This is a genomic window from Pseudoxanthomonas koreensis (assembly GCF_010093225.1).
GTDB classification, from domain to species: Bacteria; Pseudomonadota; Gammaproteobacteria; order Xanthomonadales; family Xanthomonadaceae; genus Pseudoxanthomonas; species Pseudoxanthomonas koreensis.
Genome location: NZ_PDWM01000012.1, coordinates 1 through 56,688 on the forward strand (window position 1 = coordinate 1; position 56,688 = coordinate 56,688).

Annotated in this window: 49 protein-coding genes and 1 pseudogene (1 of these 50 only partly in view); 18 read left to right on the forward strand and 32 right to left on the reverse strand. The window is 71.5% G+C overall.

Annotated elements, in window-relative coordinates:
* Positions 1-3 precede the first annotated feature (3 nt).
* The gene (locus tag CSC64_RS05365; RefSeq protein WP_238389775.1) at positions 4-744 is read left to right on the forward strand and encodes a UPF0149 family protein; all 741 of its coding nucleotides are present in this window, start codon (positions 4-6) and stop codon (positions 742-744) included.
* 141 nt (positions 745-885) lie between these two features.
* Here the strand turns inward: CSC64_RS05365 and CSC64_RS05370 are convergent, their stop codons facing one another.
* The 3 genes from CSC64_RS05370 to CSC64_RS05380 form a co-directional block, all read right to left on the reverse strand.
* The gene (locus tag CSC64_RS05370; RefSeq protein ID WP_162434300.1) at positions 886-1,902 is read right to left on the reverse strand and encodes a 3-oxoacyl-ACP synthase III; all 1,017 of its coding nucleotides are present in this window, start codon (positions 1,900-1,902) and stop codon (positions 886-888) included.
* Positions 1,903-1,987: 85 nt separating this feature from the next.
* Entirely contained in the window at positions 1,988-2,311 is a 324-nt protein-coding gene (locus CSC64_RS05375) for a DUF4156 domain-containing protein (RefSeq protein ID WP_162434301.1), read from the reverse strand.
* Positions 2,312-2,547: 236 nt separating this feature from the next.
* Positions 2,548-5,415 carry a M16 family metallopeptidase gene (locus CSC64_RS05380; RefSeq protein ID WP_162434302.1) on the reverse strand — a complete coding sequence of 956 codons (2,868 nt, stop codon included), beginning with the start codon at positions 5,413-5,415 and terminating at the stop codon, positions 2,548-2,550.
* 90 nt (positions 5,416-5,505) lie between these two features.
* Between CSC64_RS05380 and CSC64_RS05385 the strand changes: the two genes are divergently transcribed.
* The 4 genes from CSC64_RS05385 (at position 5,506) to CSC64_RS05400 (ending at position 8,374) form a co-directional block, all read left to right on the forward strand.
* Complete coding sequence (locus tag CSC64_RS05385) at positions 5,506-6,270, forward strand: SDR family oxidoreductase (RefSeq protein ID WP_162434303.1); 765 nt, start codon at positions 5,506-5,508, stop codon at positions 6,268-6,270.
* 441 nt (positions 6,271-6,711) lie between these two features.
* Entirely contained in the window at positions 6,712-7,116 is a 405-nt protein-coding gene (locus CSC64_RS05390) for a hypothetical protein (protein ID WP_162434304.1), read from the forward strand.
* Positions 7,117-7,191: 75 nt separating this feature from the next.
* Positions 7,192-7,668: a tRNA (uridine(34)/cytosine(34)/5-carboxymethylaminomethyluridine(34)-2'-O)-methyltransferase TrmL gene (trmL, locus tag CSC64_RS05395; protein ID WP_162434305.1), complete on the forward strand. Its 477-nt coding sequence runs from the start codon at positions 7,192-7,194 to the stop codon at positions 7,666-7,668.
* 151 nt (positions 7,669-7,819) lie between these two features.
* Positions 7,820-8,374, forward strand: a complete 555-nt coding sequence (locus CSC64_RS05400; protein WP_162434306.1) for an OmpO family porin — start codon at positions 7,820-7,822, stop codon at positions 8,372-8,374.
* A 127-nt stretch (positions 8,375-8,501) separates the two neighbouring features.
* Here the strand turns inward: CSC64_RS05400 and CSC64_RS05405 are convergent, their stop codons facing one another.
* From CSC64_RS05405 to CSC64_RS05425, 5 genes are all read right to left on the reverse strand, one after another.
* Positions 8,502-9,536, reverse strand: coding sequence for an NAD(P)H-dependent glycerol-3-phosphate dehydrogenase (locus CSC64_RS05405; protein ID WP_162434307.1), 1,035 nt, complete (start codon positions 9,534-9,536; stop codon positions 8,502-8,504).
* A gap of 31 nt (positions 9,537-9,567) precedes the next feature.
* Complete coding sequence (secB, locus tag CSC64_RS05410; RefSeq protein ID WP_162434308.1) at positions 9,568-10,104, reverse strand: protein-export chaperone SecB; 537 nt, start codon at positions 10,102-10,104, stop codon at positions 9,568-9,570.
* A gap of 95 nt (positions 10,105-10,199) precedes the next feature.
* Complete coding sequence (locus CSC64_RS05415) at positions 10,200-10,637, reverse strand: rhodanese-like domain-containing protein (protein WP_202922316.1); 438 nt, start codon at positions 10,635-10,637, stop codon at positions 10,200-10,202.
* Positions 10,638-10,758: 121 nt separating this feature from the next.
* Positions 10,759-11,181: a hypothetical protein gene (locus CSC64_RS05420; RefSeq protein WP_162434309.1), complete on the reverse strand. Its 423-nt coding sequence runs from the start codon at positions 11,179-11,181 to the stop codon at positions 10,759-10,761.
* Positions 11,182-11,272: 91 nt separating this feature from the next.
* Positions 11,273-11,749, reverse strand: a complete 477-nt coding sequence (locus CSC64_RS05425) for a YiiD C-terminal domain-containing protein (protein ID WP_162434310.1) — start codon at positions 11,747-11,749, stop codon at positions 11,273-11,275.
* A gap of 74 nt (positions 11,750-11,823) precedes the next feature.
* Here CSC64_RS05425 and CSC64_RS05430 point away from each other — a divergent pair, with 74 nt between their 5' ends.
* The 3 genes from CSC64_RS05430 (at position 11,824) to CSC64_RS05440 (ending at position 14,949) form a co-directional block, all read left to right on the forward strand.
* The gene (locus CSC64_RS05430; protein WP_162434311.1) at positions 11,824-12,579 is read left to right on the forward strand and encodes a uroporphyrinogen-III synthase; all 756 of its coding nucleotides are present in this window, start codon (positions 11,824-11,826) and stop codon (positions 12,577-12,579) included.
* A 112-nt stretch (positions 12,580-12,691) separates the two neighbouring features.
* Complete coding sequence (locus tag CSC64_RS05435; protein WP_162434312.1) at positions 12,692-13,690, forward strand: uroporphyrinogen-III C-methyltransferase; 999 nt, start codon at positions 12,692-12,694, stop codon at positions 13,688-13,690.
* Positions 13,687-14,949, forward strand: a complete 1,263-nt coding sequence (locus CSC64_RS05440; protein WP_162434313.1) for a heme biosynthesis protein HemY — start codon at positions 13,687-13,689, stop codon at positions 14,947-14,949. Before CSC64_RS05435 ends, CSC64_RS05440 begins: the two co-directional genes overlap by 4 nt.
* A 34-nt stretch (positions 14,950-14,983) precedes the next feature.
* Here the strand turns inward: CSC64_RS05440 and CSC64_RS05445 are convergent, their stop codons facing one another.
* Together CSC64_RS05445 and CSC64_RS05450 are read right to left on the reverse strand one after the other, a co-directional pair.
* On the reverse strand, positions 14,984-16,312 hold the full coding sequence (locus CSC64_RS05445; protein WP_162434314.1) for a Fic family protein: 1,329 nt from the start codon (positions 16,310-16,312) through the stop codon (positions 14,984-14,986).
* A gap of 126 nt (positions 16,313-16,438) precedes the next feature.
* Positions 16,439-17,716: an acetyl-CoA C-acetyltransferase gene (locus tag CSC64_RS05450; protein WP_162434315.1), complete on the reverse strand. Its 1,278-nt coding sequence runs from the start codon at positions 17,714-17,716 to the stop codon at positions 16,439-16,441.
* A gap of 216 nt (positions 17,717-17,932) precedes the next feature.
* Between CSC64_RS05450 and CSC64_RS05455 the strand changes: the two genes are divergently transcribed.
* Positions 17,933-18,817, forward strand: a complete 885-nt coding sequence (locus CSC64_RS05455; RefSeq protein WP_162434316.1) for a hypothetical protein — start codon at positions 17,933-17,935, stop codon at positions 18,815-18,817.
* 17 nt (positions 18,818-18,834) lie between these two features.
* Here CSC64_RS05455 and CSC64_RS05460 read toward each other — a convergent pair whose 3' ends face one another.
* The 7 genes and pseudogenes from CSC64_RS05460 to glnA all read right to left on the reverse strand — a co-directional run bounded on the left by CSC64_RS05460 (position 18,835) and on the right by glnA (position 26,829).
* A complete protein-coding gene (locus CSC64_RS05460; protein ID WP_162434317.1) occupies positions 18,835-19,398 on the reverse strand; it encodes a superoxide dismutase family protein in 564 nt (187 codons plus the stop codon).
* A gap of 283 nt (positions 19,399-19,681) precedes the next feature.
* The gene (ntrC, locus tag CSC64_RS05465; protein ID WP_162434318.1) at positions 19,682-21,133 is read right to left on the reverse strand and encodes a nitrogen regulation protein NR(I); all 1,452 of its coding nucleotides are present in this window, start codon (positions 21,131-21,133) and stop codon (positions 19,682-19,684) included.
* Positions 21,130-22,179, reverse strand: coding sequence for a two-component system sensor histidine kinase NtrB (locus CSC64_RS05470; RefSeq protein ID WP_425501680.1), 1,050 nt, complete (start codon positions 22,177-22,179; stop codon positions 21,130-21,132). The genes ntrC and CSC64_RS05470 overlap by 4 nt, the downstream gene beginning before the upstream one ends.
* Positions 22,180-22,239: 60 nt before the next feature.
* Positions 22,240-22,976, reverse strand: a pseudogene (locus tag CSC64_RS05475) (N-acetylmuramoyl-L-alanine amidase).
* 265 nt (positions 22,977-23,241) lie between these two features.
* Positions 23,242-24,768, reverse strand: coding sequence for an ammonium transporter (locus CSC64_RS05480; protein ID WP_162434320.1), 1,527 nt, complete (start codon positions 24,766-24,768; stop codon positions 23,242-23,244).
* 20 nt (positions 24,769-24,788) lie between these two features.
* A complete protein-coding gene (locus CSC64_RS05485) occupies positions 24,789-25,127 on the reverse strand; it encodes a P-II family nitrogen regulator (RefSeq protein WP_162434321.1) in 339 nt (112 codons plus the stop codon).
* A gap of 292 nt (positions 25,128-25,419) precedes the next feature.
* Positions 25,420-26,829, reverse strand: a complete 1,410-nt coding sequence (gene glnA, locus CSC64_RS05490) for a type I glutamate--ammonia ligase (protein ID WP_162434322.1) — start codon at positions 26,827-26,829, stop codon at positions 25,420-25,422.
* A gap of 223 nt (positions 26,830-27,052) precedes the next feature.
* Between glnA and CSC64_RS05495 the strand changes: the two genes are divergently transcribed.
* Together CSC64_RS05495 and CSC64_RS05500 are read left to right on the forward strand one after the other, a co-directional pair.
* The gene (locus CSC64_RS05495) at positions 27,053-27,847 is read left to right on the forward strand and encodes an undecaprenyl-diphosphate phosphatase (protein ID WP_162434323.1); all 795 of its coding nucleotides are present in this window, start codon (positions 27,053-27,055) and stop codon (positions 27,845-27,847) included.
* A 112-nt stretch (positions 27,848-27,959) separates the two neighbouring features.
* A complete protein-coding gene (locus tag CSC64_RS05500) occupies positions 27,960-28,823 on the forward strand; it encodes an META and DUF4377 domain-containing protein (protein ID WP_162434324.1) in 864 nt (287 codons plus the stop codon).
* A gap of 267 nt (positions 28,824-29,090) precedes the next feature.
* Here CSC64_RS05500 and CSC64_RS05505 read toward each other — a convergent pair whose 3' ends face one another.
* The 9 genes from CSC64_RS05505 to CSC64_RS05545 form a co-directional block, all read right to left on the reverse strand.
* On the reverse strand, positions 29,091-29,702 hold the full coding sequence (locus CSC64_RS05505; protein WP_162434325.1) for a YbhB/YbcL family Raf kinase inhibitor-like protein: 612 nt from the start codon (positions 29,700-29,702) through the stop codon (positions 29,091-29,093).
* Between the two features lie 20 nt (positions 29,703-29,722).
* The gene (locus tag CSC64_RS05510) at positions 29,723-31,801 is read right to left on the reverse strand and encodes a tetratricopeptide repeat protein (RefSeq protein WP_162434326.1); all 2,079 of its coding nucleotides are present in this window, start codon (positions 31,799-31,801) and stop codon (positions 29,723-29,725) included.
* Between the two features lie 102 nt (positions 31,802-31,903).
* Complete coding sequence (locus CSC64_RS05515) at positions 31,904-32,887, reverse strand: YheT family hydrolase (protein WP_162434362.1); 984 nt, start codon at positions 32,885-32,887, stop codon at positions 31,904-31,906.
* A gap of 92 nt (positions 32,888-32,979) precedes the next feature.
* On the reverse strand, positions 32,980-33,780 hold the full coding sequence (locus CSC64_RS05520; protein ID WP_162434327.1) for a lysophospholipid acyltransferase family protein: 801 nt from the start codon (positions 33,778-33,780) through the stop codon (positions 32,980-32,982).
* A gap of 68 nt (positions 33,781-33,848) precedes the next feature.
* Positions 33,849-34,280 carry a hotdog fold thioesterase gene (locus CSC64_RS05525; protein ID WP_162434328.1) on the reverse strand — a complete coding sequence of 144 codons (432 nt, stop codon included), beginning with the start codon at positions 34,278-34,280 and terminating at the stop codon, positions 33,849-33,851.
* Between the two features lie 25 nt (positions 34,281-34,305).
* Positions 34,306-36,252 carry a phospholipase D family protein gene (locus tag CSC64_RS05530; protein WP_162434329.1) on the reverse strand — a complete coding sequence of 649 codons (1,947 nt, stop codon included), beginning with the start codon at positions 36,250-36,252 and terminating at the stop codon, positions 34,306-34,308.
* Positions 36,249-36,830 (reverse strand): YceI family protein, encoded by a 582-nt coding sequence (locus CSC64_RS05535; RefSeq protein ID WP_162434330.1) that lies wholly within the window; start codon positions 36,828-36,830, stop codon positions 36,249-36,251. The genes CSC64_RS05530 and CSC64_RS05535 overlap by 4 nt, the downstream gene beginning before the upstream one ends.
* A 4-nt stretch (positions 36,831-36,834) precedes the next feature.
* Positions 36,835-37,308: a SixA phosphatase family protein gene (locus CSC64_RS05540; RefSeq protein WP_162434331.1), complete on the reverse strand. Its 474-nt coding sequence runs from the start codon at positions 37,306-37,308 to the stop codon at positions 36,835-36,837.
* A gap of 19 nt (positions 37,309-37,327) precedes the next feature.
* Positions 37,328-37,960, reverse strand: coding sequence for a ParA family protein (locus CSC64_RS05545; RefSeq protein ID WP_162434332.1), 633 nt, complete (start codon positions 37,958-37,960; stop codon positions 37,328-37,330).
* Positions 37,961-38,090: 130 nt separating this feature from the next.
* Between CSC64_RS05545 and CSC64_RS05550 the strand changes: the two genes are divergently transcribed.
* Positions 38,091-39,575 (forward strand): AAA family ATPase, encoded by a 1,485-nt coding sequence (locus tag CSC64_RS05550; RefSeq protein ID WP_162434333.1) that lies wholly within the window; start codon positions 38,091-38,093, stop codon positions 39,573-39,575.
* Between the two features lie 101 nt (positions 39,576-39,676).
* Here CSC64_RS05550 and CSC64_RS05555 read toward each other — a convergent pair whose 3' ends face one another.
* Positions 39,677-40,309 carry a tetratricopeptide repeat protein gene (locus tag CSC64_RS05555; RefSeq protein ID WP_162434334.1) on the reverse strand — a complete coding sequence of 211 codons (633 nt, stop codon included), beginning with the start codon at positions 40,307-40,309 and terminating at the stop codon, positions 39,677-39,679.
* A 148-nt stretch (positions 40,310-40,457) separates the two neighbouring features.
* Between CSC64_RS05555 and CSC64_RS05560 the strand changes: the two genes are divergently transcribed.
* Entirely contained in the window at positions 40,458-44,213 is a 3,756-nt protein-coding gene (locus CSC64_RS05560; RefSeq protein ID WP_162434335.1) for an indolepyruvate ferredoxin oxidoreductase family protein, read from the forward strand.
* A 25-nt stretch (positions 44,214-44,238) separates the two neighbouring features.
* Here CSC64_RS05560 and CSC64_RS05565 read toward each other — a convergent pair whose 3' ends face one another.
* The 3 genes from CSC64_RS05565 to CSC64_RS05575 form a co-directional block, all read right to left on the reverse strand.
* On the reverse strand, positions 44,239-45,249 hold the full coding sequence (locus CSC64_RS05565; protein WP_162434336.1) for a LacI family DNA-binding transcriptional regulator: 1,011 nt from the start codon (positions 45,247-45,249) through the stop codon (positions 44,239-44,241).
* 34 nt (positions 45,250-45,283) lie between these two features.
* The gene (locus CSC64_RS05570; RefSeq protein ID WP_162434337.1) at positions 45,284-46,846 is read right to left on the reverse strand and encodes a sodium/sugar symporter; all 1,563 of its coding nucleotides are present in this window, start codon (positions 46,844-46,846) and stop codon (positions 45,284-45,286) included.
* 142 nt (positions 46,847-46,988) lie between these two features.
* Positions 46,989-49,568, reverse strand: a complete 2,580-nt coding sequence (locus CSC64_RS05575) for a glycoside hydrolase family 3 protein (protein ID WP_162434338.1) — start codon at positions 49,566-49,568, stop codon at positions 46,989-46,991.
* Between the two features lie 469 nt (positions 49,569-50,037).
* Here CSC64_RS05575 and CSC64_RS05580 point away from each other — a divergent pair, with 469 nt between their 5' ends.
* Together CSC64_RS05580 and CSC64_RS05585 are read left to right on the forward strand one after the other, a co-directional pair.
* Positions 50,038-50,556 (forward strand): c-type cytochrome, encoded by a 519-nt coding sequence (locus tag CSC64_RS05580; RefSeq protein WP_162434339.1) that lies wholly within the window; start codon positions 50,038-50,040, stop codon positions 50,554-50,556.
* Positions 50,557-50,684: 128 nt separating this feature from the next.
* Positions 50,685-52,499, forward strand: a complete 1,815-nt coding sequence (locus CSC64_RS05585) for an ExeM/NucH family extracellular endonuclease (RefSeq protein ID WP_425501681.1) — start codon at positions 50,685-50,687, stop codon at positions 52,497-52,499.
* Between the two features lie 4 nt (positions 52,500-52,503).
* Here CSC64_RS05585 and CSC64_RS05590 read toward each other — a convergent pair whose 3' ends face one another.
* Positions 52,504-53,826, reverse strand: coding sequence for an amidohydrolase (locus CSC64_RS05590; RefSeq protein WP_162434341.1), 1,323 nt, complete (start codon positions 53,824-53,826; stop codon positions 52,504-52,506).
* A gap of 186 nt (positions 53,827-54,012) precedes the next feature.
* Between CSC64_RS05590 and CSC64_RS05595 the strand changes: the two genes are divergently transcribed.
* The 3 genes from CSC64_RS05595 (at position 54,013) to CSC64_RS05605 (ending at position 56,287) form a co-directional block, all read left to right on the forward strand.
* Positions 54,013-54,798 (forward strand): TSUP family transporter, encoded by a 786-nt coding sequence (locus tag CSC64_RS05595; RefSeq protein WP_162434342.1) that lies wholly within the window; start codon positions 54,013-54,015, stop codon positions 54,796-54,798.
* Between the two features lie 250 nt (positions 54,799-55,048).
* A complete protein-coding gene (locus CSC64_RS05600) occupies positions 55,049-55,942 on the forward strand; it encodes a fructose bisphosphate aldolase (protein WP_202922317.1) in 894 nt (297 codons plus the stop codon).
* A 150-nt stretch (positions 55,943-56,092) separates the two neighbouring features.
* Entirely contained in the window at positions 56,093-56,287 is a 195-nt protein-coding gene (locus CSC64_RS05605) for an oxidoreductase-like domain-containing protein (protein WP_162434343.1), read from the forward strand.
* Positions 56,288-56,410: 123 nt separating this feature from the next.
* Here CSC64_RS05605 and CSC64_RS05610 read toward each other — a convergent pair whose 3' ends face one another.
* A protein-coding gene (locus tag CSC64_RS05610) for a thioredoxin family protein (protein ID WP_162434344.1) crosses the window boundary here: on the reverse strand, positions 56,411-56,688 show its 3' portion. It continues 49 nt past the right edge of the window; 278 of the gene's 327 nt are visible here — the last part of the coding sequence; its start codon lies off the right edge, out of view; the stop codon is at positions 56,411-56,413.

Consider the following 56,688-nt stretch of genomic DNA (forward strand, 5'->3'; position numbering starts at 1 on the left):
CCCCTGTCCATCTCCGCCACGCCCCCACCCTACCTCGACGACGAGCAGATCCAGCGCCTGTCCGACCTGCTCGACCAGCGCGCGGTGCCGTTCAAGGGCCTGAACCTGGAGGCGCTGGACGGCTTCCTCTCGGCGCTGGTGGTCGCGCCCTCGCTGGTCCCGCCCAGCGAATGGCAGCCGCTGGTCTGGGGCGGCCAGGCGCCGCGCTGGGACAGCGTGGAGGAAGCGGCCCAGGTCCAGCAGTTGCTGATGGGCCACTGGAATACCTGCGCCGCGCGTGCGCGCCACGACGGCGACAGCCTGCCCGACCACCTGGCCCCGCTGCTGTGGCTGCCCGAAGACCCCGAGCTGACCGGCGAGGAAGCCCTGCACGAGGACGAACTGGACGTCGGCCACGACTGGGCGCTGGGCTTCTTCACCGCGGTGATGCTGCGCGAGGCCGAGTGGGACCAGTGGCTGGACGAGAACGACTGGATCGAGGAGATCTTCGACCAGCTCGACCGCCTGGCCAGCGGCGAGGCGATCAACCCCGAAGACCCGACCGCGGAAGCCACGCCGGTCGGCTACCGCGAACGCCTGGCGATCGTGCTCGACCTGCCGTCGATGATGGCCGACCTGAACCACCACCGCGTGATGGCCCTGACCCCGCGCGAGCCGATCCGGCGCGAGGCCGAACCCGGCCGCAACGATCCGTGCCCGTGCGGGAGCGGGAAGAAGTACAAGAAGTGCTGCGGGGCGAATTGACGGCGCGTTGAGCGCGGGGACTGGAGAGGGCGTCGGGTTGCCCTCATGCGGGCTCCTGCAAAGGCAAGGGCGCCGCTTCTTCCTGCAAAAGAGAAGGGCCGGACAGGCCGGCCCTTTCGCATCACTTGCCGGTGGCGCGGCTTACCACTCCACCTCGGCCATCGAGCAGTTCAGGCCCGAGCCAATGCCCAGCAGGGCGATCCGGTCGCCCTTCTTCAGGCGCCCCAGCTCCTTGAGCTTGCTCAGCACGATCGGCACCGAGGCCGGGCCGATGTTGCCGTGCTCGCCGAAGATGGTCATGACCTTCTTCGGGTCCACGCCCAGCGACTTGACGAAGGCGGCGGTGTGCGGGCGGCTGACCTGGTGGATCACGAACTGGTCCAGCTCGTCCACCGCCCAGCCCAGCGCCAGCTTGGCCGCGGCGAAGGTCTTGGTGGCCAGCTTGATGCCTTCGATCAGCAGCAGGCGGGTGTCGGTGACCATGCGGTCCAGGTTGCCGCGGCACAGCTGGTTGAACTCGGTGGCCGAGCGGGTGACGCCGCCCTTGTAGCGCGGCGCGTCCGGGACCAGCTCGCGGCGGGCCAGGACCATCGCGGCGGCGCCGCAGCCCAGGGTGAGGGCGGCCATCTCGTCGCGGAACTGCTGTTCGGTCACGTCCGGGGCGGCCATCCGCTCCAGGGTCTTCTCGTAGACCAGGTTGGCGGTCTCGCCGTCCACCACCAGGGCGTAGTCGATCTCGCCGCGCTCGAGCATGCGCGCGGCGATGTCCATGCCGTTGATGAAGGCCAGGCAGGCGTTGGCGACGTCGAAGGTCATGCACTCCTCGCCCACGCCCAGGTTGCCGGACACGATCGAGGCGGTGGACGGCTCCAGGTAGTCGCGGCTGACGGAGGTGTTGACCAGCAGGCCGACCTTGTCCACGCCGATGCCGGCGTCGTCCAGCGCCTTGCGCGCGGCCAGGGTGGCCACGTCGGAGGCCTGCACGTTCTCGTCCCACATGCGGCGGGCGTGGATGCCGGCGATGTCGCCGAGCACGTCGACGCGGATGCCCAGCCGGTCCAGGGTCGGCTTGAGCCGCTCGTTGATTTCCTGCGAGGGCAGGGTGTGCGGCGCATCGACGTGCGCCAGTCCCGCGATGGAGACGTTCTTGAAAAGCATGGCTGGACCGCGCCGGATCGGGCGAAAGAGGGTCGATTCTACCGGTTGGCCGCCCTCACCGCACCCGCCGGTATGGGCCGCCGGTTCAGCCGCCGCAGCGCCAGGCGGCGAAGCGCTGGGTGCCGCCGGTCGGTTCGCCCAGCGGCTGGATGGTGTTGGCGGGGACGCCGGGGGCCTCGTTGCGGGCCAGGGTCTCCAGTTCGTCGCGAACCTTGACTGCATTGCGCTCGTAGAAGGCCACGCTGTGCTTCACCGAGACCTCGATCTCGCCCTGGCGGGTGCAGCCGGCTGGCGCCTCGCCGGCCGGGATCACGCGGACCTGCTTGGCCTCGGGCTGGATCGGCACCCAGGTGCAGGCGGCCAGCGGCAGGAGCAGGGCGAACAGGAGCGGCAGGCGGGTGTGGGGCATGGTTCGTGTCCGTGACGTCGGTCGGCGGCACCAGCCTGCCCGACCATGGATGAATGCCATTGTAGGAGCCCACTTCAGGGGGCGACCTGGTGCAGGCTTGAGGTGCGACGTTCAACGCGGTCTTCTGCGGAGGAGCTGCGTTGAACGCGGCGGTATCGGGGGCTTTCGGGTCGCCCCCTGAAGTGGGCTCCTACAGGGGGGGCGATGGCGCGCCGGGGGCGGCGCGCCAGGCACACTTACTCCTTCGCCGCGGAGGGCTTGCCGTCGGCATCGACGATGTGGACTTCGCCCAGGTCCAGGGCACGCACCGGCGCCTCGACCTGCTTGAGGTCGCCCACCACCACCCAGACCAGCTTGTCCGGATCCAGGGTGGCGGCGGCCTGCTTCACCTGGTCCACGGTCAGCGCTTCGATCTGCGCCTTGCGCTGGAACACGTAGTCGTCCGGGCGGTCGTAGCGGACGATGCCGCCGATCGTGCCCATCACCGCGCGGCCGGTCTCGTAGGCGCCGGGCAGGCTGCGGATCTCGGTGGCCTGGATCTTGGCGACCTCGGCCGCGGTCGGCGGCACCTTGCCGGTGGCGAACTCGCGCACTTCGCGGTCCACTTCCTTCAGCGAGTCGGCGGTCCTGTCGATCTGCACCGAGGCGAACGACATCCACGGCCGCTGCCCGATCGCGCTGGAGGCGAAGCTGTAGGCGCCGTAGGCCCAGTGCTTGTCCTCGCGCAGGTTCATGTTCAGCCGCGAGGTGAATTCGCCGCCAAGCACCGAGTTGGCGAAGTCGAAGCGGATCGCGCCCGGGTCCTTCGTCGACGGCACCACCTGGCCGGCCAGGATCGTGGCCTGCACCGCACCAGGCTGATCGACCAGGTACACGGTCGGCCGCGCCGGGCGCGCCACGTCGGCGATGGCGGCACGGGCGGGCGGCGCGGCGCCGTCGCCCTTCCAGTCGCCGAAGTGCTTCTCCAGCAGCGGCAGCACTTCGCCCAGGGTGGTGTCGCCGACCACGATCAGGGTGGCGTTCTCCGGGCGCACCCACTGGCGGTGGAACGCGGCCAGGTCGTCGCGGGTCAGCGCGGCGATCGAGGCCTCGGTGCCACTGCCGCTGAAGGGGATCGCATAGGGATGGCCCTTGCCGTACAGCAGCGGCGGCAGCACCCGCATCGCCGCGCCGTTCGGGCGCGCCTTCTCCTGGGCGATGCCGGCGATCCAGGTGGCGCGCACCCGCTCGATCTCCTTCTGCTCGAAACGCGGCTTGCGCAGCATGTCCGCGTACAGGTCCAGCGAGGCGTCCAGGTTGTCCTTCATCGCCGACAGGTAGGCGTTGCCGCCGTCGAGCGAGGCGCCGGCGCCCAGGCTGGCGCCCAGCGCTTCGGCGCGGTTGGCGAAGGCCAGCGCGTCGAGCTCGCCGGCGCCTTCATCGAGCATGCCCATGGCGAAGCTGGAGGTGCCCAGCCTGCGGCCCTGGTCGGCGGCGAAGCCGCCCTTGAACTCGTAGCTGAACTGCACCACCGGCACCGCGTCGCGGCGGGCCAGGATCACCTGCGTGCCGTTGGACAGGGTGGCCCGCTCCAGCGCCGGGAACTTCAGCTCCGGGAAACTCTCGGGCATGGGTACGCCCTGGCTGCGGTCGACCGTGGCCTTGGTCGTCTTGAACTTCGCCTCCGGCCTGGGCAGCACGAACGGCGCCGGGGTCGGCGACGGCTCCTCCTCCAGCACGGTGCGCTCGCCCGGCAGCACCACCAGGGTGTGCGAGCCTTCGCCCAGCCACTTGCCACCGGCGGCCTTGAGGTCGGCGGCGGTGGTGGCGGCGATCACGTCCAGCGAGGTACGGAAGCAGCCCGGGTCGCCCGTGTAGACCGCGCACTCGGCCAGCGCGTCGGCCTTGCCGCCGAAGCCGCCGATGCGCTCGATGCCGCGGACGAAGTCGGCCTTCAGCACGGTCTGCGCCTGGGCCAGTTCGGCCGCGGTCGGGCCTTCGGCCAGCAGCCGCTGCAGCTCCTCGTCGATGATCTTCTCCACCCGGGCCGGGTCCACGCCCTGCTTCACGTCGGCGCGGACGTAGAAAGTCGAGGCCAGCTCGAACGGATAGATGTAGGCGCTGATCCGGTCGACCAGCTTCTCCTCGTGCACCAGGCGGCGGTCCAGGCGCGAGCTCTTGCTGCCGCCGAGCACCTGCGACAGCAGCAGCAGGCGTTCGCCGTCGGGGTCGCCGTACGGGGCCACGCTCCAGGCGCGGTAGATGCGCGCCTGCGGCACCTTGTCGTCCATGGTCGCGCGGGTGGTGGCGCGGCCGCTGGCCGGGCCAGCCTCGATGCGGTCCAGGGTCGGGCCGGCGGGGATGTCGCCGAAGTAGCGGGCGGCCTTTTCCTTCGCCGTGGCCAGGTCGATGTCGCCGGCCAGCACCAGCACCGCGTTGTTCGGGCCGGACCAGGCGCGGAACCACTGCTTCACGTCGTCCAGCGAGGCGGCGTCGAGGTCGTTCATCGAGCCGATCGTGCTGTGGTGGTACGGGTGGCCCTTCGGGTACAGCGCGCGGTACAGCTCGTCGTCGGCCTGGCCGTAGGGCTGGTTCTCGCCCTGGCGCTTCTCGTTCTGGACCACGCCGCGCTGTTCGTCCAGGGTCTTCTGGTCGATCGCGCCGAGCATGTGGCCCATGCGGTCGGACTCCATCCACAGCGCCATGTCCAGCGCGGTGGTCGGCACGTTCTGGAAGTAGTTGGTGCGGTCCAGCCAGGTGGTGCCGTTCTGGTCGGTGGCGCCGACCAGCTCGAACGGTTCGAAGTACTCGCTGGGATGGTTCTCCGAGCCGTTGAACATCAGGTGTTCGAACAGGTGGGCGAAGCCGCTGCGCCCGGCCGGTTCGTCCTTGCTGCCGACGTGGTACCACAGGTTCACCGCCACGATCGGCGCCTTGCGGTCGGTGTGCACGATCACCCGCAGGCCGTTGGGCAGGGTGAAGCTCTCGTACGGCACCAGTGCCTCGCTGGAGTCTGCGGCGACCTTCGCGGCCAGCGCCGGCGACGGCGCAAGGGCGGCGGTGCCGAGCGAAGCGGCGATGGCGAGGACGAGGGCGGCCGTGCGTGGCCGACGGGATGCCGTCATGGTGACGCTCCTTGGGTGTGGATTCCCGATCCTACCCAGCGCCCCCCGCCTTTACACTAGGCCACAAGCCATGCCGGAGCGGAGCCGCCGATGCCGGAGAACGCGCACACCGCAATCCCTTCGCCGACCGCGTCCGGCACCCGCCACTGCCTGGTGACCGGCGCCAACCGCGGCCTGGGACTGGAGTTCGTCCGCCAGCTGCTGGCCCGCGGCGCGCGCGTGGTCGCCGCGTGCCGGCAACCGGGACGCGCCACCGCGCTGAACCTGCTCGCCGGCGAATATCCCGACCGCCTGCACGTGCTGCCGCTGGACGTGGCCAGTGCACGCAGCCGCGACGAACTGCTGCGCGAACTGCCGCTGGTGCTCGGCGATGAACGGCTCGGCCTGCTGGTCAACAACGCCGGCGTGCTGCACGGCGGCGAGCGATTCGGCCAGGTGGCCGAGGGCGACCTGGAAACAAGCCTGCGCACCAACGCGATCGGCCCGTTCCTGCTCACCCAGGCGCTGGCGCCGTTGCTGGCCGACGCCGAAGACGGCCGTCCCGGCGCCGTGGTGGCCAACCTGTCCTCGGAAATCGGCTCGCTGGCGCAGCGGCAGGAATTCCGCACGCCCAGCTATGCCATGGGCAAGGCCGCGCAGAACATGGGCACGGTGCTGCTGGCCAAGGCCCTGGCCCCGCGCGGGATCCGCGTGGTGGCCCTGCATCCGGGCTGGGTCCGCACCGACATGGGCGGACCGCGGGCGACCCTGGCCGCCGACGCAGCGGCGGCCGCCCTGCTGGGAGTACTCGATGGCCTGCGCCCGCAGGACAGCGGCGTGTTCCTGGGCCCGGACGCCCAGCCGCTGCCCTGGTGATGACAACTCCCACGCGCTCTCTGCACAGCCCCCTGTAGGAGCCCACTTCAGGGGGCGACCCGACCACGCGTGATGGCACGGCGTTCAACGCGATGCCCCGGACCCCCTGCGTTGTAGCGCGGCTGCGGGCAGGCGCTTCCGGGTCGCCCCCTGAAGTGGGCTCCTACAGGGGGGAATCAGGGGGCTTAGGGGCGCGGGAGCGGTTGTGCGCGGACGTCCGGACACCAGGCCGGACACTCCATGTCCGCGGATTATTCCTTGTTCATCAATATCTTGCAGTTGGCACGCGTCCTGCGTTGCTTTCCGGTGCGCAAGAAGACCCCCATCACCTGCTGAATCAACACTGAACAAAAGCAGGAAAGATTGAACTTTCGCTTGCACTTGCTGGTTAGGTGTATTACTTTACTACCACACCACCGCTACACAACACCGGAGCACGCCATGAACGCCAAGAACACCAAGAAGCTGTCCGCCGCGATGGGTCTGGTCCTGTCGCTGGCTGCCCTGTCCACCCAGGCCGCCGAAACCGCCCGCGTCGAGCACATCGTCGACCTGCCGGCCATCACCGTCCAGCCCGACGCCGCCCTGCGCGCCGAACTGGCCGCCAACCGCGTGGTCGACCTGCCGACCGTCACCGTCCGCCCGGATGCGGCGCTGCGCACCGAGCTGGCGATCCGCGCCGTCGCCGCCCGCGTGGTCGACCTGCCGACCGTGTACGTGAACCCGACCGCCGAGCAGATGGCCGAGCGCGCCGCGATCGTCGCCGCCGAGCAGGCCCGTGCCCTGGCCGCGCACCTGGCCAGCACCCTGGCGGTCGAAGCCGCGCACGCCACCGCGGCGCGCTGATCGCACCGGAGGCCGGCACGGCGGGCCGGCCCCGGCGGGCGAAGCGGAGCGCGAGGCCCGCCTACAATCGCCAGGATGCGAGCACCCGTTTTCGACGTCCTGCTGTACCAGCCGGAGATCCCGCCCAACACGGGCAACGTGATCCGCCTGTGCGCCAATACCGGCGCGCGCCTGCACCTGGTCGAGCCGCTCGGCTTCGCGATGGACGACCGGCAGCTCAAGCGCGCCGGCCTGGACTACCACGAGTACGCCCGCGTGCAGGTGCACGCCAGCCTGGAAGCCGCGCTCGACGCGGTGCGGCCGCAGCGACTGTTCGCACTGAGCACCCGCGGCCAGGTCCGCCACGACCAGCCGCAGTACGCCGACGGCGATGCCTTCCTGTTCGGCCCGGAAACCCGCGGCCTGCCACAGGACGTACTGGAGGCGATCCCGCCGGCGCAGCGCCTGCGCCTGCCGATGCGCCCGGACAACCGCAGCCTCAACCTGTCCAACGCGGTGGCGGTTGTGGTGTTCGAGGCGTGGCGGCAGAACGGGTTCGCCGGCGCCGACTGAGCGTCGGGCACGAAGTTCCGGCCTGCTCCACCTAATTTATGTACCGGTCAGTTTGGTATTCAGCATCGATTGCAGCGCAATTCGAATAATTGCACCCACCGCCGGATCAGATCGGCGGACATAACAACCGACATAGAAGGTCGATAGAACAATGAAGAAGTCCCTGCTGGCCCTGACCCTGCTCGCCGCCCTGCCGTTCGCCGCCTCCGCGGCCGAGGGCGTGTCCTACAACTACGTCCAGGGCGGTTATGCCGCCACCAACACCGACGGCGCCGACGCCGACGGCTGGGGCCTGGACGGCTCGGTCGCCATCGCCCCGAACTTCCACCTGTTCGGCGGCTACAGCAACCAGGAGATCGACAACACCTCGATCGACTTCGACCAGTACCGCTTCGGCGTCGGCTACAACCGCGAGATCGCCCCGGCGGCCGACCTGGTCACCCGCGTGGCCTACGAGAAGTTCGATGCCGGCAGCGGCTTCGACTACGACGGCTGGAGCGCGGAAGTCGGCGTGCGCGGCGCGCTGCACCCGAACTTCGAGGGCTACGTGATGGCCGGCTACGAAGACGGTGACAACTACGACGGCGAGTTCTACGGCCGCCTCGGCGCCCAGGCCAAGTTCAACGCGAACTGGGGCGTGAGCGGCGACGTGAAGTTCGTCGACGGCGACACCCAGTGGTTCGTGGGTCCGCGCTTCAGCTGGTAAGCGCGAAGAGTGCAAGGCCGGGGGCAGGCCCTCTCTCCCCTTCCCCCGGTCCAGCCTGCTGGCGTGCTCCCTCCCTCACGCCAGACCGGAGCCCGGCGCAAGCCGGGCTCTTTCTTTTGGATCGCGGTTACCGGAACAGGGCTTCGGGGTATTCGGGCTTCTGTTCGCGGGCCAGCAGCTGGCGCAGGCCGTCGACGGGGGTGATTTCCCCGTGCAGCACCGCCTGCACGCCGGCGGAGATCGGCAGGTCGATGCCGTGGCGGCCGGCCAGGCGCATCACTTCGTCGGCGGGCTGCACCGATTCGACCACCTGGCCGATCTGGCGGATCGCTTCGTCCATCGCCTGGCCGCGGCCCAGGGCCAGGCCCAGGCGGCGGTTGCGCGAGAGGTCGCCGGTGCAGGTCAGGACCAGGTCGCCCAGGCCGGCCAGGCCCATCAGGGTTTCCGGGCGCGCGCCGATCGCCGCGGCCAGGCGCAGCATCTCGTTGAGGCCGCGGGTGATCAGGCCGGCGCGGGCGTTGAGGCCCAGCTCCATGCCGTCGGACACGCCGGTGGCCACCGCCAGCACGTTCTTCATCGCCCCGCCCAGTTCGGCGCCGACCATGTCGTTGCCGGTGTAGGCGCGGAACGCCGGGCGGTGCAGGGCGTCGGCCACGACCTGGGCGAACCCGGGGTCGGCGCCGTGCACGGTCACCGCGGTCGGCAGGCCGAGCGCGACTTCCTTGGCGAACGCCGGGCCGGTGACCACGGCCAGCGGCACGCCGGGGCCGAGCACGTCCTCGGCCACTTCGTGCAGGAAGCGTCCGGAGCCCGGCTCGAAGCCCTTGGTCGCCCAGGCCACGCCGGCGCCGGCCGGGAGCAGCGGCTTGAGCGCGTGCAGGGTTTCGGTGAAGGCGTGCGAGGGCACCACCACCAGCACCCAGTCGCAGCCGGAAACGGCGGCGGCCAGGTCGGTGGTCGCGCGCAGCGTGCCCGGCAGTTCGATGCCGGGCAGGTAGCGCGGATTTTCGTGGGCCTCGTTGATCGACGCGGCGATCGCCGCGTCCCGGCCCCACAGGGTGGTGGCCAGGCCGTTGCGCGCAGCCAGCGCGGCCAGCGCGGTGCCCCAGGAGCCGGCACCGAGGATCGCCAGGGTGCCGGTCACGGCGGTGGCCGCGGTCATGGGGCCGCACTCATGGAGCGGGGGCCGCGGCTCAGGCGTTGCCGGACGGTTCGATCGAGGCCACGTCGGCCTGGTCGCCGGCACCGGCCTGGGCCTGGCGCTGGCGCAGGGTCTCGGCGTACAGCGCCTCGAAGTTGATCGGCTGCAGCAGGAACGGCGGGAAGCCGCCGGCCTGGATCAGGTCGCCCACGGCCTGGCGCACGTACGGGAACAGGATGTTCGGGCACTGGGTGCCGAGCAGCACGTCCACGCCCTGCGGCGGCAGGCCGACCAGGCCGAACACGCCGGCCTGGGCCACTTCGGCCACGTAGGCGGTCTTGTCGCCGACCTTGCAGGTCAGGGTCACGCCCAGCACCACTTCGTACAGGGCCTCGTTGAGGCGCTGCACGCGCTGGTTGAGGTTGAGCTGCAGGTCCGGCTGGCCCTGCTCGTTGAAGATCTGCGGCGCGCCCGGGGCCTCGAAGGAAACGTCCTTGACGTAGATCTTCTCCACGCTGAAGGCGGGGCCAGCGGCGGCGGCATCCTGCTGGACGGGGGCGGCGGCGCCGTTGGTGGTTTCGTCGGACATTTCTACGGACTCCAGTAATGCGGTAAAGGAACGATCAGCGTGATCGGGAAAGAACCCCGGATTATGGCACGCCCGACCGGGCGCGGCCGGGGGGCTCAGCCGCGGCCCTTGACCAGCGGCAGGCCGGCCGCGTCCCAGGCGGCGGTGCCGCCATCGAGCCAGTAGACCTGCTCGAAGCCGGCCTTCTTCAGCTTCTTCGCCGCAGCGGCCGAGGCCATGCCGTTGCGGCACACCAGCACCACCGGCGACTGCTTCGCCGCGGCCAGCAGCTTGCCCTGCGGGTCGAACTGGCTGGGAATGAGGTTGCGGCTGCCGGGGATGTGACCCTTCTCGAAGTCGCCGCTGGCCGACAGGTCCACCACCAGCGCCTTCTCGGTGTTGACCAGGGTGGTCAGCCCGGCCGGCTTGAGCGCCTTGTAGCCGCGGAACAGGCGGGCGATCTCGGTGTAGACGATGGCCACGGTCAGGCCCGCCAGCGCCAGCGACAGCATCGGGTGGCGGCCGAAGAAGGCCATCAGGGTCTCGTAATTCACGGCAGGCCGGATCGGGGAAGCGGGAAAGGCCGGCGATTGTCGCACAGCCGCCGGCGCCGCTTCCCACACGGGGCCCCCTGCCGCGCCCTCACTGCGCGGCCCATGCCGCGGTTGCCCGGCTCTACTTGCCTTCCCAGAAGTCCGGAAGCCCGGCCATCTGCCACCAGCGCTTGGACTTCTTGTCCCAGCGCCAGCGCTCCTGGAAGCGCATGGTGCGCTCGGCCTGGGTGTGGCGGTTGACCACGCCGATCTCCACCGTGCGCACCACGGTGCCGTCGTCCAGTTCGCCGTTGCCGCCTTCGCGGTAGCTGGACACCTGCAGCTGGCGGTAGCGCTCCAGTTCCAGTTCGGTGAGCGGCTGCCCGGCGCGCACCTCCGGGTCGACCAGCTGCCAGGCCGCTTCGAAGTCGCTCCAGCGCACCGACGAGGACCATGCCGCCTGCACCTGGTCGAGCTTGACGCTGCGGCGCTGGGCCATGGCATCGGGTGCCACGGCCAGGCTGGCGGACAGGGCGGCGAGCAGCAGCAACAGGAAGGTGCGCATCGGCGCCATGCTAGCAGGACGCTGCCGGGGCCGGACCGCCGGCCCAGGCCTCGGGCAATGACGCGCCGGACTCCGCTTTCGCGCGCTGGCCTCAGGTCCTGGCCAGAGCCACGAAGCGGCCGCCGAACGTGGTCGCCTCGCCGCCACCGGGCAGGCGCACGCAGGCAGCGACCTGGCAGCGGGCGCGGCCGCGGCGGCGGAAGGTGGTGATGAAGTCGTCCCAGTCGCCCTCTTCCAGCCAGGCCTCGGCCAGCAGCTCGTCCTCCAGTGGCGCCAGGTAGCGCAGGTGGCTGTCGGCCACGTAGACATCGGCTTCCAGCCCTGCCTGTTCCAGCCGCAGGGTCGCCAGCGCCCAGCCGGCCAGGGTCATCAGCGAAGCCAGGCTGCCGCCGAAGGCCGAGCCCTTGTCGTTGACGTTCGGCGCCAGCGGCGCGCGCAGGCGCAGGCGGCCGTCGGCCTCGCCGAGCACTTCGATCTGCATTTCGCGCACCAGCGGGATCAGGGCCAGGCGCGTGCGCAGCGATTCCAGGGAAATGGCGGCGTCGGCCGCCGGTGGGGTCGGGCTCATCGTCTGTCGGGCTCGGTGGGTTGGCGCAGGAGGCACGAGCCCGGCGCGGGGGCCCGCATAATGCCGCAAGGCCCGTGCCACGTCCCCCCGCCTGGTTCCTGGTCCCGCTGCGCGCACGCGGCGAACACGCCGCCTTGCGCCGCGCCGCCGCGCGCCACGGCGGCGGCCTGCTCGCACTGCCGCCGTGGCGGTTGCGGCCGCGCGACGGCGATGACGCACGCCAGGCGCTGGGGCAGGCACTGCGCGCGCCGGTGGTGGTGTTCACCAGTCCCGCGGCGGCACGCGCCGCCGCAGCCCTGCAGCCGCTGCTGCCACGCCACGGCCAGCACTGGCTGGCGGTCGGCGCCGGCACCGCCGCCGCGCTCGCGCGCGCCGGTGTGGCCGGGGTACAGGCGCCGGCGCGGATGGACAGCGAAGGCCTGCTGGCGATGCCGGCGCTGGCGACGGCATCGCGGGTGGGCCTGGTCACCGCGCCGGGTGGCCGCGGCCTGATCGCCGCGACCCTGGCCGCGCACGGCACGCCGCTGGACCGCGCCGACGTCTACGAACGGGTGCCGCTGCCGCCGCCCGCCGCCGCCGTGGCCCGGCTGGTGGCGCTGCAGGCGCCGGCCTGCGTGGCGCTGAGCAGCGGCCTGGCGCTGGAACTGCTGCTCACCCAGCTTCCCGCCGAAGCGACCGCGGCCCTGCGCCGCGCCGCCGTGGCCGCGGCCAGCGAGCGCCTGGGCGACCACGCCCAGGCCCTGGGCTGGGAACGCATCGCGATCGCCGGAAGCCCGCGTCCGGCCGCACTCGCCGCCACCGCCGCACGCCTGCTCGCGACCAAGGTCTGAGCCGTCGCCGCTTGCGGCGGTGAGGGCGTCAAGCGATCCTTTCACGCAGGGTCGCCGGTGCGACGCGCGTCACGGGTGGCAGCGCGACAGCGGCCCCGACAAGGACGCTGCCGTGGACGATGTTTCTCCCCCTACCCGCCGCGCGCGCTGGCGCGCGTTCGCGCCGCTGCTGCTGGTCGTGGCACTGGGCGCGGCCGGCTGGTTCGCGTGGCAGTCCTGGCAGTCGCGCCAGCAGCACGCGCAGGCGCGCGCGCTGGAAGACGCACGCCAGATCGAAGCACTCGGCCAGCGCATGGACACCCTGCGCGGCGACCTGCGCGCACAGGGCCGCCTGCTCCAGGACGCGGCCGCATCCAACCGCGTGCTGCGCGACGAAGTGCTCGGCCTGGGCCAGCGCAACGCGCTGCTGGAGGAAGCAGTCGCCCGCCTCGACGCCGACCGCCGCCAGGGCCACCAGGCGCTGCGCCTGGACGAAGCCGGGCTGCTGCTGGCGCTGGGCTCGCAGCGCCTGCACGTGGCCGGCGATGTCGACGGCGCGCGCCGCGCCTATGCGCTGGCCGCCGGCATGCTCGACGGCCTCGACGACCCGGCCCTGCTCAACCTGCGCCAGGCCCTGGCCGCCGAACGCGCCGCGCTCGACGCGCTCGGCGCCGGCCCGCGCGCGGAACTGCTGCAGCGCCTGCACGCGGTCGACGAAAGCCTGGCCACGCTGCCGCGCGAAACCGCGCCGGCCGCCACCACCGCGCCGCGCCCGCTGTGGCAGCGCCTGCTCTCGCCGCTGCTGGAAATCCGGCCCGCCGGCAGCGCCGTGCTGATGGGCGACGCCGAACGCCGCGAAGGCGAGGACGCGCTGCAGCTCGAGCTCACCCTGGCCCGGGCCGCGCTGGAACGCGGTGACGCCGATGCGTTCCATGCCGCACTCGACCGCAGCGCGCGCTGGCTGGCGCGGCTGTGGCCCGATTCACCCGCCCTGCACGGCGTCCGTGCCGAACTGGAGGCGATGCGCGAAGCGCCGCTGCAGCCGCAGTCGCCGCTGCTGGACAGCACGCTGCGGCAGCTGCGCGCGGTGCAGGACGGCGGGCTCCAGGACGGCAAGGAGGACGCGGGATGAAACCCTACCGTTGGCTGGTCGCGATGCTGGTGGTGGCGGTGCTGGGCGTGATCGGCGCGCAGTGGCTGGCGCAGCAGGACCAGTCCACGCTGGGCCAGGTGATCGTGCGCAGCGGTGGTTACGACTACAGCACCACGCTGCCGCGCGCGCTGCTGCTGCTGGTGCTGGCGTTCCTGGCGCTGGGCTTCGCCTGGTCGCTGCTGCGGCTGCCGTTCCGCGCCTGGGGCCGTTACCGCGAACGCCAGGGCCGCGTGCGCCTGGTCGAAGGCCTGCGCGCGCTGCAGGGCGGGCACTGGCTGCGCGCCGAACGCCTGGCCGCCGGCGCAGTGGACGACCCGGAGGTCGGCGCGATCGCGCTGGCCGCTGCGGTACGCGCCGCCGACGGGCGCGGCGACGACGACGCCGCGCAGGGCTGGCTGTCCACGCTGGCCACCCGCGATCCGGCCGCGCATGCGATGTTGCAGGGCGAGCGCCTGCTCGAGCGCGGCCTGCCGGTGGATGCGGTCAACGCGCTGGACGTGGCCGCGGCGCAGCCGCTGCCGCCGCGCGGCCTGCTGCTGCGCGCGCGTGCGCTGCAGGTGATGGGGCGCGCCGGCGAGGCCTACGGCCTGCTCGGCGCGCTGCGCCAGCAGGCGGCGCTGCCGGCCGACGGGCTGGCGCGGCTGGAACTGGAACTGGCCACCCGCTCGCTGCACGAGGCCGCCGACGCCAACCTGCTGGCCGAGCGCTGGGAAACCATGCCCAAGGCGCTGCGCACCGAAGCGCCGGTGGTCGCCGCCTACGCCGAACGCGCGGTCGCGCTGCGCTGGGACGACGCCGCGCTGCGCCACCTGGAGCAGGCGATCGATTCGCGCTGGGACGAATCGCTGGTGGACCTGTACGGCCGCCTGCCGATCGGCCACGTCGACTCGCGCCGCGCCAGCGCGCAGCGCTGGCTGGCCGCGCATCCGGCCAGCCCGGCGCTGCTGGGGGCGCTTGCGCGGCTGTCGCGCAAGCAGGGGCAATGGCTGAAGGCACAGGACTTCCTGCACCGCGCCCTGGCCCAGGGCGCAGGCGCCGAAGCCTGGGAAGAAATGGGCGCCGGCTTTGCCGCCGCCGGCGGGGAAAGCCTGGCCCGCCGCGCCTACGCCAACGCGCTGCATGCCGCGCGCGGCGAAACCGCCGAGGAACTCCCCGGGCGCGACCTGCGCGAAAAGATCTATGACCGGGCCGTGATCGAGGACCGCGACGAGCACGGCATCCCGCGGCTGAGGCCCTGATTCGCGCGCTCGGCTCCCGCACCGCGCCTGCTCCCTATTTCAGCTGCTCCACCAGGTCCGCAACCGGTTCGAACACGAAGGCCTTGCCCACCTTCTGGCTGTGCATCAGCTTGAGGTCGGCCAGTGCGAGCAGGTCCGACCGCGCGGTCTGGTAGCTGACGTTCTGCACCTGCATGTGCCGGTCGATGCGGTAGGTCTTCCCGGGATGGCGTATCGCATCCAGCAGCAGTTCCCGCTGCCGGTGGTTGAGCCTCCCGCCCAGCCTGGATCCGGGCCTGAGCAGGCTTTCGGCGCGGTGGCGCTCGTCAGCCTTGCGCGCCAGCCATCCATGCAATCCGTCGATGGCGCCCAGGATCACGTCCAAGTGATGATCGACGAAATAGCCCAGATCCGATTCATCCGTCTCGGTATACAGGTAGGCGCGCAGGTATTGGGCTTTCGCCCGGCGGAACACGCTGGATACCGACAGGAACTCGGTAAGCCAGTAACCCGAACGCAGCATCGACCAGTAGAACAGCGTGCGTGCCGTGCGCCCATTCCCGTCACAGAACGGGTGGTCATAGCCGACCTGGAAATGCAGCGCGATCGCACGGACCACGGGATGCAGGAACCCTTCCTCGTTCTGACCGTTGGCGAAATCGCACAGCGCCTGCAGGCGCGCCGGCAGCTCGCCGGCATGCGGCGGCACGTGCAGCACGCGCCCCTCCTCGTCCTGGACGACGATGTTGTCCCTGGCGCTGCGGAAGCGGCCAGCCTGCGCAGGGTCGTCCAGCGTGCCGTCTGTGAGCAGGCGATGGATCTCGAGAACCGCCTCCGGAGACAGCGGCTGATCGCGCCAGCGCTTGAGCTCCTGCATCACACGATAGTTGTTGTGGATCATCCGCTCGCCGTGGTCGCGCGGCGCGCGGCCCGTGCGCAGCATTTCCTTGGCCACATCGCGAGTAGTGCCGGCGCCCTCAAGCTGTGATGAGGTCATCGCCTCCTCGATCTGCGAACGGAACAGATAGCGCTCTTTCGCCCGTTCGTCGGCCATCCGGTCCAGTCCACGCAGCGAACCGGACGCCTCCCGGGTGATCGCATGGAGCTTTTCGGCGATCGAATCGGTCAGCGCTACGCGGAAAGGCCTGCCGTCCCGGTCACGCAATGGCAGATCCCGCACCGCCGTGTTCCGGGCCAGCTTGATCGCCAGCCACCACTGTTCGAGGGTCAGGCCGGATGGGGGATCAAGGTGGCGCAGATGGTCCCAGTGTTCGTACTTGCCCTTGACCTCGGGACCGACGCGCAGGCGCAGCAGGCGTCCCAGATCACCCGCATGGGCGTCGAACAGCCGCACGAAAGGAGGCGGGGAGACAGGGACCTTCATGGCACCTGTCAATTTACTACTAAATTCAAGCAAATTAGTAGCAAATTGCTACTTTCACATATCTATTTGATTTTAATTGTTATTTTTACGTCGCTTGCGGCGCCATCCGGTCCATCAACCGGCGCCTCAGCGTTCGACGATCGCCACCACGCCCATGCCGCCGGCGGTGCAGATCGAGACCAGCGCGCGGCCGCCGCCGCGTTCGGCCAGCTGCCGGGCCGCCGTCGCCACCACGCGCGCACCGGTGGCGGCGAACGGATGGCCGGTGGCCAGCGAGGAGCCGACCGGGTTGATCTTCTCCGGATCGATCCGGCCCAGCGGCGCGTCCAGGCCCAGCCGGTTGCGACAGTAGTCCTCGCTCTCCCACGCGCGCAGCGTGCACAGGACCTGCGCGGCGAAGGCCTCGTGGATCTCGTAGAGGTCGAAGTCCTGCAGGGTCAGGCCGTGGCGCTTCAGCATCTCCGGCACGGCCACGGTCGGCGCCATCAGCAGGCCTTCGCCGTGGACGAAATCCACCGCCGCCACCTGCGCGTCACGCAGGTACGCCTGCGGCTCGTGGCCGTGGGCGCGCGCCCATTCCTCCGAGGCCAGCAGCACCGCCGCGGCGCCGTCGGTGAGCGGGGTCGAATTCGCCGCGGTCAGGGTGCCGCGGCCGGAGGCCTTGTCGAACGCCGGCTTCAGCGTGGCCAGCTTCTCCAGGGTGGTGTCCGGGCGCAGGATGTTGTCGCGCTCCACGCCGCGGAACGGCGCCACCAGGTCGGTGAAGAAACCGCGCTCGTAGGCCGCGGCCAGCTTGCGGTGCGAGGCCACCGCCCACTCGTCCTGCGAGTCGCGCGCGATGCTCCACTGCTTGGCCATGTCCTCGCAGTGGTCGCCCATGCTCTTGCCCGTGCGCGGCTCGGCCACGCCGGGGAACTCGGGCTTGAGTTCGGCCAGCTTGAAGCCCTTGAACGCGGCCAGCCTGTCTTTCGTGGTCTTCGCCCGGTTGGCGGCGAGCAGGCGCGAACGCAGCTTCTTGCCGTACACGATCGGCACGTCGGAGGTGGTGTCCGAACCGCCGCCGATGCCCGACTCGATCTGGCCGACCGCGATCTTGTTGGCGACGGTGATGATCGAATCCAGGCTGGTGCCGCAGGCGCGCTGCAGGGTGATGCCCGGGGTCAGCGGCGACAGGCCCGACGACAGCGCCGCCTCGCGGCCCAGGTTCCAGTCAGATGGGTGCTTGATCACCGCACCCATCGCCACTTCGCCCAGCTGCTGGCCGTGCAGGCCGAAGCGCTCGACCAGCGCGCCGAGGGTCCGCACCGACATGCCGAGGTTGCCGACGTCCGAATAGGCGGTGTTCTGGCGGCAGAACGGGATGCGGACGCCGCCGAGGATGGCGACGGGGCGGACGGATGTCATGGGGCGTGCCTCGCGGGAATCCATTCGTGGGGCCGGACTGCATACGCAGCCGAATGCATAATGTGGAAGTGTAGCCCCGACCCGTCAGGCGGCCAATGATCCAGACCCACCACGGCATGAACGGACCCACCACCTGCGACGCCCTGCGCGGGCGCGATGCCTTCGCGCCGCCCGCCTGCGCCCCGCCCGCCTGCACCCGCTACCGGAGCGACCGCCATGACTGAGTCAAAGGTGGCCAGGGGCGTGCTCGCGCTGGAACTGGCCGGCGGTGCCGCGCCGGAACGCCCGGCGCTGGCGCCGGAAGCGGCCGGCGAACTGGCCACGCGCGTGGGCCGCGACCTGGCCGGGCTGGTCGAAGGTGCCGCCGGGCTGGACCTGGTGCTCGCCGCCGCCCACTTCGACCCGGCCGAGGCGCTGCGCCCTGGCTGGCCGCTGCACCAGCGCCTGCAGGAACTGCACGCGCGTGCGCCGGGCCGTGGCGCGGGCCCGCGCGTGCTCGCCTTCGGTGCCGATGCCGGCGGCGTGGTGCCGCTGCCGTTCCAGGCCGAACCGGCACTGGCCGGCGGCGGCCTGCGCGTGCTGCCGTTCCTGCTGTCCGGCGACGCCGGTGCGGTCGATGCGGTCGCCGACGCGCTGGAGGAAAAGCTGCTGCAGTTCGGCATGGCCGCGGCCGATACCGCGCTGCTCGCCCAGGACGGCTTCGGCGCGCGGATCGAGCACGCCCGCTACCTCACCGCGCACGACCTGGCCGCGATGATGGCCATGCAGTACGACAACCAGGGCCTGGCACCGCTGTGGAACCTGGTCGAGGCCGCGCTGCTGGCGCCGCAGGCGGTGGAATGGCTGGACGCCGGCGCCGAACCGCTGCTGCGCCTGGAGGGCGGCGAAGTACGCATGGCCCTGTTCGACCCCGCCGGCTGGTGCCGGCACTACGCCGCCGCGATGGGCGGCAACGAGGGCGAGTGCGAACGGATGCAGCGGGTGTACGAACACTTCCTCGCCCGCCAGCGCCAGTTCTCCGCGGTACTGGAAGCGCACGGCATCCCGGTGCTGTACGTGCACTGCAACGGCAGCGACGACGCACGCGCGCTGCTCGGCTGACCCTGCCCGGCGCTCCGTCAGCGCGTCACCTTGATCACGCCGCAGGCCAGGCGCGCGCCGGCGTTGCCGGTGGGCTGGGTGTGGTAGTCGTCCGGCGCCGCGTGCACGATCACCGCGCGGTTGGCGATGTCGTTGGCCGCGCCGCCGCCCAGGGTCACCCCGCGCAGGTGCACGTTGACCTTGGCCACGCCGCTGCCATCGGAGGCGATGTTGTCCATGTCGCCGGCGTGGTGCACGGCGGTGCTGGCGCGACCGTGGGCGCTGGCCGCCGGGTTGAAGTGCGCACCCGCGCTGGTCGCGTCGACCGCGCTGCAGTCGCCCTTCTCGTGCACGTGGAAGCCGAACTGGCCGTTCGGCGCCAGGCCGCCGACTTCGCCGCTCAGGTGGACACCATCGCCCATCGGCGCCAGGGTCAGCTTGCCGCTGACGCGGCTGCCGGATGCGGAGGCCAGTACGGCCGTGGCCTGCTGCGCGGTGCTGGTCGCGGCGGGCGTGGCGGAGGTCGAAGCCGGCGGCGTGCTGCTGCAGGCGGCAAGCGTGGCCAGGGTGAGCAGGCCGAGCGAGGCGTGGGCGATGCGCATGGTCGTACTCCGTGCCGGAAGGGGACCACAGCATAAGCAACCCGCCAGTCGATGCCGCATGAACGGGGGCTGCGGTTGTAGGAGCCCACTTCAGGGGGCGACCCGACGCCGCCCGGACACAGCCGCGAACAGCGCGACCGCTCCGGAGACGACGCGTTGAGCTCCGCGCCTTCAATGCCACCGGGTCGCCCCCTGAAGTGGGCTCCTACAGGCGGTCGAAGGGGCCGAAGGGGGCGAAGCAGGCGAGGGGCGGAAAGGGGCGAAGGGGCGACGAGGGCTTGTCTCAGCGGCGCTTGCGGGCGGGGCCGAGTTTGCGGGTGACGGTGTTGCGGCCTACGCCCAGCAGGGCGGCTGCTTCCACCCGGCGGCCACCAGTGTGTTCCAGGGCCGCGCCGAGCAGGGCCTGGTCGAAGCGTTCGCGCGCCTCGGCGTGCAGGTCGCGCGCTCCGGCCTGCAGGCAGGCCAGCGCCCACTGCGCGAGCTGGTGGTCCCATCCGCCCGGCGCGCCGGCGACGGCGGCCACGGCCTGGACGGTGCCCGGCGCCGGCGCCTGCACGTCCTCCAGGTCGGCCACCGTGATCGTCTCGCCCGGCGCCAGCGCGGCCAGGCGCCAGCACAGGTTCTGCAGTTCGCGCACGTTGCCCGGCCAGTCCAGCACCTGCAGCGCGGCCCGCGCAGCCGGATCGAAACGCTTGGCGCCGGCGCCGAGCCTGCGCGCGGCGCGGTGCAGGAAGGTGTCGGCCAGCAGCGGGATGTCGCTGCGCCGCTCGCGCAGCGCGGGGATCCGCAGCCGCACCACGTCGAGCCGGTGCAGCAGGTCGGCGCGGAAGCGGCCCTGCTGGACCAGCGTCTCCAGGTCCTGGTGGGTGGCGGCGATCACGCGCACGTCCACCCGGATCAGTTCGCGCCCGCCGACGCGGAAGAACTCGCCCTCGGCCAGCACCCGCAGCAGCCGGGTCTGCAGCGAAGCCGGCATGTCGCCGATCTCGTCCAGGAACAGGGCGCCGCCGTCGGCCTGCTCGAAGCGGCCGATGTGGCGCTTCTGCGCGCCGGTGAAGGCGCCGGCCTCGTGGCCGAACAGTTCGCTCTCCAGCAGTTCGGCCGGGATCGCGGCGGTGTTGAGCGCGACGAACGGGCCGGACGCACGCGGCGATTCGCGGTGCAGCGCGTTGGCCACCAGTTCCTTGCCGGTCCCGGTCTCGCCGGTGATCAGCACCGACAGCGGCGCCTGCGCCAGCCGGCCGATCGCGCGGAACAGCGCGCGCATGGCCGGGGTATCGCCGATCAGGTCGGCCGCGGCCTCCGTGCCTTGCAGTTCCGGCCCGGGCTCCGGCGCCGGCTGCGGCGCCGCGACCGCCGGCAGCGCGCGCGCGGCCAGCGCCACCGCATCGTCCAGGTCGAACGGCTTGGACAGGAATTCGTGCGCGCCGCCGCGGAATGCGCTGGCGGTGCTGGCCACGTCGGTATAGGCCGACATCACGATCACCGGCAGCTGCGGATGCGCGGCCTTGAGCCGGTCCAGCAGCACCAGGCCGTCCTCGCCGGGCATGCGCACGTCGGTGAACAGCAGGTCCGGGGCGCCGCGTACGCGCAACGCGGCCAGCGCGCTGGCGGCGTTCTCGAAACCGTCGACCTCGTAGCCGGCGTCGCGCAGCGCGGTGGCCAGGACGAAGCGCACCGAGCGGTCGTCGTCGACCACCCAGACGCGGCGGCTGTCGTCGGTGTCCGCGGTCATGGCGTGGTGGCTCCTTCGGGTTCGTTCTGCGGCAGCAGCAGGGTGAAGACGGTGTGGCCCGGGCGCGAGCGGAAGGTCAGCGAACCGCGGTGCTCGCGCGCGACCTGGTGGGCCAGGGCCAGGCCCAGGCCGCTGCCTTCGGCGCGGCCGCTGACCAGCGGCAGGAACAGGTGCTCGGCCAGTTCGTCGGGCACGCCGCGGCCGTCGTCGACGATCTCCACCCGCAGCGCGCGCGCATGCAGGTGTTCGCGGATGTGCAGCCCGCTTTCCACCCGCGTGCGCAGCACCAGGGTCGAGGCACCGGCCTGCAGTGCGTTGCGGACCAGGTTCCACACCGCCTGGGCCAGGCGGTCGGCATCGCCGGCGAACTCGGGGATCGACGGGTCGTAGTCGCGCTGCACGCGCACGCTCCAGCCGCCCTCGGCCTCGGCCAGGCGCAGCACCCGCTCGAGCACGGCGTGGATGTTCAGCGGCGCGTGCGGGCGCTGCGGCGCCGGCGACATCAGCTGCTCGACCAGTTGGCCGAGCCGGTCGATCTCCGCACCGATCAGCTCGATCAGTTCGCCCTCGTCGCGGGCCTCCGGGCGCTGCCCGGCGCGGCGGGCGAGCAGCTGGGCGGCGCCCTTCAGGCCGGCCAGCGGATTGCGCAGTTCGTGCGCCAGGCCCTTGAGTGCGGCCTGCAGCGCGCCGGGCAGGGCCTGGGCCGGGTCGCCGGCGGGGAAGGCGTCGGCCGGGTGCGCTTCCAGCAGCCAGCCGTCGGCGGTGCGGGTGATCCAGCCATCGGCGAAGCGCGCCGCCTCGCCGGGCATGCCCAGCGCGATCCGGTGCAGGCGCAGCACCTCGCGCTCGTCTTCGGCGAGGAAGCGGGCGACCGCGTCGCCTTCCAGTTCCAGCGCCGCCAGCGGCTGGCCGAGCAGGCGCCGCGGACCGACCCCGAGCCAGCGCGGAAACGCCGGATTGACCCCGGTGATCCGCGCCTGGCGGTCGGTCCAGGCCACCGGGGTGCCGAGCTGGTCGAGGGTGGGCGCGGGGGCCGTCATGTCCATTGCACCAATTTAGTGCAAATGGTGGGCCGCCGCGAATGGATTCCGCCGTCGTTCCCGCCCTCAGCGCTGGCGGCGGGCCTGCAGGACCAGGGAATGCAGGATGCGCAGGTCCTGCGCGTCCAGCACCGCGGCCTCGTCGCCGCGGTAGTGGCGGCGGTAGGCGCGCCCGGCCGCATCGCGGTCGGCCCGCGGCCAGCCGATCGCCTGCATCACCAGCCACGATCGAAGCCCGGCGGCGGTTCGCCATCGGCCGGATCCGGCCACAGCCCGTAGCCGGCCTCGGCCAGGCGTTGCCACGGGAACTGCGGTCCGGGGTCGCGCTTGCGCGTGGGCGCCAGGTCGGCGTGGGCGATGACCGCGTGGCGCGGGATGCGCAGGCGCAGGCACAGGTCGTCGAGCAGGCGCAGCAGCGCCTCGACCTGTGCCGGCGGGAAGGGTGCGGCGCCGTCATTGTCCAGCTCGATCCCGATCGACGCCGAGTTCAGGTCGTCGATCGTGCCCCAGCTGCCGCCGCCGGCATGCCAGGCGCGGCGAGAATCCTCGACCAGCTGGTACAGCGCGCCGTCGGCGCCGACCAGGTAGTGCGAGCTCACCGGCCCGCCGCTGTTGCGCGTGCTCAGCGTGTGCAGGCTCTGCGCCACCGAATCCTGCTCGGTCGCATGCAGTACGATGATCGTGGCGCGGCGCGCGTCGTGGTTGGGCGAGGGCTCCCACTGCGCGATCGGGTTGCGCACCGGCGCCTGCGCGCAGGCGCACAGCAACACGCAGATGAGGGCGGGGATCCAGCGGATGGCCATGGCCCATTGCAGCGGCATGCGCCGCGGAAGGCAAGCAGGCGTCCCGCGCGCGCCTGCGGACACGGCTCCGCAGCGGGCGGCGCTGGCGGATGACACTGCTGGAAAATGCCGGGAACACGGAATCACCTCGGCGATGCGGGTCGCGCTGCGCCCCGGGTCGCGATGCATCAACCCGGATCGTCACCCGGTCGCGGCCGGAACACCCGGCCGCACCGGAAGGGAACCCGGCCCGCGGCAGCGCGCCGGGGGCCGGTTGCAGCCTGGATCACGCCTCGTAGGCGGACTCGCCGTGCGAGGTGATGTCCAGGCCGATGCGCTCGGCCTCCTCGTCCACGCGCAAGCCGAACACCAGCCTGGCCACGGTGAAGCCGACCGCCGAGACCACGCCGATCCAGGCGATGGTCAGGCCCACACCCAGCGCCTGGATCGCGACCTGCGACCCGATGCTGAAGTCCTCGCCACCGGTGCCGCCCAGCGACGGCGCGGCGAACACACCGGTAAGGATCGCGCCGACGATGCCGCCGACCGCGTGCACGCCGAACACGTCCAGGCTGTCGTCGGCGCCCAGCAGCTTCTTCAGGCCGGTGACGCCCCACACGCAGACCACGCCGGCGGCAAAACCAATGGCCACCGCGCCGAACGGACCGACCAGGCCCGCAGCCGGGGTGATGCCGACCAGGCCGGCGACCATGCCCGAGGCCACGCCCAGCGCCGAGGACTTGCCCTTCACCAGCTTCTCGGTCAGCGCCCACGCCAGCACCGCCGCGGCGGTCGCCACCAGGGTGTTGAGGAAGGCCAGCGCCGCGCCGGCGGTGGCTTCCAGGTTGGAGCCGGCGTTGAAGCCGAACCAGCCCACCCACAGCAGCGAGGCGCCGACGAAGGTCAGGGTCACGTTGTGCGGCTTGAGCGCGGTCTGGCCGTAGCCCAGGCGCCTGCCGACGAAGTACGCGCCGACCAGGCCGGCCACGCCGGCGTTGATGTGCACCACCGTGCCACCGGCGAAGTCCAGCGCGCCCTTCTCGAACAGGAAGCCGCCCGTGGCCCAGACCATGTGCGCCAGCGGCAGGTAGCCGAAGGTGAACCAGATCACCGCGAACAGCAGCACCGCGGCCAGCTTGGCGCGTTCGGCGAAGGCGCCGACGATCAGCGCGCCGGTGATCCCGGCGAAGGTCGCCTGGAAAGCGACGAACACGTACTCCGGCAGCGCCACGCCTTCGCTGAAGGTCGCCGCCAGCGTGTCGACGCCGACGCCGCGCAGGAACAGCTTGTCGAGGTTGCCGACCCAGGCGCCTTCGCCCGAGAACGCCAGGCTGTAGCCGTACACGATCCACAGCACGGCCAGCAGCGAGAACACCACCGCCACCTGCACCAGCACCGAGAGCACGTTCTTGGCGCGGACCATGCCGCCGTAGAACAGCGCCAGGCCGGGCACCACCATCAGCAGCACCAGCAGCGTGGAGGTCAGCATCCAGGCGACGTCGCCCTTCTCCACCACCGGGGTGGCGGCGGGTGCGGGCTCGGCTTCGCTGGCAGCCTGGACCGCCGCGGCCATGGAGGTGACGACGGTGGCGGCGGCCGCATCGAGTTCGGCGGCGATGGCCGCCTTGTCCGCGGCGGTGGCATCCACGGGTGCGGTGGCAGGTGCGGGCGCGGCGACATCACCGGTCGCCGGCGGTACTGCGGTTTCCTGCGCCTGCGCGGCGAATGACAACGTGGCCATGGCCGAAACGAGCATCGACAGGCACACGGCATGGAACCGGGTCTTCCACCCGGCCACAAAAGGCTTCTTCATGAGGGCTGCTCCGGGTGGGGTTAGATCGCGTCCGCGCCGATTTCGCCGGTGCGGATGCGGATGACCTGGTCGACCGTGGTGACGAAGATCTTGCCGTCGCCGATCTTGCCGGTGCCGGCCGACTGCTGGATCGCTTCCAGCACCGCGTCCAGGCGTTCGTCGGTGACGACGGTTTCGATCTTGATCTTGGGCAGGAAGTCGACGACGTACTCGGCGCCGCGGTACAGCTCGGTGTGGCCCTTCTGGCGGCCGAAGCCTTTCACTTCGGTCACGGTGATGCCGGACACGCCCGCCTGGGCGAGGGCTTCGCGCACCTCGTCAAGCTTGAACGGCCGGATGATGGCGGTGATCAGTTTCATGTTCGCATCCCGATGGTGGTGGGTCCGGCCACGCGGGCCGGCGTTCGGAACTGGCGGGATGCGTCCGGTCCGGCACGCGACGTCCCGCCGACATGGCCGCGCCGTACTGGCCGCGGCACACCGGTTCAGGGCTTGCTTCCGACTTCTTGGGGGAGGTCATGCAGGCCCGTGAATCCCCTTCTTCCCTCTACTGCATGCAGCGGTGTTGCGGTGAAGCTGTTCTTTCCCGGCGCGCGCGGGGCGGGCGCCGGCCGGTCGCGCGCGGTTCCCCGCCACGCGCGACCGGTCCTGCTCAGTTGCCGTAGTACAGCTGGTATTCCAGCGGGTGCGTGGCGGCGCGGAACTTGGTCACTTCCTGCATCTTCAGCGCGATGTAGCCGTCGATGAAGTCGTCGCTCATGACCCCGCCGGCCTTGAGGAACTCGCGGTCGGCGTCCAGCGCTTCCAGCGCCTGGTCCAGGCTCGAGCACACCTGCGGGATCAGCTTCTCTTCTTCCGGCGGCAGGTCGTACAGGTCCTTGTCGCTCGGCGCGCCCGGGTCGATCTGGTTCCGGATGCCGTCCAGGCCGGCCATCATCAGCGCGGTGAAGGTCAGGTAGCCGGACTGCAGCGGATCGGGGAAGCGGATCTCGATCCGGCGCGCCTTCGGGCTGGACACCCACGGGATGCGGCACGAAGCCGAGCGGTTGCGCGCCGAATAGGCCAGCATCACCGGCGCCTCGAAGCCCGGCACCAGGCGCTTGTAGCTGTTGGTGCCGGAGTTGGCGAAGGCGTTGATCGCGCGGGCGTGCTTGAAGATGCCGCCGATGTACCACAGCGCCATCTGCGACAGGCCGCCGTAGCCGTCGCCGGAGAACAGGTTCTTGCCGTCCTTGGACAGCGACTGGTGCACGTGCATGCCGCTGCCGTTGTCGCCGACGATGGGCTTGGGCATGAAGGTCACGGTCTTGCCGTTGCGGTGGGCGACGTTCTTGATGATGTACTTGGTGGTCAGCAGCTCGTCGGCCTTCTTCACCAGGGTGGCGAACTTGGTGCCGATCTCGCACTGGCCGGCGGTGGCCACTTCGTGGTGGTGGACCTCGACCTCGATGCCGGCCGCTTCCAGCTCCTTGCACATCTCGGCGCGGATGTCGTGCAGCGAGTCGGTCGGCGCGACCGGGAAGTAGCCGCCCTTCACGCCCGGGCGGTAGCCGGTGTTGCCGCCTTCGTACTTGGTGCCGGAGTTCCAGGCGCCTTCCTCGGATTCGATCTTGAAGAAGGTGTGGCCCATGTCGTTGGCGAAGCGCACCGCGTCGAAGATGAAGAATTCGGGCTCGGGGCCGAAGAACGCCACGTCGGCGATGCCCAGCGACTTCAGGTAGGCCTCGGCGCGCTTGGCGATGCCGCGCGGGCAGCGCTGGTAGCCCTGCATCGTGGCCGGATCGAGCACGTCGCAGGTCAGGATCAGGGTCGGGTCGGCTGTGAACGGGTCGAGCACCGCGGTGTCGGGGTCGGGCAGCAGGACCATGTCCGACTCGTTGATGCCCTTCCAGCCGGCGATCGACGAACCGTCGAACATCTTGCCGTCCTCGAACAGGGACGGTTCGACGATGCCCACCGGGAAGGTCACGTGCTGCTGCACGCCGCGCATGTCGACGAAACGCAGGTCGACGAACTCGACCTGGTTGTCCTTGATCAGCTTCTCTACGGTTTCCACGGACATCGCTTGCGACCTCGGGGTTGATGGATACGGATGGCATAGCAGGCCGCGTGCCAACTCCCGGGTACTCGCAAGTCGTTGATTTCAATCGGCCGCGCACCCACGGCGGAATCATGCGCACCAATCAGGTGCATTCTATGGCGAGCACCTGGAACCAAAAAGGTGCAAAACCGTGTGCGGCGCCGCTCGCTTATCCTGTGCGCCCGCCTGCTCCGGTCCCCGGCCCGTGTCCGACCTGCTTACCGCCCTGCTGCTGGGCATCCTCGAAGGCCTGACCGAGTTCCTGCCGATCTCCAGCACCGGGCACCTGCTGATCGCCCAGCACTGGCTGGGCGCGCGTTCGGACTTCTTCAACATCGTCATCCAGGCCGGCGCGATCCTCGCCGTGACCCTGGCCTTCCGCGCGCGCCTGTGGCAACTGGCCACCGGGCTGCACGACCCGGGCAACCGCGACTACGTGGCCAAGCTGGGCGTGGCGTTCCTGGTCACGGCGGTGGTCGGCCTGCCGGTGCGGCTGGCCGGCTGGGAGCTGCCGGAGACGGTGGCGCCGGTAGCCTGGGCGCTGGTCCTGGGTGGCATCTGGATGCTTGTGGCCGAGCATTACGCCGAAAAGCGCGGCGACGTGGCCACGGTGACCTGGAAGGTGGCGGTGCTGGTCGGTCTGGCGCAGGTGGTGGCCGGGGTGTTCCCCGGCACCTCGCGCTCGGCCGCGGCGATCTTCCTGGCGATGCTGGCCGGCACCAGCCGGCGCTCGGCGGCGACCGAGTTCGTGTTCCTGGTCGGGATCCCGACCATGTTCGCGGCCAGCGCCTTCGCCTTCCTCGAACTGGTCCGCGACGACGCCCTCGGCGGCGAGGACTGGGCCGCGGTGACGGTGGCTTTCATCTCCGCGGCGGCGACCGGCTTCGTGGTGGTGCGCTGGCTGATGGGGTATATCAAGCGGCACCGCTTCACCGGATTCGCGGTCTACCGGATCGTGCTCGGCCTGCTCCTGCTGGCGTTCATGCCTGCCGGCAGCTGAGCGCCTTCACGCCGGCTGAACCCCGGGCGGGGCATCCAGCCGTTCTGTCCATCGCCGCATCGACCCGACACACCCCGCCGGCACCGGTGCCGGCCACGTCACGGAGGCTTCGATGAAATTCCCGCAGAACCACCGCCCGCTCCTGCTCGCCCTGGCCCTGCCGCTGGTCCTGGCCGCGTGCAACAGGCCCGCCGCCGATTCCACCGAGCCACCGCCGGGCGAGCTGCCGGCGGCGGCCACGCCCGACCCGGCGGCACCGCCGGCGCTCCCCGCCGCGGCCGATGCCGCCGCGCTACTTCCGGCCCACCACTGGACGCTGCCCTCGGCCACCGATGCCCAGGGCCAGCGCATCGAGGCGCTGTTCGCCAATGCGGACAAGCCGCTGCAGCTGGATTTCGTCGACGGCCGCCTGGTGGTGTCCAACACCTGCAACCGCATGGCCGGCGGCTACACCCTGGCCGGGGACACCCTGACCCTCGGCCCGATGGCCTCGACCATGATGGCCTGCCCGGATCCGAAGCTGATGGCGCTGGACGCGGAAGTCGGCACGCGCCTGGCCGGCGAACTGGCCCTGGCCGCCACCGCCGGCGACACCCCGGAGCTGGTGCTCACCAATGCCGGCGGCGACCGCCTGGTGTTCCAGGGCACGCCGACCCCGGCCACCCGTTTCGGCGGCCCGGCCGAGCGGGTCTTCCTGGAGGTCGGCCCGGAGACGAAGCCGTGCAGCCACCCGCTGATCCCGGACAAGCAGTGCCTGCAGGTGCGCGAGATCCGCTTCGACGAGAACGGCCTGAAGGTCGGCGAGCCGGGCGAGTGGCAGAACTTCTTCGACGAAATCGAGGGCTACACCCACCAGCCGGGCGTGCGCAACGTGCTGCGCATCGACCGCTACACGCGCAAGGACGTGCCGGCCGACGCTTCGCGCTACGCCTGGGTGCTGGACATGGTGGTGGAGTCGGAGCAGGTGAAGCGCTGATCGTTGCCACACACCGCGAAGGGGAAGGCCGCCTGAAAGGGCGGCCTTTTTCTTGCCTGTGCGGCCGCCGGGGAAGCGCTGCGTCTAGCGGGTAGCCGCGGCGGCTCCTTGTAGGAGCCCACTTCAGGGGGCGACCCGATGTGGCTGGCCGAAGCGACGTTCGACGCGGACGATCCGGAGGAGATGTCGCGTTGAGCGCGGCGTATCCCGACGACGTCGGGTCGCCCCCTGAAGTGGGCTCCTACAGAGGGGGACCGGTCGGGCGGGCTACCGGAGTGCGGGGTTCAGGGTGTAGGTGCCGTAGACCGAGGCTTCGGCCAGCACGTGACCCTGCATCGCGCGCTGCACGTCGGCGGCGGTGAAGCGCGGCGGCAGTTCCAGCGCGGCCACGTCCAGCGCGAACAGGCGGAAGAAGTAGCGGTGCACGCGCAGGTCGTTGAACGGCGGATACGGGCCGTCGTAGCCGAAGTAGTCGCCGCCCATCGCCGCATCGCCGGCGAACCAGCCGGTGTAGTCGTTCAGGCCCTGGCGCGCGCCGGCCAGGCCGGGCGGCGCCTGCTTGCCCTTCGCGGTGATGCCGTCGCTGCAACTGCCGGCAGCGATATCGCGCACGTCCGGCGCGATATCGGCCACCGCCCAGTGCACGAAGTCGCCGCGCGGCTGCTCCACCGGGATCTGCAGGTCGTCGCGACCCACCGTCTCCGCCACCGTCGGCGCATCCGGATCGATGCACAGCAGGGCGAAGGACCTGGTGCCCTCCGGCACCCCGTCCCAGGCCAGATGCGGATTGCGGTTGGCGGCGAAGCCGTCGGCCTGGCCCATGGCGAACTCCGCCGGGATCGCGCCGCGGGATTCGAAACTGTCGCTCCAGATACGCATGCACCGCTCCTCGGGCCGGCTCAGGTTTCAGGGTAGCCCAGCCGCGCGACCACCGGCGCCAGGGTCGCGAACGGCCCGGCCAGGGCCTCGGCGTACCGGCGCCAGTGCCCCGCCGGCAAGCGGGCCACGCCCACCGTGGGCGGGGTCGGGATCCGCGGATCGGCGAACATGCTCCGCACCGCCTGGGCGACCGCATCGGCATCGGCCTCGATGCCGTCGAGGCGGATCACGCCGTGCGGGTACAGGTCCCGCTCGGCCAGGTCGGCCACCTGTTCGAGCACGCCGGCCAGCCATTCGGCGGCCTTCTCCGGCGTTTCCACCGCCAGCGGAAGCGCCGCGCCGTAGGCGATCCAGTCCAGCAGCATGTCGCGCGGATCGCGCAGCGCGACCAGCAGCCGCCCCTCGGGCAGGTGCGGGCGCAGGGCCAGCAGGAACGCGTTGTCCCACCAGCCCAGCCAGTCGATCACCCGCTGGTCGGGCAGACCGCGCCGCGGCAGCAGCGCGCGCCACTCGGCCACCATCGCCGCCGGGTCCAGCTTGCCGTCCAGCAGGTCGGCCACCGATGTGTATTTCTGGAAGGCGTCCGGCGGGGTGTTCATGCCGAAACGGTCGCCGCGCAGGTACGGACTGGCGTGGTCCAGCACCGCGATCAACCGCTCCACACCGGAGCCGGGCGCGCCCCAGACCAGTACGGGTCCGCCGGCGACCGTTTCGGCCGCCGGCAACTGCCCCATCGCCGGCCACTTCAGTTCGCCCACGGTCCGCGGCGGCAGCGGCAGGCGCTCGCCGACCTGTCCGGCGTTCAGCGCGGTCCAGGTGCGCAGCGCATCGGCAGGGCGGCCGGCCCGGTCCTGGACCGAGCCGAGCCAGTGCTGCAGCGCCAGCCGCTCGCGCTCGGACGCCGACGCCAGCAAGTCTTCGACGTAGGCCACGGCCTGGTCCGGGTCGTGCAGGAGCAGGGCCTCGCTCAGGCGCCGCACCGCGCTGGGCCGGTACGGCTCCAGCGCGGCGATGCGCCGGGCCAGGGCCTCGGCCGCGTCGGATTCGCCGGCCTTGTCGTGCAGCTCCATCAGGACCTCGAGCGCGGGCACGTGTTCCGGCATCGCCTCGCCCCAGCGCCGGGCCACCTCGCCCGCCGGTTCGCTGCCGGCCGCCTCCAGCGCCAGCCGTGCCTGCCACAGCGCGTGCTCGGCCGGCGCCGTGGCCAGCGCCGCCTCCAGGGTGTCACGCGCCTCGTCGAAGGCACCGAGCCGCTCCCAGGCCGCCAGCAGCGCGCGCAGCGTGTGCGGGTCACCGGGCGAGGCGGCCAGGGCCTGCTTGAGGTAGGGCAGGCCGCGCTCGGGAAAACCTGCCTGCAAGCGCATTTCTCCCGCCACGCGGCGCATGGCCGGCGTGTCGGTCGCCGGGTTGGCCAGCACCGTATCCATCGCGTTGAACGCGTCGCGCGGGCGGTCCTGGCGCAGTGCCAGTTGCGCGATCAGTACCTGCAGGCCGGCGGTGGCCGGCATCATCTCCATCACCCGGCGGAAGGCCTGCTCGGCGAAGGCCCAGTGCCCCTTGGCCAGGTAGGCGAAACCCAGCGCATGCAGCAGGCGTGGATCGTCCGGCAGGCGCCGGGCGGCCGCGGCCAGCATCGCCAGCGCCCCGTCCGCGTCGCCGCGGCGCAGGGCCACGATGCCGTCGATCGCCGCCAGCTGCGGATCGTCCGGCGACACCCGTGCGGCGGTGCGGCTGAGCCGCTGCGCTTCGTCCAGGTCGCCCCGGCCCAGGGCCAGGTGGGCCCGTGCCACGTAGGCCTGGAACTGATTGGGGTCCAGTCCAGTGCTGCGGGCCAGGTCGGCCTCGGCCTCGCCGATCTGGCGCATGCCGAGCAACAGCCCGGCGCGCTCCAGGTGCAGGTCCGCGTTCTCCGGATCCAGGGCGATGGCCCGGGAAATGTTGTCGAGGGCGGCGTCGGCCTCGCCTTGCTGGCGCTGCGCGGTGGCCAGCCAGCGATAGGCCTGCGCGTCGTCGGGAGCAGCGGCGAGCCACTCCCGCGCCAGTCGCACCGCTTCGTCGGCGGCATCGCGGCGCAGGGCCTGGAGGATCTGGTCGTGCATGGGGAAAATCCAGCGGAAAACGCGCAGTCTAGCGCGTCCTGCCCGGCATTCCCCCGCGCACCGACCCGGTGCCCGCCTGCCGGTGCGGCCGGGCGACTGCGCTCAGACCGCGGCGGCCAGTCGCTCGGCGACCCAGCGCTCGGCGAAGCCGTCGCCGGCGAAGTTCTCGACGAAGGCGCAGTGGCCGCCCCAGCGCGCCACTTCCAGCGCCGCGACCGGCGGCAGCCGCCAGTCGCGGAAATCGTCGATCGGGATCACCGGATCGTCCTCGGCCATCAGGATGCTGGCCGGGACGTCCAGTGCCGCCAGCCGGTCGCCGGCGATGGAGTAGCTGTCGAAGTACTCATCGACGCTGCCGAAGCCGGCGTGCTGTCGCGCCAGCATGTCGATCAGCCCGCGCATGTCCTGGCCCAGGGCCGCGTCGTCGTAGCCGAAGCGCTCGGGGAACAGTTCGCGCTTGCGCACCAGCGAACTGCGCCACTTGCGGCGGAAGTACCAGTCGTAGATCTGCGGCGCGCGTTCCATGCTGGCCATGGTCCGGCCCGGGTCGACCAGCGGGCACACCGCGGCGATGTGCCGCAGCGGCAGCCCGGCCAGGCGCGCGCGCAGGCCCAGCCGCAAGGCATGGTTGCCGCCCAGCGAGTAACCGGCCACGACCAGGTCGCGCACGCGCAGTCGCTGGACCATGTCCGCCGCCGCGTGCACCACCTCGTCGATCCGGTTGGAGTGGAACAGTTCCTCGTTGAGGTGGTGGGTGTCGCCGTGGTCGCGGAAGTTCAGCCGGACCACGTCCAGCCCCGCGGCGAGCAGGCGCGCGGCGGCCAGGCGCATGTAGCCCGATTCGGCGCTGCCTTCCCAGCCGTGCAGCAGCAGCGCGGTGGCGCGCGGCGCGCGGCCAGGCAGCTGGCTGTGCCAGCCCTGCAGGCGCGCGCCGTTGCCGCCGTCGAGGATGTGCTCGGACGTGGTCGCACCGGTGGCGGCCAGCGCGCGCAGGCCGTGCCGCCGGCGCAGGCTGCTGGAACCGAGCACCGACTGCAGGTGCGGGTTGCGCAGCAGGCGCGGCGGGCGGTAGTCGGCGGCGTCCAGCGGGTCGGCGGTGGCGCTTGCGGGGGCGGCGGGCTCGGCCATGGCGCCATTCTGCACCGCAGCATCGGCGGCGCAAGTGAAGGCCGCGCGGTTCAGCTTTCCATGGCTGCGACGATCCGCTCGCGCGCCAGTCCGGCGATGCGGCGGCGGCCGCCGGCATCGTCGCCGCCGGGCGGGATCGGCTCGAGGAAATGCACCTCGGCCACGCGCGTGCGTTCGCCCAGCAGGCGCAGGAAGTTCTGCAGGAAGTTCTCGCGCGGGCCGAACGCGACCAGGGTCTGCGCCTCGCCGCGGCTGCCGTAGCGCAGGGCCACCGGCTGCACCGGCACGTGGGCCTCGACCGCGGCGGTAAAGATGCGCGCATGGAACGGCCCGACCTCGGCGCCGCCGCGGGTGCGGCCCTCGGGGAACACGCCGACCGCGCGGCCTTCGCGCAGGCGTTCGACCATCAGCTCCATCACTCCACTGAGCGAGTCGCTGCTGCCGCGCTGGTGGAAGATCGTCTGCCCCTGCGCCGCCAGCCAGCCGACCAGCGGCCAGCCGCGGATCTCCTGCTTGGCGACGAAGCCCATCATCCGCTGGCTGTGCAGGATCTCGATGTCGATCCAGCTGACGTGGTTGGCCACGAACAGGGCCGCGCCCGGCAGCGGCGTGCCGAAGCGGCGCAGGCGGAAGCCGAAGATCCGCATCAGCCCGGCCGACCAGGCGCGCACCGCGCGTTCGCCCAGGGTTTCCTCGCCCCAGCCGATGCGCCTGAGCGGCGGCGCCAGGCACAGCAGGGTCGGCGGCAGGAGCAGCAGGACATGCAGCAGCAGCAGCGGGACACGGTAGAGGTAGCGGCACGTGCGCGCGACTGCGCCGGCACGGTCCGCGCGTGGGGGGGCGGGTTCCATGGACGCGCACGATACCGCGGCGCGATACGCCAGCGGTAGCGGAATCGCGGGGCGTGGCGGTGCCGGCCCTACGCCGGCGCGGTCACCGGCACCACCGCCAGGGTCAGCCGCGACACGCACACCGGGCGCCCGCGCTCGTCCTCGATGCGGATGTCCCAGACCTGGGTGCTGCGGCCCACGTGCACGGCGCTCGCGGTGCCGGTGACGGTGCCTCCGCGCACCGCGCGCAGGTGGTTGGCGTTGATCTCCAGGCCGACGGCCATCTGCTGTCGGGTATCCAGGCACAGGTTGCCGGCGCTGCTGCCGAGGGTCTCGGCCAGCACCACCGAAGCGCCGCCGTGCAGCAGGCCGTAGGGCTGCCGGGTATGCGGCTCCACCGGCATGGTAGCGCGCACCCAGTCCTCGCCGGCGCCGGTGAAGACGATGCCCAGGTGCTCGATCAGGGTGCCGCGGCTGAGCGCGTTGAGCTGGTCGAGGGAAACGGGGGCGCGGAAAACCATGGCGGGCTCCAGGTGGCTTGCTGCTTCAGAGGATCGGGACCAGGCCGGCGCCGAAGGCGGTGAGCATGCGGGTGAAGATCGATTTCGGGCCCAGGTCGACTTCGGGAAAGTCGCCCACGGACACGTAGCACTGGTGGAAGCCGGGATCGCGGCGCGGCAGTGGCGCCGGGCAGTCGGGGCCGGGCTGGAACACGTAGTTGGTAGCGTAGCGCCACGGCCACAGGTCCAGGATCGGCGATGCCTCCAGCACCTTGCCCATGCTGTAGTTCAGGCCCGACAGCACCGGCGGCTTGGCCCGCGGCGCCACCACCCAGGAATTGCCCGGCGCGATGTCGCGCTCGATGCTCTGCGCCAGCGCCTGCGCGAACGCCGGATCCTCGATCACCACCACCGCCTCGGTGTTGTAGGTCTCGCTGCGCGGATCGAAGTTGTGCGTGCCGATCACGCCGATGCGCCGGTCGATTACCACCGATTTCGCATGCAGGCCGGTGCGCGGCCCCTCGCCGTCCACCGGCACCGGACGGTTCGCCGGCGTGCTCGTGCTCAGCAGCGACGGCCGCGTCTCGGTGCGCAGCTTGTCCGCCACCTGGCCGTCGTCCACGCCGCCGCTCCCGCCCGGACTACCGAGGCTGCCCCCGGGCAGCCCACTGCGCGCGGGCGGCGGCGTGCCGGGTTGCGGATCGGCCGGCCAGCGCGCGCCCAGCGCCGGATCCACCGGCGGGTCGGCGGGGAACGGCATGTATTCGTAGATGTCGAAGCCCAGTTCGCGCACGTTGCGGCGCTTGTACTTGTAGGTGAGCGCGTAGACGATCGGGTTGTCGGTCGCGGCCAGGCTGTTGGTCGAGACCAGCACCTTCGGCGGCTGTTCGCGCGCACGCAGGCCGCGGAAGATGTCCAGCGCCTCGTCGGACAGCACCAGGTACGGGGTCTGCAGCAGGATCTCCTCGCGTGCACCGGCCAGCAGTTCGGCCAGGCCCAGCGACGGCGTGTCGTCGCCGCCCTCGTGGTGCTTCTCCGGCAGGTCGGCCAGGTAGGACACCTCACCCACCGGCAGCGCCCGTTCCACTAGCCGCTCGCGCACCAGCGCCGCGTCGGCGGCGGCGCGCGACATCAGTCCGATGCGCTCCGGGTGCGCCGGCCGCGTCGCCGGCAGCGGCGGCACGCCCTGCGCCAGCAGCACCCTGGCCACGTCGTCCAGGTGTTCGGCGGGCACGCTGCGCTTGTCGCTCCAGTACAGGGCGAAGTTGTGCTCCATCGCGGCCACGGCCGGCCCGGCCACCAGCACGTCGCGGTCGCGGAAGTTGTACTCGGCGTCCCAGTCGTAATAGTCGTCCTGGTAGTTGCGCCCGCCGGCGATGCCGACCACGTCGTCCACCACCAGCAGCTTGTTGTGCATGCGCTGGTTGAAGCGGCGGAAGCCGCAGATCACGCTGGCCGCGTAGTCCAGGTAGTCGGGCATGGCCAGGTTGAAGGTCGGGTTGTAGATGCGCAGTTCCAGGTTCCGGTGCGCGCCGGCAAGCGCGGCCAGCACCTGCAGGTCGGAGATCGCCGAGAGCTGGTCGATCAGCAACCGCACCTTCACCCCGCGCCGCGCCGCGGCCAGCAGCTCCTCGATCACCATCCGCGCGCTGTCGTCGGTGTCGAAGATGTAGGTCTGCAGGTCGATCTTGTCGGTGGCGCTGCGCAGCAGGTTGATCCGCGCCAGCAGCGCTTCGCCGCCTTCGTCCAGGATCAGCGCGTAGTGGCGCGGCGCCGCGTCGGGCGCGGCCGCGGTCTCGGCGAAGGCACGGCCAGCCAGGTCGCGCAGCTCCGAGGGCACCGCGCAGCGGTCGGGGCGGTCGCAGTCCAGGGTGGCGTTGCGGCCGGCGACCGCGATCGCGGCGGCGCGGTCGAGCTTCCTGTCCGACATCGTGCTGCAGGCGGTGGTCGCCAGCAGCAGCGGCACGCACAGCCAGCGCAGCCAGTGGTTCACGGCGCGGTCTCGAGCAGGCGCACGCGCACGGTCAGCCGCACCGCGTCGGCCAGCGCGACCTGCCACTCGCGCATGCCGTAGTGGCTGCGCTCGATGTCGCCGCGCACCAGGATGTCGCAGTCGCGGCCCGGGCGCTCGCAGCTGGCCGGCGCCACCTGCAGCCGTTCGCGGTGGCTGGCGCCGCGCAGGGTCAGCGTGCCTTCGAGCGTGCCGCCCTCGTGCAGCAGTCCGGCCGGGTAGGGTTCGGAGACGAACTCCATCCACGGGTGGCGTTCGGCGTCGAAGAAGCTGGACCCGCGCATCCAGGCGGTGTAGCGCGGCCGGTCCGGGATCCGCGCCTCGGTAGTGGCCACGCGGATGTGGACGCGGCGGCGACCGTCGGGCAGCTCTTCGACCCGGCCTTCGTAGTGCGGGAAATCGCCGTCCAGGTGCTGGCCGAAGCGGGTGCGGACCTCGAAGCCCAGGGCGCTGCGTTCCGGATCGAACCGCGAAGGCGGCACGGCTTCCTGCGCGCCCGCCGAAGCGGCAAGCAGCACCAGCGCGCAGGACAGCCACGCCTGTCCGCCCGATCCGCGCATCGGTTCAGGGCCACCAGAAGGCGGTCAGCCGGCCCTGTCCGGGTTCGATCGGTATTGCCGGCAACGCCAGCACCGCCACCGCCGCGGTCGGCATGCCGCGGTACTCGCCGGACTGGCCGCTGTGCAGCAGCGCCACCAACCGCTCCATGCCCGGGTTGTGGCCAACCAGCATCAGCCGCTCCACGTCCGCCTGCGCCTGCAGCAGGCCGAACAGGGTGCCGGGGGTGGCTTCGTAGATCGAGGGCTCCAGGCGCTGTTCGGCGTAGCCGGTGCTGGCCAGCACCGCTTCCAGCGTTTCCCGGGTGCGCCGCGCCGGCGAGCACAGGATCCGGTCCGGGGCCAGGCCGTGGGCGGCCAGCCAGCGCCCGGCGGCCTCGGCCTCGGCCAGCCCCTGCGCCGACAGCGGGCGGTCCAGGTCGGCCTGACCGATGGTGGCCGGCTCGGCATGGGCATGCCGCAACAGGATCAGTTCGCGCACGCGTCCCTCCTCCGTCCGCTCAGGCCTTGGCCAGCCACTTCAGCAGCGGCTCCCAGTCGGCCTGGTGCTCGCGCACCTGCGCGGAGTGGTAGTCGAACAGGCTGCGGCCCAGCCCGACCAGGACGACGTAGGCCTGGGTGTCGCGCAGCTGCGCCACCACCGGGTAGGGCCAGGTCTTCAGCATCTCCAGCGCCTGCTGGCTGGCGTTGGTCCAGGGCTTGCTGCGGTTGAGCACCAGGCCCACCGGCAGCTTCTGCTTCCTGACCCGCTTGGCCTTGGCCACGGTGTTGAGGAAGGCGACCGTGGCCTCGATGTCCAGCGCCGAGGGTTGCACCGGCACCACCATCGCGTCGGCGTGGTCGATGAAGCTGTCCAGGTCGTCGGCCATGGCCCCGGCCGGGGCATCGATGATCACCCGCTCGGCATCGTCCGGCAGCCAGGTGCGCCAGGCGCGGCGACGGCTGGCGTCGATCGGCAGCACCGCGCTGTCCAGTTCCGCGCGCCGCTCGGCCCAGCGGGTCGCCGACCCCTGCGGATCGGCGTCGGCCAGCACCGTGCGCTTGCCCTGCAGCGCCGAATGCGCCGCAAGGTGCGTGGCGATGGTGGTCTTGCCCACCCCGCCCTTGGAACCGGCCACCAGGATCGTCTTCATGCGCGCGCTGCCTCCGGTATTGGCTGTCCCGCAGGGTACACCGGGCCTCTTGAAGGCGGTAGGAACGGACCGGCGGGACCGCGGGCCGGCGCGCTTGCTATCGTGCGCCGGCCCTTTCCACGGACGCGCCATGAGCCAGTTGCAGGACCTGACCGCCCTGATCCGGGCCAATACCCCGCTGATCGTGATCGAGACCCGCGACGAGGAGCGGGTGGTGGAACTGTTCCGGCAGTCGCTGATGCAGGTCTGGCGCGCCCTGCACCGCTGGACGATCACCGAGGGCCTGCGGCGGATGGACCTGGACCGCGAGGACCCGGCCGAGGGCCCGCCCGACGCCTCCTCGGTCCTGCGCGCGATCCAGGACGCCGACCAGCGCGGCATCTACGTGCTGCTCGATTTCCATCCCTACCTCGGCTACGCCAGCCACCAGCGCCTGCTGCGCGACATCGTCCAGCGCCGCGGCTGCCAGCCGCACGTGCTGGTCCTGGTCGGCGCCAGGGTCGAACTGCCGGCCGAGCTGGAGGCGCTGGCGGTGCGCTTCCGCCCGCGCCTGCCCGATGCCGGCGCGCTGCTGAAGCTGGTCCGCGAGGAAGCGGTCGCCTACGCGCGCGAGAACGGCGGCCGCCGGGTCGAGGCCGAGGAGGAGGCGGTGCGCCAGATCGTGCGCCACCTGCAGGGCCTGGACCTGCACGACGCACGCCGCATCGCCCGCCAGCTGATACACGCCGACGGCGCGCTCACCGCCTCGGACCTGCCGCAGCTGGCGAAGCTGAAGTTCGAACTGCTCAACCGCAGTGGCCACCTGCACTACGAATACGACACCGCCGGCTTCGACGACGTCGCCGGTGCGCGCCGGCTCAAGCGCTGGATCGGCCAGCGCCGCGCCGCGTTCGCCGGCACTCCGCCACCCGGCCTCGACCCGCCGCGCGGGGTGCTGCTGCTGGGCGTGCAGGGCTGCGGCAAGTCGCTGCTGGCCAAGGCGATCGCCGGCGGCTTCGGGGTGCCGCTGCTGCGCCTGGATTTCGGCACGCTGTATGCGAAATACCACGGCGAGACCGAGCAGAACCTGCGCGCGGCGCTGGCCTCGGCCGACCAGCTGGCGCCGTGCGTGCTGTGGATCGACGAGATCGAGAAGGGCGTGGCCGCCGATGCCGGCGACGGCGATGGCGGCGTGTCGCGGCGCGTGCTCGGCTACCTGCTCACCTGGATGGCCGAGCGCAAGGCGCCGGTGTTCCTGGTCGCCACCGCCAACCAGGTCCGGCACCTGCCGGCGGAACTGCTGCGCAAGGGCCGCTTCGACGAGATCTTCTTCGTCGACCTGCCCGATCCGGACACGCGGGTGGAGCTGCTGCGCATCCACCTGCGCGAACGCGGCCTGGAGCCGGAGGCGTTCGCGTTGCCGGCGCTGGCCGCAGCGGCCGACGGCTTCTCCGGCGCGGAGATCGAGCAGGCCATCGTTTCCGGCCTGTACGCCGCGCACGCCGAACAGCGCGCGCTGGACACCGACCTGCTGATGGCCGAGATCCGCGGCACCCGGCCGCTGTCGGTGCTGATGGCCGAACAGGTCGCCGAACTGCGCGCGTGGGCGCTGGAGCGCACGGTGCCGGCCGACTGAGGCGCTCGCCGGGCGCCCCGCCACCTGCACGCGCTGCGTAGAGCGGGGCTTGCCCTGCCCTGCGGATGCGGAGCCCGCGCGCTATGCGCGGGCAGTCGTGCTCACGGCCAAGCCGGCGGATCGGCCTGCCAGGCGGCCAGGACTTCGGCCAGCGCCTGCCGGTCTTCCTCTCTCCAGTCCGGCAGCAACTGCGCGAAGTTGGCGCTGTTGTTCCACAGGTCCGGCTCGGTGCGCACCGCCGCCGCGTACCAGGCCAGCGCCTCACTCCTGCGGTCGAGCTTCCACAACACCAGGGCCAGGGTCGGCGGCTGCCACGCAGGCGCGGCCGGCCAACCGCCCAGCAGCTTCCGCCACTGTTCCAGCGCGCGCTGGTATTCGCCGGCCTGGTACAGGTCCCAACCGTAGTTCCAGCCGACCTGGCGGGCCAGGCGCTGGTTGCCGGTCACGTTGCGCTGCGCGGCCTGGTAGAGCTCCTCGGCCAGGTCCTTGCGCCCGGAGCGCATCGCCACCCGCGCCAGCTGGGCGCGCGATTCCACGTCGCTGGGCTTGCGCGCCACGCTGGCGGCGAGCTGGTCGATCAGCGCATCGCCCTCGCCGCGCAGGGCCACGACCGGGCGCGTGGTCTGCGCATCAGCGTCGAAATAGAACTCCTTCGGCGCAGGCAACGACTGGGCCTGGACCAGCAGCGAAGCGAACGCCAGCCCGAAAGCCAGCGGAAAACGCAGTTTCTTCACGATCTATCCCCGCAGAAAACTCCTCCCACCCCCCATCCTAACCGCAGTGCAGCACAGTCCGGGAGTGCGGGCCATCACAGAATGCCGCTTGATATCATTCGGAGCCGGGCCGGCGAGGCCCGGTTCCAGCCAGCCCCGGGGCCCGCCAATGACCAGCACCGCCGAACTCACCTCGCCTTCGTCCGCGAACCTGCCCGGGCTGGAGACGTTCGACCAGGACTACACCCTGGAGCACAAGTACACCCGCCGCGACGGCCGCATCTACCTGAGCGGGGTGCAGGCACTGGTGCGGCTGCCGCTGATGCAGCAACTGCGCGATGCGGCGGCAGGCTTGAATACCGCCGGCTTCGTCAGCGGCTACCGCGGCAGCCCGCTCGGCGGCTTCGACCTGGAGCTGTGGCGCGCGCGCAGGCACCTGGAGGCGGCGAAGGTACGCTTCCAGCCCGGCCTCAACGAAGACCTGGGCGCGACCATGGTCTGGGGCACACAGCAGGCCAACCTGTTCCCCGGCGCGAAGGTCGATGGCGTCTACGCCATGTGGTACGGCAAGGGCCCGGGCGTGGACCGCTGCGGCGACGTGTTCAAGCACGCCAATGCCGCCGGCACGGCGAAGCACGGCGGGGTGCTGGCGCTGGCCGCCGACGATCACGCCTGCCGCAGCTCCACGCTGCCGCACGGCAGCGAGGACGAATTCGTCAGCGCGATGATGCCGGTGCTCAACCCGGCCGGGGTGCAGGACATCCTCGACCTGGGCCTGGTCGGCTGGGCGATGAGCCGTTACACCGGGCGCTGGATCGGCTTCAAGACCATCGCCGAGACGGTGGAATCCTCGGCCTCGGTGCAGGTGGATCCGTTCGCGCGCACGATCGTGCTGCCGGAGGATTTCGGACTGCCGCCGGCCGGGCTCAACATCCGCTGGCCGGACCCGCCGCTGGAGCAGGAGATGCGCCTGCACCGCTACGCGGTGCGCGCCGCGCAGGCCTTCGCCCGCGCCAACGGCATCGACCGCATCGTGCTGGACTCGCCACGGCCGCGGCTGGGGATCGTCACCACCGGCAAGAGCTACCTGGACGTGCTGCAGGCGCTGGAATACCTGGGCCTGGACGAGGCCGCCTGCCGCGACATCGGCATCCGCGTGTACAAGGTCGGCATGACCTGGCCGCTGGAGCCGGAAGGGATCGCGAAGTTCGCCCGCGGCCTGGAAGACATCGTCGTGGTCGAGGAGAAACGCGCCTTCATCGAGCGGCAGATGAAGGAGCAGTTCTACAACTGGCCGGCCGACTGGGGCCGCCGCCCGAGCATCGTCGGCAAGTACGACGAGGCCGGCGAGTGGATCCTGCCGTCCACCGGCGAGCTGACTCCGGCGACCATCGCCGGGGTGATCGGGCGGCGCATACAACGTTTCTTCAATACCGAATCGATCGAGCAGCGGCTGCGCTGGATGGATGCGAAGGAAGCCGAGATGGCGCTTCCCCGCGCCAACTTCCCGCGCGTGCCGCACTACTGCTCCGGCTGCCCGCACAACACCTCCACGGTGGTGCCGGAAGGCTCGCGCGCGCAGGGCGGGATCGGCTGCCACTACATGGTCACCTGGATGGACCGCTCCACCGACACCTTCACCCACATGGGCGGCGAAGGCGTCACCTGGGCCGGGCAGGCGCCGTTCACCGACACGCCGCACGTGTTCCAGAACCTGGGCGACGGCACCTATTTCCACAGCGGCTCGCTGGCGATCCGCCAGGCGATCGCGGCCAAGGTCAACATCACCTACAAGATCCTCTACAACGACGCGGTGGCGATGACCGGCGGCCAGCCGGTGGACGGCCAGCTCAGCGTGCCGGACATCGCCTGGCAGATGCGCGCCGAGGGCGTGGACACGATCGTCCTGGTCAGCGACGACATCTCGCGCTGGCACAAGCGCGAGCTGTTCCCCGGCGGCATGGAGTTCTTCGACCGCGCCGAGCTCGATGCGGTACAGAAGCGCCTGCGCGAGGTGAAGGGCACCTCGATCCTGATCTACGACCAGACCTGCGCCACCGAGAAGCGGCGCCGGCGCAAGCGCGGCAAGCTCGAGGACCCGCAGAAGCGGGTGATGGTCAACACCCTGGTCTGCGAAGGCTGCGGCGACTGCGGGCAGAAGAGCTTCTGCGTGTCGGTGCTGCCGAAGGAGACCGAGTTCGGGCGCAAGCGCGAGATCGACCAGTCCAACTGCAACAAGGACTATTCCTGCGTGTCGGGCTTCTGCCCGAGCTTCGTCACCGTGCACGGCGGCAAGCCGCGCAAGGGCCGCAAGGCCGATGCGGCGGCGCTGCTGGACGGCCTGCCCGAGCCGGCGTTCCGCTCGGCGCTGGAGCAGCCCTGGAACATCCTCATCACCGGCGTCGGCGGCACCGGCGTGGTCACGATCGGCGCCCTGCTGGGCATGGCCGGGCACCTTGAGGGCAAGGGCGCCACCGTGCTCGACCAGACCGGCCTGGCGCAGAAGGGCGGCGCGGTCACCACCCACATCCGCATCGCTCGCACGCCCGAGGACATCCACGCGGTGCGTATCGCCGCCGGCGAAGCCGACCTGGTGCTGGGCTGCGACATGGTCGTGGTCAACGACTACTGGGCGCTGTCCAAGGTCCGCGGCGAGCGCTCGGAAGTGGTGCTCAACACCTACGAGGCGATGCCCGGCACCTTCACCACGCGCCCGGACCTGCACTTCCCCGCCGCCGACATCATCGGCGGCATCCGGCTCGCGCTCGGCGGGCGCGAACCGCGCCTGCTCGATGCCACCCAACTGGCCACCGCGCTGCTCGGCGATGCCATCGCCAGCAACCTGTTCATGCTCGGCTACGCCTGGCAGCTGGGCCTGGTGCCGATCTCCTTCGCCGCGCTGATGCGTGCGATCGAGCTCAACGGCGCGGCCGTGGAAATGAACCGCCAGGCCTTCGCCTGGGGCCGGCTGGCCGCAATCGACCCGCAGGCGGTGGCGGCCGCCGCTGGGCTGGTGTCCAATCCGGCCACCGCCGACGAGCGCGTGCCCGATGGCCTGCACCAGCTGCCGCCGGGCGACTGGGAAGGCAACGAGTGGGGCAGCACCAGCGCGCCGCGGCCGGTCCGTGCCGAGCGCGAACTGCGCGGCCTGCCGGACAGCGCCGGCATGGACACTGCCGGCGCCTCGCCGCTGTCGTCCCCCCTGGACGTCGCCACCGGTGACATCGTCGCGCTGCCGCTGGACGACCTGCGCCTGTCGCGCAGCCTCGACGAGCTGGTCGCGCGCCGCGAGAAGTTCCTCACCGACTACCAGGACGCCGCCTACGCGCGCCGCTACACCGACCTGGTGGCGAAGGTGCGCACTGCCGAGCACCTGAAGGCGCCCGGTTCGACCGCGCTGGCCGAGGCGGTGGCGCGCTACGCGTTCAAGCTGATGGCCTACAAGGACGAGTACGAGGTCGCGCGCCTGTATACCAGCGGCGAGTTCCAGCGCCGCCTGCAGCAGCAGTTCGAGGGCGACTACACCCTGCGCTTCCACCTGGCCCCGCCGCTGCTGGCGAAGAAGGACGGGCAGGGTCGCCTGGTCAAGGGCGAGTACGGGCCATGGGTGTTCACCGCGTTCCGCTGGCTGGCGAAGCTGAAGTTCCTGCGCGGCGGTGCGTTCGATGTGTTCGGCCGCACCGCCGAACGACGCATGGAGCGGCAGTTGATCGCCGACTACTTCACCACCGTGGAGAAGCTGCTGGCCAAGCTGGACGCGGGCAACCTGGAGCTGGCCGCGCAGATCGCCAGCATTCCCGAGCACATCCGCGGCTACGGCCACGTCAAGGAAGCGCACCTGCACAAGGCCAAGGCGCGCGAGGCGCAGCTGCTGCAGGACTGGGACAGCCCGCTGCGCGTTGTGGATCGCCACGCGGCGGCATAGCGCGACCGTGCCGGCGGCGCTGGTCTCAGCCGCCCGGCACCGGCCCGGTCGACTGACGCAGCTGCAGCGCGTACGGCATCCGCACCATCCGCCCCGCGCTGCGGTCGCGGATGGCGTTGAGCAGTTGCACGGTGGCCACCTGGCCCATGTCGCGGGTGGGCTGCTGCACCGTGGTCAGCGCCGGGAAGATCTGCTGCGAGATCGGCGTGTTGTCGAAGCCGCACACCGACACATCGCGCGGTACGCGCAGGCCCAGCTCGCTGGCCGCACGCATCACCCCGGCGGCCATGTCGTCGTTGGCGGCGAAGATCGCGGTCGGGCGCTCGGCCAGGGCCAGCAACTGGCGGCCGGCGGCCAGGCCGGAATCGAACGAGAACTCGCCGTCGACCACAAGCGCCGGGTCGTAGCGCAGCCCGGCGCGGCGCAACGCGGTGCGGTAGCCGGCCAGGCGCCACTCGCTGGCGCCGTGGTCGGGATGGCCGCGCACGTGGGCGATGCGGCGGTGGCCGAGCGCGACCAGGTGCTCCATCAGCTCGCACACCGCTTCGTGCTCGTCCAGGGTCACCCCGATGCGGCCCTCGCGCTCCTTCGGCGAGATGCACGAGAACGGGATGCCGCGCTGGTCGAGCCGGTCCAGCAGTTCGGCGCTGTCGGTCAGCGGCGGGGTCAGGATCAACCCGTCCAGGCGCGTCCCCACCACCAGCGCGTCGACCGCGTCGAGGAAGTCCGGGCTGTGGAAGCCCACCGGCTGCATCACCATGCCGTAGTGGTGGCTCTCGCAGGCCTCGACCACGCCGGTGAGGATCTCCATCAGGTAGTTCGGCGAAGGATTGTCGTAGAGCAGCGCCACCAGGTACGAGCGGTTGCCGGCCAGGCTGCGCGCCGAGGGGTCAGGGCGGTAGTTGAGTGCGGCCACCGTCTCCATGACCTTCGCGCGGGTGGCCTCGCGCACGCCCGGCTCGTTGTTGAGCACGCGCGACACCGTCTTCATCGACACGCCGGCCTGCCTGGCGACGTCCTCGATCCTGATCCGCATCGTCATCCCGCTCCCGCCCTGGCCCGGTCCGTGCTCACCAGAACACCGCGTACAGCGCGACCAGGATCGCGACCACGCCCAGCGCGGCGACGTTGAAGCCGGCGCTGGTCGAGTAGTCGACGTCGTCGGTGCGGATCAGGTCGCTGCCGGCCTGCGGCGGCCGCGTCGCCAGCGACACGCCCCAGGCCAGGGCCAGCGCCAGCAGGAACACCAGGCCGACGCGGTCGATGAACGGCAGCGACGGCCAAGCCAGCTTGAGCACGATCGACAGCGCGAACGAACCGGTCGCCGCGGCCAGCGCGCCGGCCTCGTTGGCCCGCTTCCAGAACAGGCCGAGCACGAAGATCACCACGATGCCCGGGGTGAAGAAACCGGTGTATTCCTGTATGTACTGGAACGCCTGGTCGAAGCTGCCCAGCAGCGGGCGCGCGGTCAGGATCGCCAGCAGCACCGACACCACCGCGGCGATGCGACCGACGCGCACCAGGTGGCCCTGGCCGGCATCCGGGCGCTTCTTGGCGTAGAAGTCCAGGGTGAAGATCGTCGCCACCGAATTGATCTTCGAGGCCAGCGAGGCCACGATCGCGGCGACCAGCGCGGCGAACACCAGGCCGAGGATGCCGCCGGGCAGCAGCGCCATCATCGTCGGATAGGCCTGGTCGGGCTTGGCCAGGTCCGGCGCCAGCACAACCGCGGCGATGCCGGGCACCACCACCACCAGCGGCATCAGCAGCTTCAGGAACGCGGCGAACACCACGCCCTTCTGCGCCTCCCTGATGTCCTTGGCCGCCAGCGCGCGCTGGATGATGTACTGGTTGAAGCCCCAGTAACTGATGTTCATGATCCACATGCCGCCGATCAGCACGCTGATGCCCGGCAGGTCCTTGTAGAACGGGTTGTCCTTGCTGAGGATCATCTCGAAGTGGCCCGGATGCTCGGCCCACAGCTTCGAGAAGCCGCCGAGCACGCTGCCGTCGCCGATGTGGCCCAGGGTGATCCCGGTGACCAGCAGGCCGCCCATCACCAGCAGCGTCACCTGGACGATGTCGGTCAGCGCCACCGCCTTGAGCCCGCCGTACAACTGGTACGCCAGCGCGAACAGGCCGAGCAGGGCCAGCGCCAGCATCTGGTCCATGCCGGTGACCTGGGTCACCGCGATCGAGCCCAGCCACAGGATCGAGGTCAGGTTCACGAACACGTACAGGCCCAGCCAGAACACCGCCATCAGCGTGCGGATGCGGGTGCCGTACCGCTCCTCGAGGAACTGCGGCATCGTGTAGATGCGGTTGCGCAGGAAGATCGGCAGGAAGAACTTGCCGACGATCAGCAGCGTAGCCGCCGCCATCCATTCGTAGGAGGCGATCGCCAGACCGAGGGCGTAGCCGGAACCGGACATGCCGATGATCTGCTCGGCGGAGATGTTGGCCGCGATCAGCGAGGCGCCGATCGCCCACCAGGGCAGCGAACGGCTGGCCAGGAAGTAGTCGGTGGTCGATTTCTGGTGCCCCGCCTTCTCCCGCGAGACCCACTGGGCCAAGGCGAAGATGCCCGCCAGGTAGACCAGCACGATCACCACGTCCAGTGTTGCCAGCTTCATCCGCGCTCTCCGGGTTGCTTGCGCTCGGGTGTGCGGGAGGGCGTGGCCCGCCATCCGCGTCGGCACGACGCCGGCAAGGCGGAAGCGGTGATGCAGCCGGCGCCGCCGCCCTCCCGGAGGCGACGCCGGTCCTGGATCGTTGCTACGACTGCGGGCAGGACAGGATGTGCTGCGCCTCGCTGACGGCACCGACCGCCACGCGCGACACCGACAGCGTGGCGGCCGCGTCGCTGTGCAGCTTCAGCAGCAGGTCCAGCTTAGCGGTGTCCGCGCCGCTGGCGGCGAAGCACTTCAGCGGGATGCCCAGCGTGGTCCACTGCCCGGCGGGCAGCGCGGCCAGCGTTTCGCGCAGCGGCAGCGGGGTGCCGGCGCCGGCGCTGGCGCTGCCCGAACCGCTGGCCGGCACCGCGTCCGGGCGCAGGGTCAGCACCAGCAGCAGGTCGCCATTGGTCTCGCGGGCCAGGTCCTGCGGCGGCTCGGAACGGATCGCCGCGGCGGCCGGCTGCGCGCCGGACCAGGGGAGGCGGCGCGCGTCTTCCTGCCGTTCGTGGTCCACCGCGGTCACCGCCAGCGCGTCGCCGGCCAGCGCGACCGGCACCGTGGTCACCGCCCCGGCCGGCGCCTGCGCGCCTTCCAGGCTCAGCGACAGGCCCGGGGCCAGCTGGCCGCCGGCGAAATACACGCCCGCCGGCGCCTGCAGGCCCTCGATGCCCGAGTCTTCCGGCAGCGGCGCCACGTCGCCGTTGTCGGCGTAGGTCAGGCCGTAGCCGAAGGCGAACTGCGGGTCGTGGCCGGGCCTGTTCACCGCCGCGTCGACCGCGTTGCGCGGCCAGGAGAAGCTGAGCTTGCCCTTGAAATCGTGGTCGACGCTGCCGTCGGCCTTGCGCAGCAGCACGTCGGCCACGCCGGCGCCTTCCGAACCCGGCAGCCACGCGGCAACGAAGGCGTCGGCGGCGTTGATCTCGCGGTTCATCCACAGCGGGCGGCCGCTGATGAACACCGCCACCACCGGGATGCCGTCGGCCTTGAGCTTGCGGATCAGCTCCAGGTCGCTGTCGTCGCCCGGATGGAACAGCAGGTTGGGGATGTCGCCCTGGAACTCGGCGTAGGGGTTCTCGCCGAACACGACCACGGCCACGTCCGGCTTCGACTTGTACCTGCCGTCCACCGCCAGCTCGGCCTGGCCACCGCCGGCTTTCACTGCGCGCTGCAGGCCCTCCCAGATCGTGTCCGCGTTCGGGAAGTCGGCGCGCACCGTTCCGGTGCCCTGCCAGTTCAGGGTCCAGCCGCCGGTCTGCTTGCTCATGTTGTCGGCGCCATCGCCGGCGACCAGCACCTTCTGCCCGGTGCGCAGCGGCAGCACGCCGCCCTGGTTCTTCAGCAGCACCAGCGACTCGCGCACCGCCTGCCGCGCCACCGCGCGGTGCTCCGGTGCGCCGAGCAGTTCGAACTTGCCGCCCAGCGCGCGCTGCGAGGGCCTGGGCGCGTCGAACAGGCCCATGCGGAACTTGACCCGCAGGATCCGCTTCACCGCGTCGTCCAGCCGCGCCATCGACAGCGTGCCGTCCTTCGCGGCGGCCAGGGTGCTGTCGTACATGCCCTTCCAGCTGTCCGGCGCCATCGCCATGTCCAGGCCGGCGGTGAAGGTGGCCGGGCAATCGTCATTCGTGCAGCCGGGGATCTGGCCGTGGCCGTTCCAGTCGCCGACGACGAAGCCTCCGAAATTCATCCGCCCCTTCAGCACGTCGGTCAGCAGCGGCTGGTGGCCGTGCATCTTGGTGCCGTGGAAGCTGTTGAACGAGGCCATCACCGACTGCGCGCCGGCCTCGATCGCGGTCCTGTAGCCGGCCGCGTGCACGTCGCGCAGCTCGGCCTCGCTGACCTGGGTGTCGCCCTGGTCGCGCCCGCCGGTGGTGCCGCCGTCGCCGACGAAATGCTTGACCGAGACCATCACCCGGCTGTCGCCGAGGAAGCCGGGCTCGCCGGGCTTGCCCTGCAGGCCCTCGACCATGGCCTTCGCGAACCCGGCCACCACCTGCGGGTTCTCCGAGTAGCCCTCGTAGGCGCGGCCCCAGCGCACGTCCTGCGGCACCGCCACGGTCGGCGCGAACGCCCATTCTATGCCGGTGGTACGGGTCTCCATCGCGGTGATCTCGCCGATCTTCCGCAGCAGTTCCGGGTTGCGGGTGGCGCCGAGGCCGACGTTGTGCGGGAACAGGGTGGCGCCGACGACATTGCTCTGGCCGTGCATCGCGTCGATGCCCCAGATCCCCGGGATCGCCTTGCCGCCGCCGGAGGTGTCCATCGACGCCTCCCAGAACGCATCGGACAGGGCCAGCCATTCGGCCGGGGTCGCGTTGTACCTGCCGCCCGGATCGGAACTGCCGCCGGCCAGGATCGAGCCGAGGCGATACTTGCGCACGTCCTCGGGGGTGATGCTGCCGATGTCGCCCTGGATCAGCTGGCCGACCTTCTCCTCCAGGGTCATCGTCGCCAGCAGGTCGTCGACCTGCTTCTCCAGCGCCGGGTCGGCGGCCAGCGGCCAGGCCAGCTGCGGCCACTGCCCGGGATGGATGCTGCCGTCGGCCGCAGCCGGGGCGGCGGCGGTCGCGGCCGGTTCGGCGCTGCGGTTGCAGGCAGCCAGGACGGCCAGGACCAGCGCGGCGGCGAGCGCGTTGCGGAAACGGGTGGCGGGCACGGCGGTGCCGGCGTGGGTGCTCATCAGGGTTGCTCCCTCTGTTCGTTCGGGCCGGCGCCCGGTCCCCGGGAGCCACGCCGCGGTCAGGCAGTGACGGCCGCAGAGGCTTCGTCAGGAATGGCAGCGCTGTCAACCGCAGCGCCCAGCCATGCCGGGATGGCATGGGCCGGCCCGCACCCCGGCATCCCCCGCGCCGCGGGCCGCAGGGTCGGAAAACCGCGCAACGGCGGGCACCGGGCGCGGCGGGGCAAGCGCGGCGGGCGCCGCCGGCGGGAATGGCGCGCCGCCGCGCCTGTGGCATCGCAGCAACCGCTTTGCGGCGGTCGCGGGACCGCGCGCGCGCTCCGCGCCGGGCCGCCACGCGACCCCCCGCCGCCCCTCCGCGCCCGTGCACCACCGGCCGCCAAGGCCTTCCGGCTTCCGAAGCCGGCGCGACCCTCTCTATAATCGGCGCCAGCTGTGGCCGGCCGCGCCACTCGCCATAGGATGGGATGTGCGTAACTACGACCTGGAATTCCTCAAGCGCTTCTCGCTGGTGATCGGCTTTCTGGGCCTGGTCACCGTGGGCCTGATCCTGCTGGCTGCGTACCTGCACCGCCAGCTGCCGCCGGAAATCTCGCCGACGGCCGCCAGCCGCACCGCGGCGCGCATCCATCCGGTCGGTGCGGTCTATGCCGGCGACACCGGCGCCGCCGCACAGGCCGCCGCCGCGGCCGCCGCCGCGGCCAAGGCCGCCGGCCAGGTCGCCTACGGCGGCACCACCGACGGCGCGGTGATCTACGAGAACCTGTGCGGCGCCTGCCACACCAACGGCGTGGGCATGGCCCCGACCCTGGACCACGCGCACTGGGATGCGCGCATCGCCCAGGGCGCCGAAACCCTGCACAGGCACGCCATCGAGGGCTTCACCGGCCCGGACGGCGGGATCATGCCGCCGAAGGGCGGCAACCCGGCACTGACCGATGAGCAGGTGATCGCCACGGTCGACTGGATGCTCGCCAACCTCAAGTAAGCCCGGCTCCATCGCACCAACGCCGCCTCCGGGCGGCGTTGTCGTTTCCGCAGCATCGATTCCGCACCGCCGAGGGCACGCCCATGCGCCGATTCCCCGCCCACCGCGTCGCCGCGCTGGCCTTGCTCCTGGCTGCCGGACCGCTGCCGGCGCTTGCCGGCACCGGGTCGGCCGCCAATGCCGCGGACAGGGGCGAGCCGGCAACGGGCGGCCCGGCGAAAGGCCGCGCGGTCGCGATCGCCCAGGTCCAGGGCCGCGGCGCGGCCAGCCCGCTGGCCGGCGAACCGGTGGTGCTCACCGCCACCGTCAGCGCCGATTTCCGCGAAGGCCTGGGCGGGCTGTTCGTGCAGGACGCCGGCGACGGCGACGCTGCCACCTCCGACGGCCTGTTCGTGCGCGCCGCCGAAGGCTTCCAGTTCCCCGCCGACGTGGCCGCGGGCCGGCAATGCCGCTTCCACGGCCGGGTGATCGAGGAAAAACGCGGCGCCGACAGCGCGACCACGCTGCTGGCCGGGCACATCGACCGCTGCCGCGACGCCGCGCCGGTGCCCGCGCTGGCGCTCGATGCGCTGCCCGCCGACTGGGAAGCGCTGGAAGGCATGCGCGTGCGCATCGATGCGCCGCTGGCCGTCACCGGCACCGACGCGGTGCAGCGCTTCGGCGAACTGGCGGTGTCGTTCGACGGACGCCAGTGGCAGCCCAGCGAGGTGGCGCGACCCGGTTCGCCGGAGCACGCGACGGGGGCCGCGCGCAACGCGCGCCAGCGGCTGCTGCTGGACGACGGCAGCCAGCAGCGCGATCCGGCGCAGGTCGCCTGGCTGGACGGGCGCGAGATCCCGCGCGTGGGCGCCACGGTGCGCGACGCCGAAGGCATCGTCGAACAGCGCCACGGCGGCTGGCGGCTGCAGCTCGACGCCGCGCCGCGGATCGAGGCCGCCGCGCGGCCGGCGCCGCCGCAGGTGCCCGGCAACGTGCGCGTGGCCGCGTTCAACCTGGAGAACCTGTTCAACGGCGACGGCCGCGGCGGCGGTTTCCCGACCGAACGCGGCGCGCGCACGCCGCAGGCGCTGGACGCGCAGCTGGCCAAGCTGGTCGCCACCATCCGCGACCTCGACCCGGACGTGGCCGCGCTGATGGAGCTGGAGAATGACGGCCATGACGCGGACTCCAGCCTGGCGCGGCTGCTGCGCGAGCTCAATGAGGGCGATAGCGCGCAGTGGCGCTTCGTCGATGCAGGCCGCGGCCCGGGCACGGACACCATCCGCGTCGGCCTCATCTACCGCGGCGATCGCGTGGTCGCGCGCGGCAGGCCGGCGGTGCTGGAGGGCGGACCGTTCGGCGAACGCAGCCGGGTGCCGCTGGCGCAGGCGTTCAGGCGCAAGGACGGCGGCAAGGAATTCGTCGTCGTCGCCAACCACTTCAAGTCAAAGGGCTGCAGCGAGGCCGAAGGCGCCGATGCCGACCAGAAGGACGGCCAGGGCTGCTGGAACGGGCTACGCCTGGACTCGGCGCAGCGCCTGCACCGCTGGCTGGAATCGGCGCCGCTGGGCAAGGACCGCGAACGCGTGGTGATCCTCGGCGACTTCAACGCCTACGCGATGGAAGACCCGGTGCGCTGGCTGCGCGAGCAGGGCTGGAGCGATGCCTTCGCTGCCGTCGCCGACGCTGCGGCTGGCTCTGCGGCTGGCGCCGGGACTGGCGCTGCGGGCGACGCCGCCAGCGGCAGCGCGGCCGGGCGCCCCTGGAGCTACGTCTACCAGGGCCTGAGCGGGCGCCTGGACCACGCGTTGCTGAGCCCGTCGCTGCTGCCGCACCTGCGCGGCGCGGCCGAATGGCACGTCAACGCCGACGAGCCGGACGACGCCGGCTACGCCGGCCGCAACGTGCCCGGCCCCTGGCGCAGCTCCGACCACGACCCGCTGCTGCTGGGCTTCGACCTGTAGCGGCTCAGCCGGCGGGGCCGTGCAGATAGTCCAGGCTCACCTGCAGCAGCGCGCGGAAGCCCACGTCCAGCGCGGTCTCGTCGAGGACGAACTCCGGCGAATGGTTGCTCGGCGCAGTCGCCGGGTCGGTGCCCGGCGCGGTGGCGCCGACGAAGAAGAACAGCGCCGGCGCCTTCTGCCCGAACAGCGAGAAATCTTCCGAGCCCATCTGCAACGGCGGCTCGAACACGTTGCCTGCGCCGACCACCGCCTGCAGGCTGGGCAGCATCCTGGCGGTCAGCGCCGGGTCGTTGATCGTGGCCGGGTTGCCCTCGCTGTCGGGCACCTTCACCTCCACCTTCGCCCCATGCGCGGCGGCCACGTGCTCGGACACGTTGCGCAGGTCGGCGAAGATCTTCTCGCGCATGCCGGCGTCGAAGGTGCGGATGGTGCCGATCAGCTCCACGTCGTCGGGAATGATGTTGTAGCGGATGCCGCCCTTGACCGCGCCGAAGGTGACCACCGCCGGCAGCTTCGCGATGTCGGTGCGGCGGGAAACAATCGTCTGCGCGCTGCCGACCAGGTCGGCCGCGGCCACGATCGGGTCGATTCCGCCCCACGGCCGCGAACCGTGCGTCTGCCGGCCGACCACCTTGATGCTGAAACGGTCCGAGGCCGCCATCAGCGGCCCGCCGCGCACCGCGATCTGCCCGGCCGGCACGGTGGAAAACACGTGCAGCCCGAACACCGCCTCGGGCTTGAAGCCATCGAAGATGCCCTGCGCCAGCATCATCGAGGCACCACCATCCTCGTCCACCGGCGGGCCTTCCTCGGCCGGCTGGAACACCAGCATGACCTCGCCCGGCAGGGTGTCCTTCATCGCCACCAGCGCCTTGGCCACGCCGAGCAGGATGCCCGTATGCGCGTCGTGGCCGCAGGCGTGCATCACCCCGACCGTCTCGCCGCGGAACTCGGCGGTGGCCTTCGAGGCGAAGGGCAACCCGGTGCGCTCGGCCACCGGCAGCGCGTCCATGTCCGCGCGCAGGGCGATCCGCGGTCCCGGCTTGCCACCCTTGATGATCGCCACGACACCGTGGTGGGCGATCCCGGTCTTCGGCTCCAGCCCCATCCGCCGCAGTTCCTCGGCCACGATCTTCGAAGTACGCACCTCGCGGTTGGACAGCTCCGGGTGCTGGTGGAAGTCGCGGCGCCAGTCGACCACCTGCTGCTGCAGCTGCGCGGCCGCGGCGGCCACTTCGGGGCGCTGCGCGGCGCCGGCCGACGCAGGCAGGGCAAGCGCGAGGGCGCAGGCAAGCAGGGAAACACTCGAGCGGGCAGCCAGGGACATCGCGCGACTCCGGTAGGTGGTCCATCGATGCTACCGGTTGTGCCCGCCCGGTGGCGGGATCGGGCCCGTCCGGACCTGCCGCCATCCGCGCCCATGGGAGACGGCGGGCAGGAGAACGACCGCCGGACCTTAGAATGACGGCCCGCGCCACGCCCTCCGCGCCGGCACCTTCCCCCCGGCCTCGCCATGCCCGAACTCGCCCTGCAGATCCTGCTGCTGCTGTTCCTCGCCGCGGTGCTGGCCGGCTTCATCGACGCCATCGCCGGCGGCGGCGGCATGGTCACCCTGCCGGCGATGCTGCTGGCGGGCATCCCACCGCTGGCGGCGCTGGGCACCAACAAGCTGCAGTCGCTGTTCGGCTCGGCCTCGGCCAGCTGGTCGTCCGCGCGGCACGGGCACGTGGACCTGCACGGGCAGTTGCCGATGGTGCTCACCGCCGCGGCAGGCGCGGTGGCCGGCGCGCTGGCGGCCACGGTCGTGCCCGGCGCCTGGCTGCGCGCGTTGCTGCCGTTCCTGCTGGTCGGGATCGCCCTGTACTTCGCGCTCAAGCCGGACATCGGCGCGGTCGACCGGCACCGGCGGATGTCGCCGCGCGTGTTCGGGCTGACCTTCGTGCCGGTGATCGGCTTCTACGACGGCGTGTTCGGGCCGGGCACCGGCTCGTTCCTGATGCTCGGCTTCGTCGGCCTGGCCGGGTTCGGCCTGCTCAAGGCCACCGCGCACACCAAGTTCCTCAATTTCGGCTCGAACGTGGGCGCGTCCGTGGTGTTCCTGGCCAGCGGCGCGGTGCTGTGGAAGGTTGGCCTGCTGATGGGCGCCGGGCAGTTCCTTGGCGCGCAGTTGGGGTCGCGCTTCGCCATGCGCCACGGCACGAAGGTGATCAAGCCGCTGCTGGTGACGGTGTCGCTGCTGCTGGCGCTGAAACTGCTGGCCGACCCCACCCACCCCCTGCGCACCTGGCTGGCCCTGTAGGGCTTCCTGTAGGAGCCCACTTCAGGGGGCGACCCGACGATGCCTGGAGGCGCCGCGCCCAACGCGACACCTCCGGAGCCTGCGCGCTGGACACCGCGCCTTCCGGCGCCCGCGTCGCCCCCTGAAGTGGGCTCCTACAGAAGGCCATCGCGCTGCGGTGGGGTCAGCGGAACACCCCGGCCCGGGCGACGGAAGCGGCGCGGCGCGCTACCATGCCGGTCCCCCTGAGTACCCACAGGAACCGCGCACCGTGTCCATCAACCAGGAACAGAAGAACCGCATCGCCACCGGCCAGGGCTTCATCGCCGCCCTCGACCAGAGCGGCGGCAGCACGCCCAAGGCTCTGAAGCTCTATGGCATCGACGAATCGGCCTATTCCGGCGACGCGGAGATGTTCGCCCTGGTGCACGCGATGCGCAGCCGCATCGTCACCAGCCCGGCCTTCGGCGGCGGGCGCGTGCTCGGCGCGATCCTGTTCGAGCGCACCATGGACGACAGCTTCGGCGGCAAGGACGCGGTCGCCTACCTGTGGGAAGACAAGGGCGTGGTCCCGTTCCTGAAGATCGACAAGGGCCTGGAGGACGAGGCCGACGGCGTGCAGCTGCTCAAGCCGATCCCCGGGCTGGACGCGCTGCTGGCGCGGGCCAGGGCCAAGGGCGTGTTCGGCACCAAGGAGCGCTCGGTGATCAAGGCCAACAATGCCGGCGGCATCGCCCGCGTGCTCGACCAGCAGTTCGAACTCGCCCGCCAGGTGCTGGCCGCCGGCCTGGTGCCGATCGTCGAGCCGGAAGTGGACATCAAGGCCGCCGAGAAGCAGGCCATCGAAGTGGAACTGAAGAAGGGCCTGCTCGCGCGCCTGGACCAGCTCGATCCAGCCACCCCGGTCGTGCTCAAGCTGACCCTGCCCAGCGTGGACGGCTACTTCCAGGAACTGGTCGACCACCCGGCCGTGCTCAAGGTGGTCGCGCTGTCGGGCGGCTACAGCCGCGACGACGCCAACGCGAAGCTGGCGAAGAACCCCGGCGTGATCGCCAGCTTCAGCCGCGCCCTGACCGAAGGCCTGAGCGCGCAGCAGAGCGACGCCGAATTCAACCAGGCGCTGGACGCGGCGATCGAATCGATCTACCGCGCCTCGATCGCCTGAAACGGCCGCCGGCGCAGCCGTGCCCACGGTTGCGCCAACGCCGTCCGGCACGTAGAGCGGGGCTTGCCCCGCTGCCCCCCGGTTTCCGGCGACGACGCAAAGGCAACGGGGCAAACCCCGCTCTACGAAACGGTGTGACAGGCTCTCGCGATGCTTCCCGGATCCGGCAACCCGCCGCCGACAGACAACGACCCGCGCCCGCAGCCGCCGGAAAAGCCGCTGCCGCAGGAGTGCTGCGAAAGCGGCTGCCCCATCTGCGTCTACGACCTCTACGCCGAGGCGCTGGAGGAATACCGCCAGCAGCTGGCCGCATGGAAGCTGCGCCACCCGGACGCCGACCTGTAGGAGCTCCCTTCAGGGGCGATCCGATTCCGTCCGGATGCGCCGCGTTCGACGCGAAGCTTCCGGATCGGCCGCATTGACCGCAGCCGTGTCCAAGCGCCCTCGGGTCGCCCCTGAAGGGAGCTCCTACAGGTGAGCGTCGACGGCCTGGGCGATCTGCGGGGGGGACTGGAAGCCGGGCAGGCGCGCCACCTCGGCGCCCTCGCGGAACACCGCCAGGGTCGGAGTCTGGCGCAGGCCCAGGCCGCGGAAGAATTCCTCGCCGACCTGTTCCATCTTCACCTTGAGCAGGACCACGCCGGCGGCGCCCGGCCCGGCGGCAAACTTCTTCAGCGACAGGTCGAGCATGGTGCAGCCCGGGCAGTTGTCCTTGTGGAAGTCGACCAGCAGGCGCGGGTGCGCGG

Coding starts and splice junctions, on each gene's coding strand:
- CSC64_RS05535 (WP_162434330.1), bottom strand. CDS start 36,830: ATGCGCGGATCGGGCGGACAGGCGTGGCTGTCCTGCGCGCTGGTGCTG.
- CSC64_RS05560 (WP_162434335.1), top strand. CDS start 40,458: ATGACCAGCACCGCCGAACTCACCTCGCCTTCGTCCGCGAACCTGCCC.
- CSC64_RS05480 (WP_162434320.1), bottom strand. CDS start 24,768: ATGAAGAAGCCTTTTGTGGCCGGGTGGAAGACCCGGTTCCATGCCGTG.
- CSC64_RS05470 (WP_425501680.1), bottom strand. CDS start 22,179: ATGGACATGACGGCCCCCGCGCCCACCCTCGACCAGCTCGGCACCCCG.
- CSC64_RS05500 (WP_162434324.1), top strand. CDS start 27,960: ATGAAATTCCCGCAGAACCACCGCCCGCTCCTGCTCGCCCTGGCCCTG.
- CSC64_RS05510 (WP_162434326.1), bottom strand. CDS start 31,801: ATGCACGACCAGATCCTCCAGGCCCTGCGCCGCGATGCCGCCGACGAA.
- CSC64_RS05455 (WP_162434316.1), top strand. CDS start 17,933: ATGACTGAGTCAAAGGTGGCCAGGGGCGTGCTCGCGCTGGAACTGGCC.
- CSC64_RS05565 (WP_162434336.1), bottom strand. CDS start 45,249: ATGCGGATCAGGATCGAGGACGTCGCCAGGCAGGCCGGCGTGTCGATG.
- CSC64_RS05505 (WP_162434325.1), bottom strand. CDS start 29,702: ATGCGTATCTGGAGCGACAGTTTCGAATCCCGCGGCGCGATCCCGGCG.
- CSC64_RS05375 (WP_162434301.1), bottom strand. CDS start 2,311: ATGCCCCACACCCGCCTGCCGCTCCTGTTCGCCCTGCTCCTGCCGCTG.
- glnA (WP_162434322.1), bottom strand. CDS start 26,829: ATGTCCGTGGAAACCGTAGAGAAGCTGATCAAGGACAACCAGGTCGAG.
- CSC64_RS05595 (WP_162434342.1), top strand. CDS start 54,013: ATGCCCGAACTCGCCCTGCAGATCCTGCTGCTGCTGTTCCTCGCCGCG.
- CSC64_RS05385 (WP_162434303.1), top strand. CDS start 5,506: ATGCCGGAGAACGCGCACACCGCAATCCCTTCGCCGACCGCGTCCGGC.
- CSC64_RS05525 (WP_162434328.1), bottom strand. CDS start 34,280: ATGGTTTTCCGCGCCCCCGTTTCCCTCGACCAGCTCAACGCGCTCAGC.
- CSC64_RS05425 (WP_162434310.1), bottom strand. CDS start 11,749: ATGAGCCCGACCCCACCGGCGGCCGACGCCGCCATTTCCCTGGAATCG.
- CSC64_RS05390 (WP_162434304.1), top strand. CDS start 6,712: ATGAACGCCAAGAACACCAAGAAGCTGTCCGCCGCGATGGGTCTGGTC.
- trmL (WP_162434305.1), top strand. CDS start 7,192: ATGCGAGCACCCGTTTTCGACGTCCTGCTGTACCAGCCGGAGATCCCG.
- CSC64_RS05405 (WP_162434307.1), bottom strand. CDS start 9,536: ATGACCGCGGCCACCGCCGTGACCGGCACCCTGGCGATCCTCGGTGCC.
- CSC64_RS05450 (WP_162434315.1), bottom strand. CDS start 17,716: ATGACATCCGTCCGCCCCGTCGCCATCCTCGGCGGCGTCCGCATCCCG.
- CSC64_RS05590 (WP_162434341.1), bottom strand. CDS start 53,826: ATGTCCCTGGCTGCCCGCTCGAGTGTTTCCCTGCTTGCCTGCGCCCTC.
- CSC64_RS05400 (WP_162434306.1), top strand. CDS start 7,820: ATGAAGAAGTCCCTGCTGGCCCTGACCCTGCTCGCCGCCCTGCCGTTC.
- CSC64_RS05380 (WP_162434302.1), bottom strand. CDS start 5,415: ATGACGGCATCCCGTCGGCCACGCACGGCCGCCCTCGTCCTCGCCATC.
- CSC64_RS05440 (WP_162434313.1), top strand. CDS start 13,687: ATGAAACCCTACCGTTGGCTGGTCGCGATGCTGGTGGTGGCGGTGCTG.
- CSC64_RS05460 (WP_162434317.1), bottom strand. CDS start 19,398: ATGCGCATCGCCCACGCCTCGCTCGGCCTGCTCACCCTGGCCACGCTT.
- CSC64_RS05520 (WP_162434327.1), bottom strand. CDS start 33,780: ATGGAACCCGCCCCCCCACGCGCGGACCGTGCCGGCGCAGTCGCGCGC.
- CSC64_RS05605 (WP_162434343.1), top strand. CDS start 56,093: ATGCTTCCCGGATCCGGCAACCCGCCGCCGACAGACAACGACCCGCGC.
- CSC64_RS05550 (WP_162434333.1), top strand. CDS start 38,091: ATGAGCCAGTTGCAGGACCTGACCGCCCTGATCCGGGCCAATACCCCG.
- CSC64_RS05570 (WP_162434337.1), bottom strand. CDS start 46,846: ATGAAGCTGGCAACACTGGACGTGGTGATCGTGCTGGTCTACCTGGCG.
- CSC64_RS05445 (WP_162434314.1), bottom strand. CDS start 16,312: ATGAAGGTCCCTGTCTCCCCGCCTCCTTTCGTGCGGCTGTTCGACGCC.
- CSC64_RS05575 (WP_162434338.1), bottom strand. CDS start 49,568: ATGAGCACCCACGCCGGCACCGCCGTGCCCGCCACCCGTTTCCGCAAC.
- CSC64_RS05420 (WP_162434309.1), bottom strand. CDS start 11,181: ATGCGCACCTTCCTGTTGCTGCTGCTCGCCGCCCTGTCCGCCAGCCTG.
- secB (WP_162434308.1), bottom strand. CDS start 10,104: ATGTCCGACGAAACCACCAACGGCGCCGCCGCCCCCGTCCAGCAGGAT.
- CSC64_RS05485 (WP_162434321.1), bottom strand. CDS start 25,127: ATGAAACTGATCACCGCCATCATCCGGCCGTTCAAGCTTGACGAGGTG.
- CSC64_RS05545 (WP_162434332.1), bottom strand. CDS start 37,960: ATGAAGACGATCCTGGTGGCCGGTTCCAAGGGCGGGGTGGGCAAGACC.
- CSC64_RS05370 (WP_162434300.1), bottom strand. CDS start 1,902: ATGCTTTTCAAGAACGTCTCCATCGCGGGACTGGCGCACGTCGATGCG.
- ntrC (WP_162434318.1), bottom strand. CDS start 21,133: ATGACCGCGGACACCGACGACAGCCGCCGCGTCTGGGTGGTCGACGAC.